General features: G+C 54.5%; 52 protein-coding genes and 2 riboswitches (1 of these 54 running past the window's edge). Of the genes, 11 read left to right on the forward strand and 41 right to left on the reverse strand.

Translation table 11 applies throughout. From position 1 onward, the window contains the following. Nucleotides 1–355 precede the first annotated feature (355 nt). The 4 genes from RB620_RS24100 to RB620_RS24115 are packed head-to-tail and all read left to right on the forward strand — an operon-like array spanning nt 356 to nt 1,195. The gene (locus RB620_RS24100) at nt 356–520 is read left to right on the forward strand and encodes a hypothetical protein (RefSeq protein ID WP_308098855.1); all 165 of its coding nucleotides are present in this window, start codon (nt 356–358) and stop codon (nt 518–520) included. Nucleotides 521–558: 38 nt separating this feature from the next. Next, on the forward strand, nt 559–828 hold the full coding sequence (locus RB620_RS24105; protein ID WP_308098857.1) for a hypothetical protein: 270 nt from the start codon (nt 559–561) through the stop codon (nt 826–828). Nucleotides 829–888: 60 nt separating this feature from the next. Beyond that, on the forward strand, nt 889–1,050 hold the full coding sequence (locus RB620_RS24110; RefSeq protein WP_308098963.1) for a hypothetical protein: 162 nt from the start codon (nt 889–891) through the stop codon (nt 1,048–1,050). 37 nt (nt 1,051–1,087) lie between these two features. Then, complete coding sequence (locus RB620_RS24115) at nt 1,088–1,195, forward strand: stalk domain-containing protein (RefSeq protein ID WP_308098859.1); 108 nt, start codon at nt 1,088–1,090, stop codon at nt 1,193–1,195. A gap of 39 nt (nt 1,196–1,234) precedes the next feature. Here RB620_RS24115 and RB620_RS24120 read toward each other — a convergent pair whose 3' ends face one another. The 6 genes from RB620_RS24120 to RB620_RS24145 form a co-directional block, all read right to left on the reverse strand. After that, nucleotides 1,235–3,502 carry a S8 family peptidase gene (locus RB620_RS24120; RefSeq protein ID WP_308098860.1) on the reverse strand — a complete coding sequence of 756 codons (2,268 nt, stop codon included), beginning with the start codon at nt 3,500–3,502 and terminating at the stop codon, nt 1,235–1,237. A gap of 3 nt (nt 3,503–3,505) precedes the next feature. After that, the gene (locus tag RB620_RS24125) at nt 3,506–4,612 is read right to left on the reverse strand and encodes an AAA family ATPase (protein WP_308098861.1); all 1,107 of its coding nucleotides are present in this window, start codon (nt 4,610–4,612) and stop codon (nt 3,506–3,508) included. A gap of 770 nt (nt 4,613–5,382) precedes the next feature. Continuing rightward, complete coding sequence (gene rlmD / locus RB620_RS24130) at nt 5,383–6,876, reverse strand: 23S rRNA (uracil(1939)-C(5))-methyltransferase RlmD (protein WP_308098964.1); 1,494 nt, start codon at nt 6,874–6,876, stop codon at nt 5,383–5,385. A 307-nt stretch (nt 6,877–7,183) separates the two neighbouring features. Beyond that, the gene (locus tag RB620_RS24135; protein WP_308098862.1) at nt 7,184–8,092 is read right to left on the reverse strand and encodes a diacylglycerol kinase; all 909 of its coding nucleotides are present in this window, start codon (nt 8,090–8,092) and stop codon (nt 7,184–7,186) included. 20 nt (nt 8,093–8,112) lie between these two features. Continuing rightward, entirely contained in the window at nt 8,113–8,898 is a 786-nt protein-coding gene (locus RB620_RS24140; RefSeq protein WP_308098864.1) for a sirohydrochlorin chelatase, read from the reverse strand. Between the two features lie 12 nt (nt 8,899–8,910). Continuing rightward, complete coding sequence (locus RB620_RS24145) at nt 8,911–9,201, reverse strand: YerC/YecD family TrpR-related protein (protein ID WP_308098865.1); 291 nt, start codon at nt 9,199–9,201, stop codon at nt 8,911–8,913. A gap of 200 nt (nt 9,202–9,401) precedes the next feature. Between RB620_RS24145 and RB620_RS24150 the strand changes: the two genes are divergently transcribed. After that, on the forward strand, nt 9,402–10,025 hold the full coding sequence (locus RB620_RS24150; RefSeq protein WP_308098866.1) for a hypothetical protein: 624 nt from the start codon (nt 9,402–9,404) through the stop codon (nt 10,023–10,025). An 80-nt stretch (nt 10,026–10,105) separates the two neighbouring features. Here RB620_RS24150 and RB620_RS24155 read toward each other — a convergent pair whose 3' ends face one another. The 20 genes from RB620_RS24155 to purE form a co-directional block, all read right to left on the reverse strand. After that, complete coding sequence (locus RB620_RS24155) at nt 10,106–11,104, reverse strand: inorganic phosphate transporter (protein WP_308098868.1); 999 nt, start codon at nt 11,102–11,104, stop codon at nt 10,106–10,108. A gap of 24 nt (nt 11,105–11,128) precedes the next feature. Next, nucleotides 11,129–11,740 (reverse strand): DUF47 domain-containing protein, encoded by a 612-nt coding sequence (locus RB620_RS24160; RefSeq protein ID WP_308098870.1) that lies wholly within the window; start codon nt 11,738–11,740, stop codon nt 11,129–11,131. Nucleotides 11,741–11,965: 225 nt separating this feature from the next. Next, nucleotides 11,966–13,060 (reverse strand): DUF3048 domain-containing protein, encoded by a 1,095-nt coding sequence (locus RB620_RS24165; RefSeq protein WP_308098872.1) that lies wholly within the window; start codon nt 13,058–13,060, stop codon nt 11,966–11,968. A gap of 396 nt (nt 13,061–13,456) precedes the next feature. Then, nucleotides 13,457–14,275, reverse strand: a complete 819-nt coding sequence (locus RB620_RS24170) for an alpha/beta hydrolase (RefSeq protein WP_308098874.1) — start codon at nt 14,273–14,275, stop codon at nt 13,457–13,459. A 313-nt stretch (nt 14,276–14,588) separates the two neighbouring features. Further along, nucleotides 14,589–16,001: a sensor histidine kinase gene (locus tag RB620_RS24175; RefSeq protein ID WP_308098876.1), complete on the reverse strand. Its 1,413-nt coding sequence runs from the start codon at nt 15,999–16,001 to the stop codon at nt 14,589–14,591. Further along, nucleotides 15,998–16,768, reverse strand: coding sequence for a response regulator transcription factor (locus RB620_RS24180; RefSeq protein ID WP_308098878.1), 771 nt, complete (start codon nt 16,766–16,768; stop codon nt 15,998–16,000). Before RB620_RS24180 ends, RB620_RS24175 begins: the two co-directional genes overlap by 4 nt. A 26-nt stretch (nt 16,769–16,794) precedes the next feature. Then, nucleotides 16,795–18,270 (reverse strand): hypothetical protein, encoded by a 1,476-nt coding sequence (locus RB620_RS24185; protein ID WP_308098880.1) that lies wholly within the window; start codon nt 18,268–18,270, stop codon nt 16,795–16,797. Nucleotides 18,271–18,318: 48 nt separating this feature from the next. Then, nucleotides 18,319–19,320 carry a polysaccharide deacetylase family protein gene (locus tag RB620_RS24190; protein WP_308098882.1) on the reverse strand — a complete coding sequence of 334 codons (1,002 nt, stop codon included), beginning with the start codon at nt 19,318–19,320 and terminating at the stop codon, nt 18,319–18,321. 187 nt (nt 19,321–19,507) lie between these two features. Then, entirely contained in the window at nt 19,508–20,773 is a 1,266-nt protein-coding gene (gene purD, locus RB620_RS24195; RefSeq protein ID WP_308098884.1) for a phosphoribosylamine--glycine ligase, read from the reverse strand. Nucleotides 20,774–20,881: 108 nt separating this feature from the next. After that, nucleotides 20,882–22,429, reverse strand: a complete 1,548-nt coding sequence (purH, locus tag RB620_RS24200) for a bifunctional phosphoribosylaminoimidazolecarboxamide formyltransferase/IMP cyclohydrolase (RefSeq protein ID WP_308098886.1) — start codon at nt 22,427–22,429, stop codon at nt 20,882–20,884. 358 nt (nt 22,430–22,787) lie between these two features. Beyond that, the gene (gene purN / locus RB620_RS24205) at nt 22,788–23,399 is read right to left on the reverse strand and encodes a phosphoribosylglycinamide formyltransferase (RefSeq protein ID WP_308098888.1); all 612 of its coding nucleotides are present in this window, start codon (nt 23,397–23,399) and stop codon (nt 22,788–22,790) included. Then, the gene (purM, locus tag RB620_RS24210; RefSeq protein ID WP_308098890.1) at nt 23,399–24,442 is read right to left on the reverse strand and encodes a phosphoribosylformylglycinamidine cyclo-ligase; all 1,044 of its coding nucleotides are present in this window, start codon (nt 24,440–24,442) and stop codon (nt 23,399–23,401) included. The genes purN and purM overlap by 1 nt, the downstream gene beginning before the upstream one ends. A gap of 46 nt (nt 24,443–24,488) precedes the next feature. After that, nucleotides 24,489–26,045 carry an amidophosphoribosyltransferase gene (gene purF / locus RB620_RS24215; protein WP_308098892.1) on the reverse strand — a complete coding sequence of 519 codons (1,557 nt, stop codon included), beginning with the start codon at nt 26,043–26,045 and terminating at the stop codon, nt 24,489–24,491. Next, nucleotides 26,030–28,273, reverse strand: coding sequence for a phosphoribosylformylglycinamidine synthase subunit PurL (purL, locus tag RB620_RS24220; protein ID WP_308098894.1), 2,244 nt, complete (start codon nt 28,271–28,273; stop codon nt 26,030–26,032). Before purL ends, purF begins: the two co-directional genes overlap by 16 nt. Next, on the reverse strand, nt 28,251–28,943 hold the full coding sequence (purQ, locus tag RB620_RS24225; protein ID WP_308098895.1) for a phosphoribosylformylglycinamidine synthase subunit PurQ: 693 nt from the start codon (nt 28,941–28,943) through the stop codon (nt 28,251–28,253). Before purQ ends, purL begins: the two co-directional genes overlap by 23 nt. Nucleotides 28,944–28,947: 4 nt before the next feature. Further along, a complete protein-coding gene (gene purS, locus RB620_RS24230; RefSeq protein ID WP_179215887.1) occupies nt 28,948–29,193 on the reverse strand; it encodes a phosphoribosylformylglycinamidine synthase subunit PurS in 246 nt (81 codons plus the stop codon). A gap of 244 nt (nt 29,194–29,437) precedes the next feature. After that, nucleotides 29,438–30,337 carry a phosphoribosylaminoimidazolesuccinocarboxamide synthase gene (locus RB620_RS24235; protein WP_308098897.1) on the reverse strand — a complete coding sequence of 300 codons (900 nt, stop codon included), beginning with the start codon at nt 30,335–30,337 and terminating at the stop codon, nt 29,438–29,440. Between the two features lie 20 nt (nt 30,338–30,357). Continuing rightward, entirely contained in the window at nt 30,358–31,653 is a 1,296-nt protein-coding gene (gene purB, locus RB620_RS24240) for an adenylosuccinate lyase (RefSeq protein ID WP_308098898.1), read from the reverse strand. 7 nt (nt 31,654–31,660) lie between these two features. Then, nucleotides 31,661–32,836 carry a 5-(carboxyamino)imidazole ribonucleotide synthase gene (gene purK, locus RB620_RS24245; RefSeq protein WP_308098965.1) on the reverse strand — a complete coding sequence of 392 codons (1,176 nt, stop codon included), beginning with the start codon at nt 32,834–32,836 and terminating at the stop codon, nt 31,661–31,663. Next, complete coding sequence (purE, locus tag RB620_RS24250) at nt 32,836–33,321, reverse strand: 5-(carboxyamino)imidazole ribonucleotide mutase (RefSeq protein ID WP_308098900.1); 486 nt, start codon at nt 33,319–33,321, stop codon at nt 32,836–32,838. The genes purK and purE overlap by 1 nt, the downstream gene beginning before the upstream one ends. Nucleotides 33,322–33,802: 481 nt before the next feature. After that, nucleotides 33,803–33,901, reverse strand: a riboswitch (purine riboswitch). A gap of 267 nt (nt 33,902–34,168) precedes the next feature. On the opposite strand from purE, the gene RB620_RS24255 reads away from it, so the two are divergent. Next, nucleotides 34,169–35,452: a LysM peptidoglycan-binding domain-containing protein gene (locus RB620_RS24255; protein ID WP_308098902.1), complete on the forward strand. Its 1,284-nt coding sequence runs from the start codon at nt 34,169–34,171 to the stop codon at nt 35,450–35,452. A gap of 29 nt (nt 35,453–35,481) precedes the next feature. Here the strand turns inward: RB620_RS24255 and RB620_RS24260 are convergent, their stop codons facing one another. From RB620_RS24260 to msrA, 5 genes are all read right to left on the reverse strand, one after another. Next, nucleotides 35,482–36,402, reverse strand: coding sequence for an ABC transporter permease (locus tag RB620_RS24260; RefSeq protein WP_308098904.1), 921 nt, complete (start codon nt 36,400–36,402; stop codon nt 35,482–35,484). Further along, nucleotides 36,399–37,283: an ABC transporter permease subunit gene (locus tag RB620_RS24265; RefSeq protein ID WP_308098906.1), complete on the reverse strand. Its 885-nt coding sequence runs from the start codon at nt 37,281–37,283 to the stop codon at nt 36,399–36,401. The genes RB620_RS24260 and RB620_RS24265 overlap by 4 nt, the downstream gene beginning before the upstream one ends. Nucleotides 37,284–37,422: 139 nt before the next feature. Then, nucleotides 37,423–38,637: a TraB/GumN family protein gene (locus tag RB620_RS24270; RefSeq protein WP_308098908.1), complete on the reverse strand. Its 1,215-nt coding sequence runs from the start codon at nt 38,635–38,637 to the stop codon at nt 37,423–37,425. Between the two features lie 212 nt (nt 38,638–38,849). Further along, on the reverse strand, nt 38,850–39,473 hold the full coding sequence (locus RB620_RS24275; protein ID WP_308098910.1) for a nitroreductase family protein: 624 nt from the start codon (nt 39,471–39,473) through the stop codon (nt 38,850–38,852). Nucleotides 39,474–39,508: 35 nt separating this feature from the next. After that, nucleotides 39,509–40,480, reverse strand: a complete 972-nt coding sequence (gene msrA, locus RB620_RS24280; protein WP_308098912.1) for a peptide-methionine (S)-S-oxide reductase MsrA — start codon at nt 40,478–40,480, stop codon at nt 39,509–39,511. Nucleotides 40,481–40,709: 229 nt separating this feature from the next. Here msrA and RB620_RS24285 point away from each other — a divergent pair, with 229 nt between their 5' ends. After that, a complete protein-coding gene (locus tag RB620_RS24285; protein ID WP_308098914.1) occupies nt 40,710–41,141 on the forward strand; it encodes a hypothetical protein in 432 nt (143 codons plus the stop codon). Beyond that, nucleotides 41,138–42,214 carry a phosphodiester glycosidase family protein gene (locus RB620_RS24290; RefSeq protein WP_308098916.1) on the forward strand — a complete coding sequence of 359 codons (1,077 nt, stop codon included), beginning with the start codon at nt 41,138–41,140 and terminating at the stop codon, nt 42,212–42,214. The genes RB620_RS24285 and RB620_RS24290 overlap by 4 nt, the downstream gene beginning before the upstream one ends. Before the next feature lie 27 nt (nt 42,215–42,241). Here RB620_RS24290 and RB620_RS24295 read toward each other — a convergent pair whose 3' ends face one another. The 3 genes from RB620_RS24295 to RB620_RS24305 form a co-directional block, all read right to left on the reverse strand. Next, entirely contained in the window at nt 42,242–43,234 is a 993-nt protein-coding gene (locus tag RB620_RS24295; RefSeq protein WP_308098918.1) for a 5-oxoprolinase subunit C family protein, read from the reverse strand. Next, nucleotides 43,231–44,031: a 5-oxoprolinase subunit PxpB gene (gene pxpB, locus RB620_RS24300; RefSeq protein ID WP_308098920.1), complete on the reverse strand. Its 801-nt coding sequence runs from the start codon at nt 44,029–44,031 to the stop codon at nt 43,231–43,233. The genes RB620_RS24295 and pxpB overlap by 4 nt, the downstream gene beginning before the upstream one ends. 89 nt (nt 44,032–44,120) lie before the next feature. Continuing rightward, nucleotides 44,121–44,903: a LamB/YcsF family protein gene (locus tag RB620_RS24305; protein WP_308098922.1), complete on the reverse strand. Its 783-nt coding sequence runs from the start codon at nt 44,901–44,903 to the stop codon at nt 44,121–44,123. A 111-nt stretch (nt 44,904–45,014) separates the two neighbouring features. On the opposite strand from RB620_RS24305, the gene RB620_RS24310 reads away from it, so the two are divergent. The 3 genes from RB620_RS24310 to RB620_RS24320 all read left to right on the forward strand — a co-directional run bounded on the left by RB620_RS24310 (nt 45,015) and on the right by RB620_RS24320 (nt 46,884). Next, nucleotides 45,015–45,185 carry a PspC domain-containing protein gene (locus RB620_RS24310; RefSeq protein ID WP_308098924.1) on the forward strand — a complete coding sequence of 57 codons (171 nt, stop codon included), beginning with the start codon at nt 45,015–45,017 and terminating at the stop codon, nt 45,183–45,185. A gap of 40 nt (nt 45,186–45,225) precedes the next feature. After that, nucleotides 45,226–46,176 carry a LacI family DNA-binding transcriptional regulator gene (locus tag RB620_RS24315; RefSeq protein WP_308098926.1) on the forward strand — a complete coding sequence of 317 codons (951 nt, stop codon included), beginning with the start codon at nt 45,226–45,228 and terminating at the stop codon, nt 46,174–46,176. Nucleotides 46,177–46,257: 81 nt separating this feature from the next. Continuing rightward, nucleotides 46,258–46,884 (forward strand): HAD family hydrolase, encoded by a 627-nt coding sequence (locus RB620_RS24320; RefSeq protein WP_308098928.1) that lies wholly within the window; start codon nt 46,258–46,260, stop codon nt 46,882–46,884. Nucleotides 46,885–46,992: 108 nt separating this feature from the next. Here RB620_RS24320 and RB620_RS24325 read toward each other — a convergent pair whose 3' ends face one another. The 7 genes from RB620_RS24325 to RB620_RS24355 all read right to left on the reverse strand — a co-directional run. Further along, nucleotides 46,993–48,378, reverse strand: coding sequence for an NCS2 family permease (locus RB620_RS24325; protein WP_308098930.1), 1,386 nt, complete (start codon nt 48,376–48,378; stop codon nt 46,993–46,995). A 125-nt stretch (nt 48,379–48,503) separates the two neighbouring features. Next, nucleotides 48,504–48,604, reverse strand: a riboswitch (purine riboswitch). A 141-nt stretch (nt 48,605–48,745) separates the two neighbouring features. After that, nucleotides 48,746–49,858: a DUF1648 domain-containing protein gene (locus RB620_RS24330; RefSeq protein WP_308098931.1), complete on the reverse strand. Its 1,113-nt coding sequence runs from the start codon at nt 49,856–49,858 to the stop codon at nt 48,746–48,748. Continuing rightward, on the reverse strand, nt 49,848–50,249 hold the full coding sequence (locus RB620_RS24335) for a GntR family transcriptional regulator (protein WP_308098933.1): 402 nt from the start codon (nt 50,247–50,249) through the stop codon (nt 49,848–49,850). The genes RB620_RS24330 and RB620_RS24335 overlap by 11 nt, the downstream gene beginning before the upstream one ends. 213 nt (nt 50,250–50,462) lie before the next feature. Next, nucleotides 50,463–51,776 (reverse strand): 6-phospho-beta-glucosidase, encoded by a 1,314-nt coding sequence (locus RB620_RS24340; RefSeq protein ID WP_308098936.1) that lies wholly within the window; start codon nt 51,774–51,776, stop codon nt 50,463–50,465. Between the two features lie 12 nt (nt 51,777–51,788). After that, nucleotides 51,789–52,760, reverse strand: coding sequence for an N-acetylglucosamine kinase (locus RB620_RS24345; RefSeq protein ID WP_308098938.1), 972 nt, complete (start codon nt 52,758–52,760; stop codon nt 51,789–51,791). A 109-nt stretch (nt 52,761–52,869) separates the two neighbouring features. After that, a complete protein-coding gene (locus tag RB620_RS24350) occupies nt 52,870–53,721 on the reverse strand; it encodes an AraC family transcriptional regulator (protein ID WP_308098940.1) in 852 nt (283 codons plus the stop codon). 121 nt (nt 53,722–53,842) lie between these two features. Further along, nucleotides 53,843–57,671 carry the 3' portion of an S-layer homology domain-containing protein gene (locus RB620_RS24355; protein WP_308098942.1) on the reverse strand. Its footprint extends 1,517 nt past the window's final position, so 3,829 of the gene's 5,346 nt are visible here — the last part of the coding sequence; the start codon falls outside the window, past its right edge — the gene reads right to left on this strand; the stop codon is at nt 53,843–53,845.

The raw sequence follows: 57,671 nt of genomic DNA on the forward strand, positions 1-57,671 counted from the left end.
AGACTTCACTTTAAGGGTGCTCCTTCCTTGGTTGGTGATGTTCTCGACAAACACCATTCTACCAAAGATTAGAGCACTTTTTTATATTTTTATAAGGTGATACTTTCGTAATTCAGGATGAATATCGCTAGGTAACCAACAAGAATGCATACGCCAATTATGTATCCCAGAAACCAAATAAATTTGGCAAAGTGTTTTATTCTCTCCCATTTCATTCTAATTCACCTCTTTTATTTAGATACGAGGCAATCATTCTGCTAGATTCATTATTTTGGAAGCCTTAATAAAGGTCGTGCAGCAAATATGGTAGTACGGCCGAAAGACCAAGACCATCACGATCCTTGACGAGGGATTGTTGAAGACGACGAAACGGCTGGAGGAGTATCTGACAGCGGAGTACATGAAATTCAAAGAGGAAGTCGAAGCGGGCGAGTACATCGCACCGCAGAAGATGACGGCGTATTATGATTACGCATGCCCTCACAACCGGTATGCGCCGCGGCGAGCTAAATTGGCCTAGAATGGCGCCACATCGATTGGAGAAGCGGGATCATCGACGTGTCGCAGAACCTCGTGATGACACTGAAGGGAGAGCTTATCGTCAAGGAACCTAAGACGAAGAATGCGAAGCGCAAAGTCTCATTGCCAGCCTCCTTGCTAGAGGAGCTGCGCGAATACTATGCGCACCGGGCGAAGGAGCGGGACAAGCTTGGCGATGCGTGGAAAATGGACAGGGATGGACGGGAATGGCACTTCGTATTCTGCCACGCGGACGGCACACCATTCCACCAGGAGCGGCCATACCTCTGGTTCCGATCGTACATCTAGCGGAACAGACTCAGGTATATCCGCTTCCACGATCTACGGCACACGTCGGCCACACTGCTCATTAACCAAGACGTTCATGCAAAGATCATCTCTGAGCGCCTCGGCCACGGCGACATATCCACGACAATGAACGTTTACGGCCATGCCCTCCGATCCGCTGACCAAGCGGCCGCAGACAAGCTTGATTCTTTGTTTACGAAAAAGACCAAAGTGCAGCAATAATAAGAAGAGAACCGTCAACGATAAACTGCTGACAGAGTTGAGAACGCTGCAGGATGGCGTGACGACGGTGCGGGCCGTGGCGGAGGCGCTGGGGGCGACGTTGAATTGGGACGGGGAGAATCGGACTGTGATCATCGAAAAATAACGAAAAGCCCACTAACTTTTTGGTTAGCGGGCTCGTTATTTAAACAGGTATCATAATTTCATTTACATTCCGGATCTGTATTGGCTCCAATGCTCTATATTCAGCTAAAATGTCTTCATATAAATTGCCTACATACCTCGCAGCGGATATGGTTATTATTACTGCGTAGTCCATACGGTCGATTCCATTGTTTCTATCCATCCCGTGCAACACTAGGAATGGATTATTTAGGGAGGAATACCTTACACGATCCCATTTTCTGACGACAGTATCCCACTTCAGCTCACCTCGTCTAGCTTGTTCAGTTTGGTAACTGTTTGGACTTTTGGTTACAGGGAGAGCACCCCTCCGCCAGTTATCTGCTAATAGTCTCTCGATATCGGTTTGATCATTGTCCAGATGTTTTATGACATTTTGGTTTTCTTTCGTAAATCGATATTTTCGTGAATGGGGATAAAAAGTGTCTTGAATTGCAGACTCAGTATAGTCCTCAACATGAAGAGGATTTGTCTTTGTTAAAACAGCAATAGTCCAGCTCAAGTCAATAGTCCCAGCATTTTGTGCGTTTAGAGGGAAAGGAATCGGCAATTTTGCCATTCTTGTCGGATGAATCGAACTTGAGTAGACAATAGTGACCTGTTTGTCCGAACAATACAACATCTCATCAACAGATTGATCAACATATCCATACCCCATATTGTTATCAACATATTCTGGGTGAGTTGCTGAATGAATTAGAAGCGCTCTTGCAACTAACGGGCTAAATAGTTCACATCTTCCCAAAATTTCACCGGCTTTACCAGCAATAATAGGAGCTGCAAAGCTTGTCCCTGCGCTCAGGTATCTTTTGCCCGGTTCGTTTGCATTTAGCAATTGTATTGGCGTATTCGCATCACCACCAAATGCAAGAATATCCGGTTTGACTTTACCACCTTCCCTGCCTTGACCGATGCAACTGTATGAGGCTTTAGTAATCTCTCCAGTAGCAAAATCATAAGCGTATGCACCCACGCCGAGTCCATTGACCATGTCTGCAGGCGCTTGAATCCTATTCAGCGGTTCGGAAAGCTCGCCGTCATTTCCTACTGCGATTACAAAAAGTTTTCTATAATTCCAGGCAAGATCATCTAATGAGTAAGTAAATCTAGAAATATCATCGTCCAAAATTGGGCCACGCGGGCCTAGAGATATGTTGAAGACATTAATATCATGTCTTGCAGGCACAACTTCCTCAATAATATCAATGGCTTCGTATAATTCAAAATCGTGAGGGTTTAGAGTTGGTAGCACTCGGAAACTCTCGACAGTGACGGCGGGTTTTATCACTGTCGAACCTGAAGAATAACTATTCAGTGCTCCATACAGTACAGCTCCTGCAACTGCTGTGCCGTGTTTAACACCCCTTGGGTCTGCTGCAGAGCCTATCGAACGGCCTTCGGTTGCGAAATTCATCAATAACGGGTTTGTAGGGTCAATGCCACCATCAAAAATCCCCACTTTTACTCTGGATTTTTGAGTTACTGCTATCGGTTGTGGTGCATCTGGAGTTAACCCAAATGTTCTCATTTCGGGAAAGGGATCCACCATCATTGGATGCGCTGTCCTAAGTGGATTGAAATCCGAAATTTCTTCAAGTACAGATCTTGTTAAATAAACACTTATGAAGGTTGGTCCATTATGATAACTCTTAATACGTATGGATTCTTCATTTACACCAGCACGAAGAAGTAATCGTTTCATCTTTTCGAGTGCTTCTTGGTCTTCATGCCCATACGGATGTAAAACTAATTCAGCCTTTCCTTCTCTCCATTCCTCGCCAAACCCAAGTGCAACTTCTGATGGATTCAAGAGCGATATTTCCTCTATTTTCTGCACATCTTTTTTAAAGGAATCAGTTAATTCAGCCCCTTGATCAGCAAGTATTCTTTTTAATCGGTTAAGGTTATTTTGTGAGGTTTTAACAAAATGAAGTTTACTGTATTTCTTTTCTTGATTGACCGTGTAAATCCAACGCCTTGAACCAATGTTTTCAAATGACACATCTCGAAACAATGTGTTAGGAGTATAGGATTTTGCAAGAAACTTCGAGTTTAAACGAACTGTTAGAACAATATCTTCCATTCTTTTTTCTGCCGAAATTGTAGCGATCGTTGTCTCTAACGATTCAATTTGTGAACTGACATACTGGCGAGCTTCATCATAGGTTCGAGGGAATGTGACTTCGTTCCCTCCCATTCCTCTCTGTATTGGTTCTATCAGCCTCTCTCCATATCCTAAGATCGGTGAAAACTTCTGTTCATCTGTCACGAACTATTCCTCCTTTTTACTTTTCAAATGATGGTTTACGGTGGATGTTGAAATACCAAGCAGTTTAGCTATTTCAGCTTGAGTAATTGACTTTCCAAGGATCTCTTTTGCTGAACGGGCGAATAATTGATTAAATCGTCCATCTGTATGGATACTTCTAAGTTCACTGATAATGTATTTAATTGGTTGATCACCATCTAGGATGAATTGCCTCAAGATCCGTTCGCATACCTGAACAAGATCAGAGGCTGAAAGCCCTTCAGTAACTTCAGAAAGGATTTTATACATGTTTTTGTCCAAAGCTATTATGTCTGTTGGCAAATTGGTGTTGAAAATATTTTCTCTTACGTTGCGGTCAGGAAGTCCCATTTCAATTGTTCTATCAAAACGTCGCCATATTGCTTTATCAAGAATTTCAGGGTGATTTGTAGCAGCGATAACAACTGAATGTGTTGGCCAATTTTCCAATTCTTTTAATAAGACGTTTACAATACGTTTAAGCTCTCCCAAATCTGTGGGATCATCTCGACGTTTTGCGACTGCATCAAATTCATCAAGAAGAAGGATCGATGGTTGTTTTTTAGCGTAATCGATCACTTTCTTTAAGTTTTGACCGGTCTTTCCAAGGTAACTTGATATTGTTGAAGCTAAGTCCAAAGTCACCAGGGGAAGTGAGAGTTCATACGAGAGATAATCAGCGAGCATTGTTTTTCCTACTCCAGGTGGTCCGTACAACAACACACTTGTCGGTGGTCTGACACCAGCTGCGAGTAACTTTTCACCCTGATTTCTCTCGTAAATAAATCGTTGGACTAGCTGAGTTACTTGAGAATTTAGGAAAATGTATGGTGGATTCAAAGGTGGCTCATTTAACTGAGCCAAACTCATGAAGTTATCACGGTCAGAAGGTGGGGGTTCAATACCGATGGCCCTTGTAACCGATGCCCCTACATCGTTATAAGATAATGCTTTTGCAATTTCATTTGAAATACCGGGATGATCCTTTTTGAGTAACCTAATGAGCGTAAGAGATAGAAGCTCAACGGATTTCATATCACTTGTCAACGATGAACGTATGAGCTTTGGTAAATGTTCCAGAACTTTTTGCATTATTTTCGATACCTCCGATTAATTCGATTTACATCGAATGATTAAATAATAAGAAAAATAAAGGGTTTAGTCAAGTTGAATTCGATCGATGATATGTTTTATGATACAATCGAATTTTCCTATATGGATATAATAAACTACAGATTTGAAAAGAACAAGTGTTCGTGAGGTGACGAAAGAAGAATTTTACGTTAGATGTTCTGCAACGCGGATGGGATAATTTTTTTGGTTGTAGCAAGAACACCTGTTTGCATATTATAAGAATATACATTTATGGAACCAATATAGGAATTACCCGTATCGTCTAGATCGAAATCGGCTCAGCCGGATGACCAGCCTTACCACCGCTCTGATCGACGCATCGCTTAGGGAATTGGCCGAGCATCGTTACATTGGGAAGAAAGACGGCATGGTGGTAACGGCAGAGGGTTGGGAGCGGAGACACATAGGCAGGTCGGCAATATGAGTGAACTGGTCCAACGGCATTGACGATCACTGCTAATATGAAAAGAGCCGCTCGGGAAGCACCCGTTAACGGCTCTTTATTATTTTAAGAAGACTAACTGAAACAGACGCGCCTGGTGGCACGTTATCCTCGGTGTCTGTTTTCTTCTCGTTTATGTCGAATTATCTTCGAATATCGTCCGTTATTTTTCATTTTCACATCAGATTCACATCAACGGGCAATTTCTCAGGCTGTCCCAGTAACAATGAACAACGTGTAGCACAACCCGAAATACCGCTACCATCAAGGAATCTCAGGCATTGTATCAATCCAGAACTAACACCGCCACGCTCTCCACATGCACCGTCCAAGGGAACATGTCGACCGGCGTCACTTCCACCGTGCGGTAGCCGCCGTCTTCCAGCACGCGCAGATCGCGCGCCAGCGTCGACGGATTGCAGCTGACGTAGACGACGCGTTCCGGCTCCATCTGCAGGATCGTCTCCAGCAGCGCCGGGTCGCAGCCCTTGCGCGGAGGATCGACGACGATGACGTCGGCCTTCGCGCCTTCCTTGCGCCAGCGCGGGATGACGACCTCGGCCGGCCCCGCTTCGAAGGTCGCGTTGTCGATGCCGTTCAGCGCCGCGTTGCGTTTCGCGTCCTCGATCGCCTCTGGCACGATCTCGACGCCGTATACATGGCCGGCCTTCCGTGCCAGGAACAAGCTGATCGTGCCGATGCCGCAATACGCGTCGATGACGTTCTCGTTGCCTGTCAGCGCGGCATATTCGACGGCTTTCCCGTATAAGGCAACCGTCTGCGCGGGATTCACTTGATAGAACGACCGGGCGGAAATCGCGAACCGGATGCCGTCCAGCTCGTCATAGATGACGTCGCTTCCCCACAGCGTTCGGGTTTCGTCGCCGAAGATGACGTTCGTGTCGCGAGTGTTAACGTTCTGCACGATGCTCTTCAGGCCGGGGAGTCCCGCCCGCAGCGCCTCGATCCACTCCGGTTGGCGTGGCAGCCGCTTGCCGTTGGTCACGAGCACGACCATGATCTCGCCGGTCACGACGCCGGTACGCGCCATGACATGGCGCAGCACGCCTTGGCCGGTCTGCTCGTCATACGGCTGGATGCGCAGCTCCTTCGCCACACGCTTCACCACACGAAGCACTTCGTCGTTATGCTCATGCTGGATGAGGCAATCGTCCATGTCGATGATCCGATGCGTTCCGCGCGCGTAGAATCCCGCAACCAGCTCGCCGCCTTCGCCCGCCGCGCCGATCGGCACGGCGGCTTTGTTCCGGTAGCGCCAAGGATCGTCCATGCCGATGGTCGGATGGACGACGATGCCTTGTCGCTCAGCCTGTACGCCGAAGTCCGCGCTGCCTAGCCGGTCGCCTTCGTTCTCGCGAACGGTAAGCTTCCCGATCCGGGTCAGATTATCTATGACATGCTGGCGCTTCCAAGCCAGCTGCGCCTCGTAATCGAAATGCTGAAGCTGGCAGCCGCCGCATTCCTTGTAGATGTCGCAAGGCGGATTCAGCCGATCGGGGCTCTCGGTTAGCAGCTTCTCCAACCGGGCGTAGCCGTACTGTTTCTTCATCTTCATGACGCGCGCGTTCACTTGTTCGCCGGGCAGCGCCCCTTGAACGAACAGAGTAAACCCGTCCGCGCGGCCGACGCCCTCGCCGTCATGCGTCAGGCCGATCACGTCGAGCGTCACTTGCTCGTTTTTCGCGAACGGACCGTCGTGTTCTTTGGCCGGAGCCGAAGAAACCCTCGCCGGACGGCCTCCCGATTTTGCCGGATTCATCGCCGGTTTGCCTGCTCCGCCTCTGGCTGCTTTCGCCAATTCGTCTTTGCGTCCTCCCGGCCTCGTACCTTCCGCGCCTCCGCGCTGCGGCCCTTTCGGGCCTTTGCTTTTATGTTTTTGTTTCGTCATCGTTCCGATCTTCCTTCTTATCCATTCGTGCCGCATATCGCCGCAATCAGCGAAAAACAGCTAGTCTGTCGCGACTAGCTGCATTCGAAAGCTGCAGAATGGTTTATATGATCCCGGCACTCGCACTCGTACCCACAGCCGATCCTTTGTCCGGGCCATCCGGCCATCCGCCGCCGAGTTACCGGTACGTCGACTCCCCGCTCTCGTCCGCGAAGATTTGAAGATGGGACGGAAGGACGGAGAAGTTGCACGGCAGCACCCCGCCGTACTCCCCGTCAAGGTTGATCTGCACATAGTCCGGCGTCGTCACCTTCAGCTCGTTCGTCCGGAAGTGGACGACATGCGAATCGTTCAGATGTTCGCCTCGAAGCGCGAGCGTTACGAGCCGAATGAATTCGGCCAAGTTCATCCGTTTGATGAGCAGCACGTCGAGCAGCCCGTCGTCCAGCTTCGATTCCGGCGCGAGCCGCTCGAAGCCGCCGACGGAATTGCTGTTGCAGATCAGGAACATCATGAATTCGTCATGGAATTCGCCGATGCCCGCGGCTTCGAACTTCAGCTCCGTCGGCCGAAGGCGGGTCATCTTCTCCAGACCTTTCATATAATAGGCCAGCTGGCCGATCATCGTCTTCAGCTTGCTAGGCACGTCATAGGTCAGTTCCGTGAGCGACCCGCCGCCTGCGATATTGATAAAATACCGTTCATTCGCCTTGCCCACATCGATCGGTCTCGTATATTGCCCGATAATGAGATCGCAAGCATATTCCCAATGTTTCGGGATGCCGGTCGCCCTGGCGAAATCGTTGGTCGTGCCTACGGGCAATATGCCAAGCGGCGGGCGGTTCGGCTTGTTCGCGAGCCCGTTGATCACTTCGTACAGCGTACCGTCCCCGCCCGCGGCGATAATCATATCGTACCCGCGGTCCGCGGCATCCGCCGCGGCAATCGTCGCATCCCCTTCGCCGATCGTCGCATGGCAAGTCGCTTCGATGCCGCCTTGGTCGAGTCGCTGCAGGATGTCGGGAAGCCTGCGCTTCATCTCTTCCCTGCCCGAAGTGGGGTTATAGATCAGTCTTGCCCGTTTCATCGAAACTTCGCTCCTCCTTACTAAACATTGCCGGCATGTCCGATAGAATGGAGCCACTCCGACATCTGCCGCTTCAGCCAACGTGCGATCGCAGCATGAGGCAGCATCGCTTGGCCGTTATATCGATATTCCAAACCGCTCAGCCTGGAAGGAATAACGTGATTCGTAAAATAACCCGGGCTCAAAAACAGCGGTACGACAATGACCGCTTGTTCAGGCCGGGCTTCTTTCATCGCACGAAGCTGATCGGCGGCCATATCCGGCAATAACATCGCGTAGTCCGCGCGCGAATAACCGCCAAGCAGCCGCAGGCGTTCGGCGAGCCCGGACAATCCAGCCTGCCATCGCTCGTGGAACACCGGCTCCTTGCTGCCGTGCCCGATGAGCAGCAGCGCTTCCCGCTCCGGGTTCTCCGACAGATCCGAGATATTCGCGAGCAGCAGCTCGGCGATCTCCGAATCATTGTCGATCGGCTTGCCGTACGTGATCTTCGCTTCGACCCGGAACGTTCCGAGATCGCCTTCCAAATCGGACAGCGGCGGCAAGCCGAACGCCTGCCCGATCTCGTCGACATGCGTGCTCCCCGAGGAGACAAACAACGGTACCACGAGAATATCGTTAACCCCTCTGCGTTCCAGCTCGTCGATTCCGTCTTGGATCAGCCTTCCGCTTACGATCTCGAGGAACGACGAAACGACGGGGACTAGGGCTCCTATTGTAGCCGCATTCACCGCTTCGTCAACGAGCTTGATCCAATTCTCTTCCCTGGATCCATGGCTTACGACTAGTATGCCGGGTCGATTCACCGCTTCGCCTCCTTATTTGCCGAGACGCTCCAGTGCCATCTTGTACCCGTCGTTGCCGTAGTTCAAACACCGCTTCACGCGGGAGATCGTCGCCGTGCTCGCGCCCGTCTCCGCTTCGATCTGGTTGTATGTACTTCCCTTGCCTAACATCCGAGCCACTTCAAGCCGCTGGGACAAGGATTGAATTTCGTTCACCGTGCAAAGATCGTCGAAGAAAATATAACATTCCTCCACCGATTTCAAGGTTAAGATCGCCTCGAATAGTTGGTCAATTGCTTTATCGTTCAGCTTCTTCAGCTGCATGCGCATTCACTCCCATGATTACTATAGTCCTATTGTATCCTTTTGTAGCCATTTGTTCAAACATTACCGTTTTCACGCATTGAAGAGCGGAAGAATAGACGGGCTAATAACTATAAATTTTATTGTGAAATCGGGACATTCGTCCAATCCGAGCGATTGCCTATGCCATAAGCTAAAGGAAAAGAAGGGTTGTGATCCGTTTGAATCCAAATCAAAATCCCGGCGCCGGCAACGGGCACGGCATCGGTCAAGGGAGCGGTCAAGGGAACGTAATCGGCAGCGAGCACGGCTTCGCCCATCGGCATGGCCAGAGCCTGCTGAACCGTCCATATAGCGGTCTGCACGGCAGCTTCCAATACGATGACGCGCCTCTGCAACAGCAGCAACAGCAGCTGACCTATCCGCCGCACATCGTACAACGTGAAGGAAATCCGAGTCTTCTCCCTGCCGTATTGCCTCAGGCGCAAAACCAACTGATTGGGGCGCCTCCCAAGCCTTCGGGCGGCGGCTTCTCCCTCGCGAATCTGACAAAGTACGCTAACTTGACCGAAATCAAAGGGCTGGTCGATCGCATGGGCGGGCTCGATGGCATCTTATCGACGGTGACCAAAGTGCAGAAGGTCGTCAGCGGCGTTTCTCAGATGGCTCCGCTCATGAAGGTGTTCATGGGGTCGTTCGGCAAAAAATCGTCTTCGAGCGAAGGTGGCAACGAGGGCTCCGGCATCTCCCGTCCGAAAGCTCGCAAGCGCCGTCCCAGCAGCGGCAGACGCCCTCGCAGCGGCGCTTCGGTGAAGAGGCGCAGCCGCCCTAGACGCAGAAGATAAGCGACAATAAAAGAAAAACAGCTCCCGTTCATCTCGGCATGATTTTGTATCATGACGATGAATGGGAGCTGTGTTTTTGACTAGAGGAACAACGCTTTGATGATCCAGAAGAAAATCATCGCCAAAATCGCGGTAATCGGAATCGTAATAAACCAAGCGACCACGATTCTTCCGGCTACGCCCCAACGGACAGCCGAGAATCGCTTCGCGCTGCCGACGCCGAGAATCGAAGACGTAATAACATGCGTCGTACTGACCGGAAGATGAATCATCGTCGCAGTCAGGATTACGGCCGCGGAGCCGATATCTGCAGCGAAACCGTTAATCGGTTCGATTTTGAAAATTTTGGTCCCCATCGTCTTGATGATCTTCCATCCGCCAACCGAGGTGCCGAGCGCCATAGCAATCGCAGCGGAAAGCTGAACCCAGAACGGAATATGATCCGTGCTATCCTGCACGTTCGCGGCTACGAGCGCGAATACGATAATGCCCATCGCTTTCTGTGCGTCGTTCGTGCCGTGCGAGAACGATTGGAACATCGCCGTAATGACTTGTCCGCCCCGGAACCCTTTGTTAATGGTGTGCGGGCTGCTCTTCGCGAAGATGCGCTTGAGAAGCCACATAATAATGAAACCAAGCGAGAACGCGACCAGCGGTGAAATAATAAGAGCTTTCAAAATATCGATGAATCCGCTGGCATTCAGCGATTCGAATCCCGCTCCCGCGATAACGGCGCCGGCAAGCGAGCCGACGAGCGCATGGGAGGACGAGGATGGAATGCCGAACCACCAGGTAATCAGGTTCCAGGCAATCGCCGCAAGCAATGCCGCGATGACGATCTCAATGCCGAATTCAAGCTCGGCCGGATTGGCGACGCCGCTGCCGATCATCTTGGCGACGCCTGTGAACGTGATGGCGCCGACGAAGTTCATGACCGCGGCCATGAGCACGGCTAGCTTAGGCTTGATCGCCCGTGTCGAGACCGAGGTCGCGATGGCATTGGCGGTGTCGTGGAAACCATTTATAAAGTCAAACGCAAGCGCTAGGAAAACGACGATCCATAATACGTATATCTCCATGTGTACGACTCCTGCTCCTCTGGATTAGCTGTTGCGCATGATGATCGATTCCAGCGTATTGGCTACATCCTCGCAGTAGTCGGTCGTCTGCTCAAGCCTCTCGTAAATTTCCTTGCGCTTGATCAGCTCGATCGGATCTTGCACGTTTTTGAACAACGTCGTGACGCTTACGCGCAGCAGATCGTCCGCTTGGTTCTCCAGTTCGTTGATGGCAATGCAATGTTCGCGCATCGCGAGCAGCTTCTTCTGCGACAGCAGCTGGATCGCTTTGCGGATTTGGTGCGCGGAGCGCACGATGACATCCGCGAACAACGTAATGTATTCGTCTTTCTCGCGAATGTTGTACATCTCGAACCGCGAGGCGCAAGCTTCGATACCGTCCAGGACATCGTCAAGCGAGGTGGTCAATTCCATGATATCCTCGCGCTCGATCGGCGTAATGAAGGTTTTGTTCAGTTCTTTCAAGATCGTGTGCGTGTACTGATCGCATTTGCTTTCCAGTTCCTTCATCTTCTTGGCGAAAGCCGTCAGGTTCGACAGATCCGATACGCCGGCCGCAAAATATTCTACGGCTTCAACCAGCGTGTCCGCCATTTCTTCGAGCGATGTGAAAAAAATGTCCTTTTTCTTAAACATGTCAATCCCCTTATCAACTAGAAAATGGTATGGTTCTGTTGGACAGAAACTTGCCCTAACGTAGTGTACACCACAATTGTTAAGGGAATGTAAACGTCCATGAAAAATTTAAACATATTTTCCGCGCCACTACAATAGCCAAATCTCAAATCCGCTTTCCGGGCGATAAAAAAAGGAGATTCCATGAACGGAATCTCCTCCTTGCCAATCCGCTACCTTCGTAGTTTATCCTGCCCTGCCGGATTGTACCCATTCGACATGCTCGGCGAGGGCAGGCTTGTTCGGAACGACGTGTATGAACGTATGCCCCGGCACGAGCGCAATCTCGGCGCCGTCCTTCGTCGCGAACCGGATCATCCCGTCAGGAGCCGATACCCAATCGATGTCCATCTTCTTGCCTTTCTGGAACAAATACGCCTCGCCGCCCGACTCCAAATCGACGGAGAGCCGCCCGACGTTGTCGAGCGTCTTATGGCCGGTCTCGAACACGATCAAATTCGCCGCCGACAGCGTTTCGTTATTGTTCAGATCAATATGGGGCTCTCCGTTGATGGAACGTTTGTAAAGCCCGCTGGTCTCATCGTACTGGTAACCTACTTTATAATTGTCCATAAGGAAATTGATCGTAATGTCGCGAGCTTCCGTAGTTCCGGCTTGCTCCATAATCGAGCCATTCGGAGAGAATTTGTAAACGGGTACGGGAACATTCTCGTCGTATTTCTTCTTCGCCGCCCCTTCACGGAGCTTCTCCTGCGTCGAATAAAGGTTATGCGGCGCCTTCCGGTCCTTGCTTCTCCAGAAGTAAGATCCGGCATTCGTAATTTCGTCCAGATAAGGTTTCCCTTGTTTCTGCAAAATGCCATACGCTTCCGGGCTGCCGCCTGCATGCGCCATAATCGCGCCATAACTGTCGGCGATACCGATCAAATATTTGCGGTTGCTTCGGATCGGACCGATCGTATCCGTCATCGTATCGGCGCTTTGGAAGATCGCGACCAATCTCGTAATGCCGCCTTCGGCAAGAACTTCCCACAAGACATCTGCTTGCGACAGACCCGACTGGGGGCGAGCCGCCGAGAAATTGTTGATCATGACGGCCAAAGGGCGCGATTTCGCTTCTTGCTCCAGTCCCAAGCCGGTTAACGGCGCTATGTAGGGAAGCGGCGTCGGGCTCGGAGAAGGCGTCGCCATGGCGGTCGGCGCAGTCGTCGTTTCTTGGTTCACGTTGGTTACGGCGTCTTTGGCTTCGCTGCATGCCGCTGCGACAAGAAGGGATGCGGCCAGCAACGTCGCCAGCGACGTCCGCAATCGGTTGTTCATGAGTACCCCGCCTTTGCTAGAAAGTTGGCAATCATAAAGGTAGTTCAAAAAATCCACTTTTGATCACGAAGTATACCAGGTTGCGTATTCGACATCGAATATTGAATTCAGCCGAAACTAAGCGAATGCTTACGAAGTATGTTTCCTCCGGAAACATTGCAGGTGCTCACGTAGCTTACACTGCGCTCCGCTTCTCATTTTCTAGCTTCATCCAATCTTCTCGGTGCTGAAAACCGGACTTTTTGAACATCCATTCTTAAAATCTTTTTCCGTCTACCTATTATTTAATCATAGGATAGGCTGCGTTGTCTCGACAAAATGTTGCCGATAATCGCAAAGAAGGTCCCTGCAACGAGAAACGGAGCAGCCTCTGTGCGAGCGGCTGCTCCGTTCATGTTAGATGGACCAATGATGCCATTCCTGCTGCTTGCGGTCCAAACCAGACAACCATTCCGACGTTACGCGAATCGCCTCTTCCTGATGCGGCCTCGAGGAATACGTATGTCCAGCTTGGAAAATAATTTCTTTATCGCAAAGCCCTTCGCTGCGCGTCCAGAACACTTTCTGGTACAAGAAGCTGTAATCGACGGGAATAAGCTCGTCGCTCGTACCGTGGACGAGCAGCACTTCTCCGCCGAATCTTGTGGCCGACTGGAAAGGCTGATGTTGCATAAGCGAGTCGAAAAACACCGGTTGAAGCGAATATCCTGCATGATCGGTGCTTCCCTTCGTTACCGCTTCATCGTAGCTGGAACGTCCGACGATCCGGACGATATCGTTGAACGGATAGCCAACCGCAGACCACAGAACGAGCCGTTTCACCCGTTTGTCCTTCACCGCCGTCATGAGAGCGACCGCGCCTCCCAAGCTGTGTCCAAGGAGTACGATGCGGCGCGGATCCACGCAATCCATGCCGTGCATGTAATCGATGGCCGTTCGCGTCTGGTCGATCATGGAATTGAAGCCGAGAGCGCCGTAATCCCCGTTGCTCTCGCCGCAGCCGCCATAGTCGAATCGGAGCACGTAAGAGCCTTGCGCCGCAAGCGCTCTTGCCGCCTTCACGAATAAGCGGTCCACGCCAATCCGGCTACCGATAAATCCGTGGCAAATGATAATCGCCTGTTTTTTGGCCTCCAGGTCATGTTGACCGACAGGGTAATGCAGCGTAGCCTTTAGTTCCAATCCGTCATGCGTCAACGTTATTTGTTTCTCCATAATCGTACCTCCCGATCACGCCTTGCTTTTTATATACAATAATTCCTACCCGATAACTTTGAATTAATTGTATTCATCCTATCACTTCCTCGGATGGCTGTCAACGGTTCGCTTGAATGGAGCTCCCATCATCGGAACAAACTAAAAAAAACCGAGCCTTATGGAAGGCCCGGATACTCGCGCAAGCGCAGGAGGTGGAAAGGGATGCCGTTGTGGATTGCTTGGCTTCGCGATAACTGGCTGTCGGTCATGCTCGGTGCCGGAGTCATCATCGCCGTGCTGTATGTCATCGCTAGGCGAAAGCTGCTGTTCTTCAAGGAGTAGCGTGATCCTTCACGCGAGGCAGGGAAATCGTCACGATCGTGCCCGCCCCCCGCTCGCTGTCGATCTGCAGCTCGCCCCCGTGAAGCTCGATAATTTCCTTGCAGATAGCAAGCCCAAGGCCGGAACCGCCTTGACCGGTGCTGGCCTTATAAAACTTTTCCGTGACATGCGGCAAATCTTCGGCAGCAATTCCGCTCCCGGTATCCGCGATCATGATTTGCGCCTGCTCTCGTTCTTCGGACACCGTCGTCGCCACGCGAATCGTTCCGCCGGGCGGCGTGAATTTGAATGCGTTGTCGATCAAGTTGATGATGACCTGCTTGAGCCGGTTCGCGTCGCCGCATACGACGATCGGACTTGCCGCATAAGCGGCAATCAGCTTCACGCGAGTATTCTCTTCCCGTACCGCGAGCTGTCTGACGGTCTCCTTCACGGGTCCGTTCAGATCGAGAAGCTCCGTATGAAGCTCCATTGCGCTGCTGGACAGCTTGGAGAAGTCGAGCAGATCTTCGACGAGGCCGGAGAGACGCTCGGTCTCCTTGCTAATAATGGACAGGCCGAGCTTCACCTCTTCGTCGTCTCCTGTCGGCTCGCTTTCCTTAAGCGTCTCGCTCCACCCTTTGATCGACGTAAGCGGCGTTCGGAGCTCATGCGAGATCGACGAAATAAAATCGTTTTTGAGCTTCTCCCGCTTGTTCAGCTCGCTCACCATCACATTGAAGGTCTCGGCAAGCTGGCCGATCTCGTCTCCGCTCCGCTTCGTCGCCCGTTTCGTCCAATCCCCGTCCGCCATATACCTTGCCACCCGCGTCAGTTCTTGAATCGGATTCACGATTCGCTGCGCCAGGAACAAGCTAAGACCCAGGAACAGCAGTACGACGGATATGCCAACGATGACGGCCATTTGGATCAACTGATTGACCATGTTGTCGATTTTCTCGAGCGAAGAGGTATATCGAAGCAAAGAAACGACCCGCGTATCGCCCAGCAGCGGGATCGTCACCGAAGTTACCCTTTCGCCGTAATACGGATCGACGCCGCTCCATGTCCCCGTGCTGCCCGCCATCGCGCTCCTGACATCGTCGGACGAATACCGGACTTTGGGGGCGAACCCGTCCGAATCGACCTGAACCTCGCCGGTACTGCTTAACAATTGGATCCGGGTCGGACCGCCATCGGCCATATTTTGAAGCAAATAATCGGCCTGGTCATGCAGGCTAAGCGACGCTAGCGAACGGCTATGCTGCGATATCGCGGATTCTGCGCGCTGTTTCACGGAGCTTTGGGCGCTTCCGTAATAATAGTTCCACATCAACACGGCGAACGCCGCGCCAAGCACCGTTACGACCATCGCGATCAGCAGCAGGTAGCTCCACACCATCTTGGCTTTAATGCTTCTCATTGCGGAATGCCCCGTCTCCACCGGTATCCGTAGCCCCATACCGTCTCGATGAAGGCCGGCTCCGAAGGGCTCGCCTCGAGCTTCTGGCGAATGCGCCGGATGTTGACGTCAACAACTTTCAGATCGCCTACGTAATACCGGCCCCACACCTCCGTCAAAATATGATCCCTGCTTATGCTCTCTCCTTCGCGTTCCATGAGCAGTCTGACAAGCGCCCATTCGGTTGGCGTAAGCACGACTTCCCTTCCGCTCTTCCACAGCCTTCTCTGCGCGACGGATAGGCGGAACGGTCCGCTCGTTAAGTCGCGATGATCATGATTGGACGTGTCGCCCATCCCATCGGCGACAGGTTCCGACAGGGCGGCCGCTTCCCGATCGCCCGGCGGAACAAGCTGCCGCTCCGCGTTCATTCTCCTGTACAACGATTTGATGCGGGCGATAAGCTCACCCGGGCTGAAAGGCTTCTGAACGTAATCGTCGGCTCCAAGCTCGAGGCCTTGGATTTTGTCTTCTTCCTGCGATTTCGCGGTTAACATAATAATTCCCATACGGGGATATCGCTGTCTCAGCTTCTCGCATACTTCGAAGCCGCTGATGGTCGGGAGCATAACGTCCAGCAACGCGATATCGAACGGACCTTCCGACTGCGCGAAAGCAAGCGCGTCCTCGCCGTTCTCCGCTTCCGTAACTGCTATGTCGTTCCGCTTCAGATTGATCCGGACGAATCCCCGGATCGATTCCTCGTCCTCTAACAACAATACTCGCATCGTCTGCACCGCCACTCTTATCTGTCCTATTCTGCAAAGTCGATGCTTAAGTAATCGGAGAACGAGTCCCGAACCTTCAGCATCTCTTGCGCGTCCGACCGCGAAGCAGCCGTCAAGGATTCCAGGCCGTCTTCGTGGAAGGATACCGCATACTGGTTGCCGCTATGCACGCCAAGCGAACGGAATAGCCTTTTTTCGTCCCTCCATACATGCTCGACGCCTTCCCACTGGCTGAGCGGGACCACATAGACGGTAGCCAGGTCGGCTATTTCATCCGTTTCCGCATTGTAATACTGGAAGGTGACAATGCCATAACTGGCCCTGGGAGGTTTCACCATCGTATAGCTGTCCTTCCACGATTCCGGAATGTCCAGCCTTATTCCATAGCTTGGATCTACGTACTGCTCCGCGACCTTATTAAAGCTTGTTCGTCCGTCCCATTGCAACCACTCGTTCATCCATAGGGAATCGGAATAAGGGACGCCCTCGTGTCCGGGGGCCTCCCAAGTCCGCTGGAGCTCGATAATGCCGTCTCCGTTCATATCTTCGCTGAATGTCGGCTTGCCGGAGAAGCCGTATCCTTGTTTCTCTAGCTCGGGCGTGGGATAAACCAGCGTCAATTGACGGCCGTTCCAGGCATACATAAACGTCAACAGGCTATGGGCGCCCGTTCCGCCTTCCAGAACGACACCTTGATGCCGCGTGGAGATGTTGCCCATAATCATACGATCGAACAAACTTACGCCTTCGGGCAGCGTCGTCCTTGCTTTTGACGTTAGTCGCCCGTCCTCCCACGTGTACATCGTCAGCTGGAATACCGGCACGACGAGCTCGGCCGCCGCGCCTGCCGAAGACGATTCGCTGATCACAGCCAGCTCCGTATTGCCGTCACGATCCAGATCCGCCGTTTCCGCCAAGCTGAACGGAAGAGAAGCGGACGGGGGTAACTTAAGTTTGCCTTTGTCGTTGCGCACGGCCTTGCTTTGGAACGAGTAGAGCTCCAGTACGGCTGGACTGTCGAACGCGCCGGTCCAGCCTACCGCCAGCTCTTTGGTTCCGTCGCCGTCCATATCTTCGATGCTTAGCCAGGTCATCTCCCGGGCCAGCGGCTGTTCGACGAGCAGCCATTGCCTCCAGCCATTCTCGGTTAGCCGCAGCGCCATGATCTCGGGCGAGCTGTATTCGTTGTAATAGGTGACGACCGCTTCGTCCGCTCCGTCACCATCCAGGTCGATCAGCCGAATGGCCTCCTGCCCGTTGTCCGAATGAGGCAGCATCATGATGCTGAACTCCGGCAGAGCCTTCGTCACCGCGGCCAGCAGCTGCTCCTTGTCGGCCGATATCTGCGGCTTCCGGAGCAGATCAGCGGGAGCCGCCGTATATTGGCAGCCGGCTAGCAGAAGGGATAACAGGAGCATCGCCGGCAGCACGATCCTTTTTTTGACGGAACCGTCGCCGCCGTCTCGGGATGTTATGGAGTGAAGACTGGATGTGCGCGGCATGGCTGAGGCGATCTCCTTTCTTGCTTTTCGTCTATTCTTGCCTATCGTTTATTCCGGGATTTCGTCCATGGTTACGAACGTATATCCCAGCTCTCTTAAGTCATCGATCACGTCCGGCAACATCTGAACGGTGTTCTTAATATGTTTGCCTCCGAATGAATGCATCAATATTATACCATTAGGCTTCGTGTCATGGATAATCAGCTCGCGCATTTCCGATACGGAAGTGCCCGCCCAGTCCCTAGTGTCGACCGTCCAGCCCGCAAGCCTGCGACCCTTGTTCTTCAGCACCTGCTTCAGCGTATCCGACACGGAGCCGTACGGAGCGCGAAACAACGTCGGAACCTCGCCGAGCACTTCAAGGATGGCCTGGTCCGTTTGGTCGATCTGCGAGAGGATGCCCGCTTTATCCTGCTTCTTCAAATCCTTATGATTTTGCGAATGATTGCCGATCGTATGCCCTTCGTTCGCGATGCGCCGCAGCACCTCGGGGTACTTGGCCACTTGCTGGCCAACGACAAAAAATGTTGCTTTGACGCCTTTCTCCTTCAAAGTATCCAAAATCGCCGTCGTATACTTGGAATCCGGTCCGTCGTCGAAGGTGAGCGCCACTAGCTTCTTTTCTTCCGTGCTTGTGCCGGGCCTGTCAGCAGGCGGTGTCGGCTTCGCCGGTTGTTCTTCCCCGGCATGCCCGGTGCCTATGTTTCCGCCGTTATCGTTGCCGTTTCCGTTGCCGGCTTGTCCAGACTCGTCTCCCGGCTGTACGGGAAGAACGGCATGCTCGCCTGTTTCGTTGCCCAAGTCCGTTGATCCTCCACTCGCTTCTCCCGTAATCGTTCCCCCTTGATTCCCGTCTGCGCCTCCGCCGTTCGCCGTCCCCGGCCCCGTACCTCCTTGGATGACCTCTCCGCCTTTCTCGACCGTAGGCACGATCGCCCCGAGCCCCATTGACATCGATTGCCCCGTAGCGCATCCCGCCACCCAAATCAAGACTGCGACAAGTACGATCAAAAGTGCCAATCTCCGACGCCGTTTTTTCGTTTTCTCCATCTCTCTCACCTTCTACTCTGCTGATAGATTCATCTTATCGGAAGAATAGATTCAGAGAGTTACAAAAGAGTAACACCGTTCGAGAAATAGCGACACTTGCCGCAAATAAAAAAGAACCCGCGGGCAGTGCCCGCGGATTCCGGCGAAATGGATATCGATCGTGATGATGACCGTCTCTTCCGGTCGATTAACGAAGCGCCTTCGCCGCGATATCCGACCGATTTTGTTTCCCTTCGAACTGGATGACGCTGACGGCCTCGTACGCGCGGGCACGGGCTTCCGCGATATCGCGGCCTCGCCCTACGATGCCAAGCACGCGTCCGCCGTTCGTCACGAACGCTCCGTCCTTCATCGCCGTACCCGCATGGAAGACAAGCGCGCCCTGCGCTTCCGCATCCGCGATGCCGGTAATGACGCGGCCTTTCGGATACGAGCCCGGATAACCTTCGGACGCCGCCACGACGCAAACCGCCGCATCGTCGCTCCATTCGATATCGAGCTCGCCCAGACGTCCGTTCATCGCCGCTAGAACGATGTCGACAAGATCGGTTTTCAGCCTTGGCAGCACGACCTGCGTCTCGGGATCGCCCATGCGCGCGTTAAACTCGATCGTTTTCGGACCGTCCTTCGTAATCATGAGGCCCGCGAACAGCACGCCGCGGAACGGACGCCCTTCGCTGACCATCGCTTTGGCGGTCGGGATAATGATGTTCGCGATCGACTCGTCGATGATCGCTTGATCGATATGCGGGAGCGGCGTATAAGTGCCCATGCCGCCCGTATTCGGTCCTTTGTCGCCGTCGAAGATCGGCTTGTGGTCCTGCGCAGGAACCATCGGCTTCACCGTTTCGCCGTCCACGAAGGCGAGAATCGACATTTCTTGTCCTTCGAGGAATTCCTCGATCACGATTTGATTGCCCGCCTCGCCGAACACTTTGTCGATCATCGCTTCGCGCAGCGCCGTCTCCGCTTCTTCCATCGAATAAGCGACCGTCACGCCTTTGCCCGCGGCAAGGCCGTCCGCTTTGATGACGATCGGCGTCGATTGTTCGCTCAAGTAGGCGGAAGCCGACTCGTAATCGGTAAACGTCTCGTATTTGGCAGTCGGGATATCATATTTCTTTAGCAGATTTTTCATAAAAATTTTGCTGCCTTCGATTTCCGCGGCCAGCTTGTTCGGGCCGAATGCCGGTACGCCGGCCGCCTCGAACGCGTCCACGATGCCGTCCGCCAGCGGATCGTCGGGGCCGACAAACACCAGATCGATCGACGCTTCCTTCGCAAAACGAGTCAGCTCGTCGAATTGGGATACCGCGATCGGCACGCATTCGGCGATCTGAGCGATCCCCGCGTTCCCCGGTGCGCAGAACAGCTCTTTTACTTTATCGCTTTTCTTCAGCGACCAGCAGATCGTATGCTCGCGGCCGCCGCTTCCAATTACCAAGATACGCATGATAGATGACCCCTTCCCTAGTGGAGAAAGCCTGCCCCTTGCGGTCAGGCCGTTCATTGCCGTTCTGGAAGCCCATCCTCGAATGGCCGAAGGTAGGGCTGAATGAGATTAATGTTTGAAATGGCGTACACCCGTGAATACCATCGCGATTCCGTTCGCGTTAGCGGCCGCAATGGACTCTTCGTCCTTGATCGAGCCGCCAGGTTGAATAATGGCGCGAATGCCGGCTTTCGCCGCCAGCTCTACTGTATCGCCCATCGGGAAAAAGGCATCGGAAGCGAGAATCGCCCCTTTCGCTTTTTCTCCAGCTTGCTCGATGGCGATGCGCGCCGCTCCGACGCGGTTCATCTGACCGGCGCCTACGCCTACCGTCATATCGTCCTTCACCAGCAGGATCGCGTTCGACTTCACGTGTTTCACGACTTTCCAGCCAAACAGCAGCTGCTTCAGTTCTTCCGCAGTTGGCTGGCGCTCGGTGACTACCTGCAGGTCCGCTTCGGAGATGCTGTGCACGTCGCTTTCTTGCACCAGCATGCCGCCGTCCACGGACGTCACGACCCACTCGGACTTGCGTTCGGCGGCTGCCGTGAGCTCGCCCAGCTTCATCAGTCGGATGTTCTTTTTCTTCGTGAGAATGTCGAGCGCTTCCGGCGTGTAATCCGGCGCGATGATAATCTCGAGGAAGATGCTGCCGAGCAGCTCCGCCGTATCGGCTCCGATCGTGCGGTTCGCTGCCACGATGCCGCCGAAGATCGACGTCGGATCGGCTTCGTAGGCTTTCTGATAGGCTTCGTGAATCGTCGTTCCGATGCCTACGCCGCAAGGATTCATATGTTTTACGGCTACGACGGCCGGCTCGTCGAATTCTTTCAGAATCGAAAGCGCCGCGTTAGCGTCGTTGATGTTGTTGTAGGAAAGCTCCTTGCCGTGCAGCTGCTCGGCCGTCGTCACGTTGCCTGCCGCGGCAAGCGGCTTGCTATAGAAGGCAGCCTTCTGATGCGGGTTCTCGCCGTAACGAAGATCCTGAACCTTCTCGTACGTAACGGTGTACGTCTCCGGCAACGGCTCGCCCGTTTGCTTGGAGAGATAGTCGGAGATGAGCGCGTCGTACGCAGCCGTGTGGCGGAATACTTTGGCCGCGAGGCGCTTGCGCGTTGCAAGCGTCGTATCGCCTTCGGCTTTCAGCTCTTCCACAACGGTTGCATAGTCGCCGGAATCGACGACGACCGTGACGAACGCATGATTTTTGGCCGCGGAACGAAGCATGGTCGGTCCGCCGATGTCGATATTTTCGATGGCGTCTTCATAGGACACGTCCGGCTTCGCGATCGTTTCTTTGAACGGGTACAGGTTGACGACGACCAGGTCGATGTAATCGAGGCCCAGGTCCTTCATCGCCTTCTGATGCTCTTCGTTGTCGCGGACCGCTAGCAAGCCGCTGTGAACCGCGGGATGCAGCGTCTTCACGCGGCCGTCCATGATTTCGGGGAAACCCGTCACGTCGGAAATGCCGATGACCGGCACGCCTTCCTTCTCCAGCAGGTTAAACGTACCCCCGGTCGAAATAATTTGCACGCCTTGCTCGGCGAGTGCTCTCGAAAATTCAACGATGCCCGTTTTGTCGGACACGCTGATCAACGCTCTGCGGATTGCCACGTTATCGTCCTCCTCGATTGGTATATTTATAGACTGTATCTCTAACGGATCTGAGAGACCTTATTTCGACAAAACGACCTTCATTTTAAATCTAACGGACCAGAGCGCCGCTATTTGTGCAATTAACCGGTATTTCCGCATCCAGATCGCGTAATAAGATCGTTCTGGTCCGTTAGATTTTCAAACGCCTTGTTTTTGGACAAATAACGTCTCTAGCGTCCGTTAGACTTCGGTTGTTTTTTCGATTTGCATAGCGCGACTAACGGGCTTCTCGTTACTCGATCCGTCGGTCGCGAATGCATGGGCCCTCAAATGTGGAAATGTGGAAACACCTTAGTCGCTCGAAGCCGTTTGCTGCCTAGTCCGCCACTTTCACATGCCGGCCATCCAGCGTGACTTGGCCTAACGCGATATGCTGAATCACTTCCGGCAGCAACTCGCGTTCCACGACTTGGATGCGCTCCGATAACGATTCAATCGGCTCGTTGCTTAAGATCGGAACGACCGCTTGGGCGATAATGGGCCCGCTGTCCAGTCCGCCGTCGACGTAATGCACCGTAACGCCTGTCAGCTTTACGCCGTAATCCAGCGCTTGTCCGATCGCGTTCACGCCGGGGAAGGAGGGAAGCAGGGAAGGATGTACGTTGATCATGCGTCCGTAATACGGTTCAACGAGCGTCTGCGTCAGAATGCGCATATAACCGGCCAATACGATAAGCTCCACGCCGCGTTCGGCAAGCTCGGCGATGATTTCCGTTTCGTATGCCTCGCGGTTCGGGTAATCCTTGGGTTTGAATACAAAGGCGTCTACGCCTGCCCGGCTCGCGCGCTCCACAACCGGCGCAGACGGCTTGTCACAAACAAGAAGCTCGATGGATCCATCGAGCTTCCCCTCTCGCACCGCATCCGCAATCGCTTGGAAGTTCGTCCCTTGTCCCGAAGCGAATACCGCGATGCGCAGCGGCGCCATTATACTTCCGCTCCCGTGAAGGTGACGATACGGCTGCCTTCCGTGACGGTACCGATCCGGTATGCTTGCTCGCCCAGCTTTTCGGAGATGCGAAGCGCCGTTTCCGCTTGGTCGGCAGGCACGACGATCACAAGTCCGATACCCATATTGAACGTCGTGAACATGTCGCGGTTCGAGATCGCGCCTTTGTCCTGCATCAACTGGAAGATCGGAAGAATCGGCCAAGAACCGTAAGCGATATTGACGTTAACGCCTTCCGGCAGAACGCGCGGAATGTTCTCGATGAAGCCGCCGCCCGTAATATGCGCCATACCTTTCACTTGCACTTCCTCAATCAGCTTAAGCGCCTGCTTCACGTAGATGCGCGTCGGCTCGAGAAGCACATCGCCGAGCTTGGCGCCGCCCAGCTCGTCCAGCTGCTGATCCAGCGAGAAGCCGGCTTCTTCGAGCAGCAATCTGCGCACGAGCGAGAAGCCGTTGCTGTGAATGCCGCTGGACGCGAAGCCTAGAACAACGTCGCCAGGAGCGATCGTCGAGCCGTCGATCATTTTTTTCTTGTCCACGATGCCGACCGTGAAGCCGGCGATGTCGTATTCTTCTTCGGAGTACATGCCAGGCATCTCTGCCGTCTCGCCGCCGATGAGCGCGCAGCCGGATTGTACGCAGCCCTCGGAGATCCCTTTGACGATTGCCTCGATCTTCTCCGGCACGACTTTGCCGCATGCCAGATAGTCGAGGAAGAAGAGCGGCTCCGCGCCTTGCACGATAATATCGTTGACGCACATCGCGACCGCGTCGATCCCGATCGTGTCGTGTTTGTCCATGGCGAACGCCAGCTTCAGCTTCGTGCCGACGCCGTCCGTTCCGGATACGAGAACGGGCTCTTCGTACTTGTCCTTGTCGAGTCCGAACAGGCCTCCGAAGCCGCCAAGCTCCGCAAGCACTTCGGGACGGTACGTCCGTTTCACGTGTTTTTTCATCCGTTCAACCGCTTCGTTGCCCGCGGCGATGTCGACTCCAGCCTTCTTATATGCTTCTGACAAAAGGGTCCACTCCTTATTGTTGACCATACTTATTTTCTTAACAAAACTAGCAGCTGCAGCTTTTGTCCGACTCTTCGTTAACCGGCGTCGGGTAATCGTTGTCGAAGCAGGCGAGGCACATGCCGCGGTTGTACGCGCCGTCGTTGCCGCCCACGGAATCGACGAATCCGTCGTCGCTTAAGAAGGATAACGAGTCCGCGTTGATTTCCTGACGGATTTCCTCGACCGTGCGGTACGATGCGATGAGCTCCTTGCGGTCCGGCGTGTCGATGCCGTAGTAGCAAGGATTTTTGAACGGCGGCGATGTGATGCGCACATGCACCTCCGTCGCTCCCGCCTCACGAAGCAGGTTGACGATTCGGCGCGACGTCGTGCCGCGCACGATGGAATCGTCGATCATGACGACGCGTTTGCCTTCGACGACCTTGCGGACGGCGGACAGCTTCATCTTGACGCCCTTCTCCCGCAGCTCCTGCGAAGGCTGGATGAACGTCCGGCCCGTGTATTTGTTTTTGATCAAACCAAGCTCGTACGGAATGCCCGTCTGCTCGGCGAAGCCGATCGCGGCGGAGATGCTGGAGTCCGGCACGCCGGTCACGACATCCGCGTCGACGAACGATTCGATGGCAAGCTGGCGGCCCATCCGCTTGCGTGCGGAGTGGATGTTGATGCCGTTAATGTCGCTGTCCGGGCGGGCGAAATAAATATATTCCATCGCGCAAGTCGCACGGCGTTCGATCTTCGCGTACCGGTCCGTGCGCATGCCGTTCACGTCGAGCACGAGCAGCTCGCCCGGCTGCACGTCGCGCACGTACTCCGCGCCGATCGTCTCGAACGCGCAGGTCTCGGAGGAAAACACATAGGCATCTCCCAGTCGTGCCATCGCGAGCGGACGCAAGCCGTTCGGATCCGATGCGACGATCAGCTTGTCGTTCGTCATGATCAGGAACGCGAAGCCGCCAACGATACGCTGGAGCGCTTCCTTGGCAGCCGTCTCGAAGTCCTTCGGCGAACGCGCGATCAAGTGAGCGATGACTTCCGTATCGCTCGACGTCTGGAAGATGGAGCCGCTCAGCTCGAGTTCGCGCCGGATTTCCGGCGCGTTCACGATATTGCCATTCGTCGCCACGGCAAGATCGCCATCGCGGTAACGGAAGATAAGCGGCTGCGCGTTCCCCAGCTGGCTCGCGCCTGACGTGGAGTAACGAACGTGGCCGATCGAGCGATCGCCGGCCAGCATGTCCAGCTTGTCTTTGTCGAACACTTCCTTCACAAGTCCCATTCCGCGATGATAGTTGAACCGGTTGCCGTTGGCCGTATCGACCGTGCAGATGCCGGAACTTTCCTCGCCGCGATGCTGGAGCGCATGAAGGCCGTAATAGGAAAGGCCTGAGGCGTCGGGATGACCGAACACCCCGAATACGCCGCATTCCTCCCGCAATTTATCAAAAATGTCGTCCCGGCCGATACCTTCGTTGTAATGGTCGCCGGTCCAGAGCGCCTGGCCATCTAATGTTGCACCGTCGCGTATCTGGCCGCCGAGTACCGTGCGATTAGGCACGGCGCGTTCATGCGCAGGGCGGTCGATTACTTCATGAGACATGGAATCGCATCCTTCCAAACCTTCTCCAGTTGTTGTACCGGCGCCGAAATGCCGGATTTGCCGTTAATGTTGATGGTCAGGCTGCTTCCCGTTACTTTGCCGATGACGGCGTACTGAACGCCTTGCTCGCTCAGAAGAGCCGTCAGCGCGTCCGCGTTGTCCGGCTTGGCCGACAACAGGATACGCGATTGCGATTCGCTGAACAGCAGGTGATCCGGACGCAGGTCGCTGACGAGTGACACTTCCGCGCCTACTTTGCCGCTGATGCAAGATTCCGCCAGCGCTGCCGCGATGCCGCCTTCCGACAGGTCATGCGCCGAAGCGACAAGGCCTTTCTGAATGGCGCCGAGCACCGCGCCCTGCACGTTTTTCTCCACATCGAGATCGATGACCGGAGGACGTCCCGAAGGCGCGCCGTTCAGCACGTACTGCAGCTCGCTGCCGCCGAACTCCGCCTTCGTCTCGCCGATCAGCACGATCACGTCGCCTTCGGACTTGAAGCCTTGCGTCGTGATATGGTCGACGTCATGCACGAGGCCTACCATGCCGATGACCGGCGTCGGATAGATCGCTCCTTTGGCGTTCTCGTTATACAAGCTGACGTTGCCGCCGATGACCGGCGTATCCAGCTTCACGCAAGCCTCGGACATGCCGTCCGCCGATTTCTCGAGCTGCCAGAACACTTCAGGTTTCTCCGGGCTGCCGAAATTCAAGTTGTCCGTAATGGCCAGCGGCTCAGCGCCGGAGCACACGATATTGCGCGCCGCCTCGGCAACCGCGATCCGTCCGCCCATCTCCGGATCCAGGAACACGTAACGTCCGTTGCAGTCCGTCGTCATGGCCAGCGCCTTGCGCGTACCGTCCACCAGCACGACAGCTGCGTCGGAACCTGGACGAACGGCCGTCGCCGTGCGAACCATGTAGTCATATTGATTGTAGACCCACTCTTTGCTCGCGACCGTAGGGGAAGCCAGCACTTTCTCGAGCGCGCCGTTCAGATCGGTAATTTCGTCGAACGCGGCCGTGTCGATCAATGCGCTCTCGCGGAACGATGCAGGCTCGCTGGACGGTTTGTTGTACACCGGGCACTCGTCGACAAGCGCCTTGACCGGCATGTCGGCCACTTCTTCGCCTTGGTGGAACAAGCGGAGACGTCCGTCATCCGTCACTTTGCCCACTTTCGCGCAAATAATGCCCCAACGGTCGAAAATTTCCTTCGCTTGCGCTTCGTGCTGCGGTTCGATAACGAACAGCATGCGCTCCTGCGACTCGGACAACATCATCTCGTAAGGCGTCATGCCCGTCTCGCGCTGAGGCACCTCGTCCAGGTAGAGCTCCAGGCCGTTGCCCGCTTTGGATGCCATCTCCGCGCTGGAGCACGTGAGGCCCGCTGCGCCCATATCCTGGATTCCGAGCACGATGCCGGAGTTGATCAGCTCGAGCGTCGCTTCCATAACCAGCTTCTCCATGAACGGATCGCCGACTTGGACCGCGGTACGTTTCTCTTCGGACTCCTCGGACAGTTCGACGGACGCGAACGTCGCGCCGTGAATGCCATCGCGTCCCGTTGCCGGGCCGACGTAGAACACCGGGTTGCCGACGCCTTTGGCGACGCCGCGCTGGATTTTGTCATGGTCGATCAGACCGACGCACATCGCGTTGACGAGCGGATTGCCTTCGTAGCTTTCGTCGAACATGACTTCGCCCGCCACCGTCGGAATGCCGATGCAGTTGCCGTAGCCGGCGATGCCGCTGACGACGTTCTCGAACAGGTACTTCACGCGATCGTTGTTCAGGTTGCCGAAGCGCAAGCTGTTCAGCAGCGCAACGGGACGAGCCCCCATGGAGAAAATGTCGCGGATGATGCCGCCGACTCCGGTTGCCGCGCCTTGATACGGCTCGACCGCGGACGGATGGTTATGCGATTCGATCTTGAACACGACGGCTTGGTTGTCGCCGATGTCGACGATGCCCGCGCCTTCGCCGGGTCCCATCAGGACGCGAGGTCCGGTGATCGGGAATTTTCTCAGGATCGGCTTGGAGTTCTTGTAAGAGCAGTGCTCCGACCACATGACGCTGAATACGCCGATCTCCGTGTAGTTGGGCTTGCGGCCGAGGAAGCCGCAAATCAATTCGTATTCATGATCCGTAACGCCGAATTGCGTGTAGATGCGCTGATCCGCGATTTGTTCCGCAGTCGGCTCCTTAGCTGTTAATTGCTGCGCCATGTTGTTCCCTCCATGCATTCAAAATCGATGTAAACATCCGCAACCCGTCTTCCGATCCTAGCAGCTGGTTTACCGCGCGCTCCGGATGCGGCATCATGCCGACGACGTTGCCCGCTTTGTTGCTGATGCCCGCGATATTCTCGATGGAGCCGTTCGGGTTCGTGTCGCCCGCGTAGCGGAACACGATTTGGTTGTTCGCCTTCAGCTCGGCCAGCGTCTCGTCGTCACAGTAGTAGTTTCCTTCGCCGTGGGCGATCGGGATATCGATAATCTCGCCTTGCGAGAATTGGTTCGTGAAAGCCGTATTGCTGTTGACCACTTCAAGAGGCGTGCCGTGGCAGCGGAATTTCAGGCCCGTGTTGCGGATAAGAGCGCCTGGAAGCAAGCCCGCTTCGGTCAGGATTTGGAACCCGTTGCAGATGCCGAGAATGAATTTGCCTTGTTCGGCCGCCTTGTTCACTTCGTTCATGACGTTCGCGAACCGCGCGATCGCTCCGCAGCGCAGGTAGTCGCCGTAGGAGAAGCCGCCGGGCACGAGAATCGCGTCGTAAGCGGACAAATCCGTGGCCGTATGCCAGACGTAATCGACCTGTTCACCGATCGCTTCTACCGCCTTGTAGCAGTCGATGTCGCAGTTGGAACCGGGAAATACGAGAACCGCAAATTTCATCCGATTATCCCTCCAGCTCGAAACGGTAATCTTCGACGACCGTGTTCGCGAGCAGCTTCTCGCACATGACCTTCAGGCGGGCTTCCGCTTCCGCGCGGTCGTTCGTGTCAAGCTCCACCTCGAGATACTTGCCGATGCGCACCTTGCCAACTTCCGCGAATCCCATGGAATGGAGCGCGCCTTGCACGGCCGTTCCCTGCGGGTCCAAAACGTTTTCCTTAATCGTAACGTAGACGGTTGCCTTCATAATAGCCTCCTGAATGTGTGGTTGTTATAGGTTGGTTGACTCGTTTATCTGCAACGGTTGCGACGGAGCTTATTTCTTATAAAAAGATGTTTTTTCTGCTCTAACGGTTGCAGGAGAGCCTATTGGACCAAAATTCGGCGTTTTCGGCGGTAATTCGACCAAATAAGCTTCATGACAACCGTTAGAATTTCAAAGTAACACTTTTGGCATCAATAAGCGCTGTGGTAACCGTTAGCGTTCAAAGCAACTAGCTCAATTCCCCGCCGGTCAAGCGGTGGTAAATTTCGCGGTATCGCGCCGTCGTGGCGGCGACGACCGCTTCCGGCAGCGGGTCCGGCTTGCTGTCGCGGTCCCAATCGGAGCCGAGCAGGTACGTGCGGACCGGCTCCTTGTCCATACTGTCGATCTCCACGTCGTACGCGTAGCTGCCTTCCGACCAGAAGCGCGACGAGTCCGGCGTGAAGATTTCGTCGATGAGGATCACCTTGCCATCGATCAAGCCGAATTCGAATTTGCAGTCGGCTAGAATGATGCCGCGTTCCTGGCAATACTCATGCGCGAAGCGGTACAGCTCCAGGCTGCGGTCGCGCAGCTCTTCTGCCAGCTCCTCGCCGACCAGCTCGGCCATGCGGCCGAACGGGATGTCCTCGTCGTGGCCGACATCGTTTTTCGCCGCCGGCGTGAAGATCGGCTCTGCGAAGTGTTCGTTCTTGCGCAAGCCTTCCGGCAGCTTGATGCCGTTAATCTCGCCCGAGCTTTGGTACTGCCTCCAGCCGCCGCCCGTAATGTAGCCGCGCACGACGCACTCGATGTCGATGCGTTCGGCTTTGCGCGTTACCATGATGCGGTTCTTCAGAAGCTCCGGCGCCGTAACTGCGTCTCCCAACAAATCCACGTCGGTATGCACCACGTGGTTCTCTTGCAACTCTTTCGTCACTTCGAACCAAAAAGCCGACAGCCTGTTCAGCACGTTGCCCTTGTCCGGAACGGCCGGATCAAGCACGTAGTCGAACGCCGAGATCCGGTCCGTGACGACGATGAGGAAGTGTTCGCCCAGATCGTACAGCTCGCGCACCTTTCCTTTGTACACCAACGGCGCTTTCACGTAATCAACGGCCGTGGATAAAGCCTGCGAACTTGCGCTCATTCCAGTCATCCCCTCGTCCCTTAGTTCAAGCCCAGTCGAGCGAAAATCGTATCGACATGCTTCAGATGCCATGCCGGGTTAAAACAATCGTCAATTTCTTCGGAACTTAGCGCGGAAGTAATCTCCGCCGTCTCTTCCACGATGGAGCGGAACTGGCGCTGCTCCTCCCAAGCCTGCATCGCGCGCGGCTGCACCGTGTCGTACGCTTGCTCGCGGCTGAAGCCTTTGTCGATCAGCTTCGTCAAGACGCGGCCGGAGAACGGCACGCCGTAAGTCGCGCTCATGTTGCGTTTCATATTTTCCGGGAATACCGTCAAGTTCTGAATAATGTTGCCCAGACGGTTCAGCATATAGTTAAGCAGCATCGTCGAGTCCGGCAGGATGACGCGCTCGGCCGATGAATGGCTGATGTCGCGCTCATGCCAGAGTGGCACGTTCTCGTAGGCTGTCAGCATGTGTCCGCGGATGACGCGGGACAAGCCGGACATGTTCTCGCAGCCGATCGGGTTGCGCTTGTGCGGCATTGCCGACGAGCCCTTCTGGCCTTTGGCGAACGGCTCCTCCACCTCGCGGAATTCGCTCTTCTGCAAAGCGCGGATTTCCGTGGCGAACTTATCGAGCGACGTCGCGATCAGGGCGATGGTGCCCATGTATTCCGCGTGGCGGTCGCGCTGCAGCGTCTGCGTGGAGATCGGAGCCGCCGTAATGCCGAGCTTGTTGCAGACGAATTCCTCGACGAACGGGTCGATGTTCGCGTACGTGCCGACCGCGCCGGACATTTTGCCGAACTGAACGCCGTTAGAAGCATGTTTGAACCGCTCCAGGTTGCGCTTCATCTCTTCGTACCAAAGCGCCATCTTCAGGCCGAACGTCGTCGGCTCCGCATGTACGCCATGCGTGCGTCCCATCATCGGTGTGTCTTTGTATTGAACGGCTTTCTCGCGCAGAATGCCGATGAATCTCTCGATATCCTTGAGCAAAATTTCGTTCGCCTGGCGGAGCAGATAGCCCAGTGCTGTGTCGACGACGTCCGTGGACGTCAGGCCGTAATGGACCCACTTGCGTTCCGGGCCGACCGTCTCGGATACCGCGCGCGTAAACGCGATGACGTCATGGCGTGTGTCCTGCTCGATTTCGTAAATCCGATCGATGTCGAAGCTCGCGGAAGCGCGAAGCGCCTCGACGTCTTCCTTCGGGATAATGCCAAGCTCGGACCAAGCCTCGCATGCGCAAAGCTCAACCTCCAGCCATGCCTTGAATTTGTTTTCTTCCGTCCAGATGGCTCTCATCTCGGGTCTGCTATAACGCTCTAACATAATGCCTTCACACCTTCCAAATCGTAGTTTCTTTGATCCACTTCAATGCCGCTTCTACATTCGGCGCCAGCACGTTCACATGCCCCATTTTGCGCCCGGTTACAGCATCCTTCTTCCCGTACAAATGCACCTTCGGCGAGGCGCCAGCGGCGATCGCCGCTTCATCCCGCTCCGCAAGCCTATGGAGCAATGGCTCCACATGCTGCCCCAGCACGTTGACCATGACCACGGGGCTCATCAGCGCCGTATCGCCGAGCGGCAGCCCGCAGATCGCCCTGACATGCTGCTCGAACTGCGACGTGCGGCAAGCCTCCATCGTATAGTGGCCGCTGTTGTGCGGACGCGGCGCGAGCTCGTTCACGTACAGCCCGCCTTCCTCCGTCACGAACATCTCGACCGCGATCAGGCCAACGACATTCATCCCTTCCGCGATCCGAAGCGCCAACCTCTCCGCTTCCTCAATGACTTCTTTCCCGATGCGGGCCGGCACGATGGACAGATGCAATATGTTATCGACATGAATATTTTCCGCAGGAGGGAACGCTTTTATTTCCCCTTTGGAGCTTCTTGCCGCGATGACCGATATTTCTTTGGCGAACTTGATGAACTGCTCCAGCACAAGCTGCGTGCCGGCACGGGACAATGTCTCGTAAGCTTCAGGAATTTCGTCCGCGTGGCGGATCACCCATTGGCCTTTCCCGTCGTAGCCGCCCGTTGCGGTCTTCAGCACACAAGGCGTTCCGAACACGGCGACCGCGTTCCGTAACTCGTCCTCGCTGCGAATCTCGCGGTACGGCGCCACCCGGACGCCAGCCGCTTCGATTGCTTCCTTCTCGCGCAGGCGATGCTGCGTCGTGTACAGCAGCTCGCTGCCTTGCGGCACATAAGACTTCTCCATGAGCTTCGCGGCCACGTTCGCGTCGACGTTCTCGAATTCGTACGTGATAACATCCGACGCACCAGCAAGCTCAAGGGCCGCAGCCAAGTCGTCGTAGCCGGCGACGATCTGCCGCGACACTTGTCCCATCGGCGAATCCGGCGTCGGATCGAGCGCAACGAACCGATAGCCCATCGCGCTGCCCGCGTTCGCTAGCATGCGCCCAAGCTGCCCGCCGCCAAGAATGCCGATCGTGCCGCCGGGCAATATCGTCTTGGCCGAGCCAGTACCAGCGGAACCGTTCATCATAACGTATCGCTGCTTTCCAGCACTTCGCGCTTCACGCGTTCGCGCCTAGCCTGAACCCGCTCTTGGATCTCGGGATCGAACGCGCCCAGCATTTGGGCAGCCAGCAATCCCGCGTTTGTCCCTCCCGCGTTGCCGATGGCCACCGTCGCGACCGGAATGCCGCCCGGCATTTGAACGATGGAGAGCAGCGAGTCGAGTCCGCTCAGATTGGACGACTTAACGGGAACGCCAATAACCGGCAGGAGCGTCTTCGACGCGACCATGCCGGGCAGATGCGCGGCGCCTCCGGCCCCCGCGATAATGACCTTCAATCCGCGCTCGGCCGCCGTCTCCGCGTATTCGAACATCAAATCTGGCGTCCGATGCGCCGATACGACTTTTTTCTCGTACGGAATGCCGAGCTCCTCCAGAACGTCGCAAGCCAATTTCATCGTATCCCAGTCCGACTTGCTGCCCATGATGACGCCTACCTTTGCAGACATGCATTCAAACCCACTTTCTCTCAGAGGTTGTTCAAATCATCCAATTTTGATCACGATGTATTTCTAGAAGCCTATTCGACATCGAATCTTGAATTCAGCCGGAACTAAGCGAATGCTTTCGAAGTATGTTTCCTTCGGAAACATTGCAGGTGCTCACGTAGCCTCCAGCTACGCTCCGCTCCTCATTTCCTAGCTTCTTTCAAGCTTCTCGGTGCTGAAAACTGGACGATTTGAACTTTCATTTTTATTAAATTAAAAAAAGCCCTTCAGCGATCATTACCCGATCTGCCGCAGGACCAAAGCCGGAAACGATTCGCCGATCGTTCGGCAAACGCGTTCCCTTTCGAAGAATCGAGGCAGACGTTGCAAGTTGTCCGTCTTAAGACAACACAAGGCTGCCCCTTGCGGGAGCAACCTGACATGCGGCCGAATGACGAGACTATGCGAATTGTCCATGTTTCGTTCGTAAATGGTTTACCAACTGTCGATTCATCTAGCTCGTAGTCCAGAAATTAAGGTTTCCGGGTAGAAACATTCGGGCCTTTCCCGAATATATACGAGTATCCGATTTTATGCTTTCCATACAAGGGACAACCCTATGCCCCGAACCTACTCTAGTTTATCCAATCGATCCTCTACTGTCAACAAAATACGAACATTAACAGACTTCCAATTGCTAAAGTTCGCTTTTTATCTATATTTAGCGTTTAAGTTAACCTCTCTGTCCGATTTCCGCCTTCGAATGTCCGATTTCTTCCATCAATAGATAGACTAGGTACAAGCTGCTCCGAATACATATAGGGATAAGGCATAATCGGTCGTACATGCAGGAGGAGGAGGTTATCGCTTGCAAATCCATACCGTCCAAAAAAACGACACGCTCTGGAAGCTATCTCAAAGCTACGGCGTCCCGCTCGAGCATCTGTTCGTCGCGAACGGCTTGACGAGCCAAAGCGTTCTCGTCATCGGCCAGGCGATCATTATCCCGACGGAACCGGAGCCGACCACACACAAGGTGCTCGTCGGCGAGTCGCTATGGAAGATTAGCCAACGTTACGGCGTCACGATTCAGGAGCTCGCCGCGGCGAACGGCATCCGCAATCCTGCGCTCATCTATCCCGGCCAGCTGCTCAAGATCCCAGCACCGGCGAAGCCGGTTATCGAAGTCAACGCCTACGTCGAACGAATGGGACAGACCGGCGCGACGCTAACGGCGAATGTCGGCGATTACTTGACCTACTTAAGCCCGTTCAGCTACCGCATTCTGGCGAACGGCTCGCTGATACCGCTCGACGACGAAGCCGTCATCGCCGCCGCCTACGAGAAACGGGCGGTTCCGATGATGGTCATCACGAACTTCGAAGGCGATAACTTCAGTCCGGAGATCGCGCATGCCGTCGTGGCGGATGCCGCCATCCAGAACCAGGTCATCGCGAACATCGTCGCGGTCATGCGGCAGAAGCGTTACTTGGCGCTGAACGTGGACCTCGAATACGTTCCGCCCGCGGACCGCGAGCTGTTCAACGTTTTTCTGCAGCGGCTCGTCGACACGCTTCATCCTTACGGCTATCTCGTATCGTCCGCCCTGGCGCCGAAGCTGTCCGCCACGCAGGACGGAGCCTTATACGAAGCGCATGACTACGAGGCGCATGGCCGCATTCTGGATTTCGTCATCCTGATGACCTACGAATGGGGCTGGGCCGGCGGACCGCCACGAGCCGTAGCTCCGCTGAACGAGGTCGTCAAGGTTTTGAACTATGCTCTTACTGTCATTCCCTCGAACAAAATCATCATGGGAATTCCGCTCTATGGGTACGACTGGACGCTGCCTTATATTACGGGAGGACGCTGGGCGCCTTCCGTCAGCTCCCATGCCGCCGTCGAACGCGCGGCCAAGTACGGCGGCGTTATTCAATACGACGAACCTTCCCAAGCTCCTAACTTCCATTATTTCGACGAACAGGGCAAGGAGCATGTCGTTTGGTTCGAGGACGCGCGCAGCATCCAGGCGAAGCTGGACGTCGTGAAGTCGCTTAAGCTTCGCGGCGTCAGCTATTGGGTGCTTGGCGTCGCCTTCCCGCAGAACTGGTTCGTGCTGGGGGAAAATTTCACGATCAAGAAGCTGATCTAGCCCGCCTCAAATTAAAAGTTCAACAACAACTAAAGATGCGAGAACTTGGAGAACATTCGGTTGTAGCGTTCCTCCAGCCCTTTGGACAACAAATGGAAACCGACGATTAAAATCACGTACGCGGCGAGCGGCGAATAGAAGATCCACTCGTTAGCATAAAAGTTCCCCCTCGCCTGTCCGATCAATCCGCCCCATTCGTTCGTGCGGCTGTGGAACTCGACCGGGTCGAAATATTTGGTCGTCCCGCCGACGAATATCCGGAAGAGCGCAAGCTGGCCGAATAACGTCAGCACGAGAATGATCTCCTGCACGGTCAGGATCAAGAAGCTTTCCTTCAGATGGGGGAACAGATGAGAGCGGATAATTTTGCCGCCGCCGGCGCCGAGCGTCTGGGACGCCGTCACGTATTGGCGCTCCCGAAGCACCAGCGTTTTCGCCTTGACCGTCGAGACGATGGACGGAATGCCCACGATCGTCAATACGATCGCCAGCAATAACGACATCATGAACGGCGAAGCGACCGGGTTCATCGTAATTCCGATCATGGACAGCCAGATGACGACGAAGATCGGGATTCCGTTCAGCATGCTCCATACGGAGCTGCCTTCCTCCCGCTTCGCCGCGGGTTTCCCGTAATAGCCGAGCAACATGCCTAGACCGCCGCCGATCGCGACGCGCGCGAGGGCGATCCCCACGGAGAGGAATACCGTATATTTGGCTCCGTACAGCAGCTTCGTCAATATATCGTAGCCGTTTTTGTCCGTGCCTAACGGATAATCGGCGCCAGGCGCGACCGGAGGAGCGATGACGCTGCCGTCGCCTTTCTCGTCGATGACGTATTCGATTTTCACTTGATCCTTCGGATCATGCGGGGCGAGGAGCGGACCGAATAAGGCCGTCAGCAGCATCGCCGCCGTTAGGATAAGTCCCGCTATCAATGTTTTGTTCATCGGAGGAACACCTTCCCTAAGCCGAATAAGAATGCCCGCAGCAAGCCGTAGCCGATGGCGTACAGAACGAGGAACGCGAGCAGCCCGTTCACGACGATATTGTATTGGTAGCCATGATCGAATGCGTTGGAGAAAATAAGCATCGTGATGCCGTTGTTATTGAACAGGTATTCCACGATGAATAAATTGCCCATAATGATGCCCATCAGCTTATGGACATCCCCTTTGACGAATGGAAGCACATTAGGAAGCGCATGAAAAAAAATGATATAAGCTTTGCCGAGACCTCTGGCTTTGGCATTGCCGATGTAGTCCTCCGTAAGCGTCAGCTTCATCTGCATCGCTACGCTTCTGATCATGTAGTTCGCGGGAATGATGATCATCGAGATCAGTGGCAGCACGATTGCCGGATCGTCGTACGTTAACGTGGCAACCTGAAACAGGACAACCCCGGATTCCTTGGCGATCAGCACGATGACGAACTGCAGGATCAGCACCACTACGAAGTCTGGAAGCGAGCCTACAAGATCGACAATCGATTTCAGCCATCCGGCCTTGGACACCGTGAAGTAAATGCCGACGAAAATGCCGATCGTCGTGCCGATCAAAGCTCCAGCCGTTACGTACAGAAACGAAGTCCTGAAGTAATCCCCGATTCTTTCCCAGAACGTATACTCGTTCTTGCCCACGTAGAAGCGGAACGTCTCGCCGTCGCCAATTCCCGCAAAATAGTGTTGGATCGCCTGAACCCCCTGGCTCCAAGCGATTCGGATCGGACCGCCCTCGAAATCGGTTTGGATGACGAGGGGGAGCGCCGCCAGGAGTAAAACGAATAGGATCATGCCCGGTACCATGATCGTTGTTTGCGCCGCTTTCGACATGCCTGGAATTCCCGCCTTTCTGTTTCATTCCATAATTGAATCCATTATAGCTCTCTCGCATATCCGATCATAAGTGCAAAGATTGGAAAATAGCGAAGAGCCGCCTAGTAGAGGCAGCTCTTCGTTCTTCCGGCGTTACTTATACTCTCGTAACGGTATAGCCCATCTCTTCCAGCAAGGCGACCAGTCCGTCTTCCCCTGCTAGATGCAGCGCGCCCACGACGACGAAGAACGTTGCCGCTTGTTTGCCGCTTAAATAGCCGTCGATCTGCTCCGCCATCAAAAGATTGCGGTTTTTCAGAAGCGCGTTGTAATATTCTTCGTCGGACTGCATGTCCTCGGCCATCTGGTTTAATTCCTCGACGTCGCCTTCCACCCACATGGCGGACAGATCTTCGACGCCTTCACTCTCATAGTAGAAGCCGTAGATGGCGCCCATCAGCATGGACTCTTGCAGCTCTTTGGAGAAGCCGTCGTACATCTTATATTGGGACTCAAACGACTCGAGCTCCAGAATCGGTTTTTCTTCCTCGATGGCCTGCTCCAGGAAATATTGGTCGATGCCAAGCTCCGGCTCGTATTCCGAATCCTCGCTCAGCCAGCTGTTCAGAATCATCGAAGCGAACCAAGGCTCGAACCGGTCAAGCGCATTCGTCTCGATCTCCAGATCGGTCAAGAGCTGGACGACGGCCTGGTATCCCTCGGAGGAAAGATGATTGCGCAGCGTCGTGCCGTCTTTGTAGGTCCCGAGATCCTCTAGAAGCTTGGTGACATCGACCGTATCCGATTCGACGTTCACTTCCACCGTCAGGAAGTCGGATTGCTCGTACGCTTCGGTAATCTCTTCACGGAGCGGATACATCGCTTCATTCGCCACGTGGATGGAGCCGAGCATGTAAACGACATTGCCGTCTTTCTCCACCTTGTACATGAAGCCGCGGCTTTCCTGTACCGTATCGATGATGACCGCGCGAAGCTCTTCGTCCCATTCGATTTCGTAGCCGGCTGCTTCCACGATGAAACGCAGAGGCACGTATGTAGATTTATTAACGATTTTTGGCGCGGCGGTAAGCTCGTGTGGAGTCGTGTTCACATAGGCCGTAAAACGATCGATCTCCAAGCTGATAATAACCTTGTCGCTTGTTGCCGTAACGATTCTCAGCTTCTCGTTCCAGTCGAGCTCGAAGTCCAGCTTCTCGAGCAGCATGCGAACGGGAACGTATGTGGTGCCTTTCTCGACGAACGGCTTCTGTTCGCCGAACTTCACCGGCTCCCCGTCGATCCAGATGGAGAGAGGCGCGGGCGCGGCGGTAGCGGCCGATGTTGCGGCGGCAAAACTGAAGAATAAGACCAAAGCTACAAATAATGCGGTAAATATCGTTTCATCAATGACTTCTCTCCTCTATTCATATAGGTCCTCAGATAGTAATCCTATCCAAGACATGTCCTATTCTATCAAATCTTTTCCAATTTTAATAGAGTGTGGGTAGAGGAATATGCAGAAAAAAAAGGAAGCCCTATGTCCCTGGTCATGGAACATAAGGCTTCCGTTTCGTTAGGCAGAGGTTACCCTTCCAGCCATACCGATTTCTCTTCGATCGACGCGCGTTTCTGTGTTGGCGGAGCCATATCCGGATATCCGAGATAGATCAGCGCCACGATTTCTTCCTGACCTTCCGTTAAGCCAAGCGCGCTGCGCATCAGCGGATTGAACATCAGCTCGCCCGAACGCCAGATCGCGCCCAGACCGTGAGCATGCGCGGCAAGCAGCAGGTTCTGAACGGCGGCCTGCGAGGCGGCCAGCTCTTCCGCATATACGGCGCGCGCGTCATCCGACTTCGAGTAGATCGCCGCGATGACAACGGGCGAACGGTACGCCTTCGCCCGCTCCTTCTGCAGCTTCTCCTCCAGCTCCTCGGATCCCATCTCCGGCCAGCCCGCCTTCGCTACGTTTGCGTAACCTTCGCCAAGTACCGACCTTCCTTCTCCTGTCATGACGATAAACCGCCAAGGCTGCGAATTGAAGTGATTGGGCGCCCAGCTTGCCGCTTCCAGCAGTTCTTCGATAATCGCGCGATCCACCGGATCGCTTTTTACTCTGCCGATGGAACGGCGCGTGCGGATGGCATCCAACACGTCCATCGTCGCCCGTTGCCCGGGATTGTTAGTTACCTGTGATTCCATGCTCATTTCATCATTCTCCTCTTATCCCATATGATTTAATGTTAGTTCTCGAACAGATGCGCGTACTCCCCGTATCCTTCTTCCGTAAGCTTATCCTTCGGCACGAACCGAAGTGAAGCCGAGTTGATGCAATACCGCAGACCTGTCGGCTGAGGTCCGTCATCGAATACATGCCCGAGATGGGAATCCCCTTCCTTGCTCCTCACTTCAACCCTGACCATAAAATGGCTCGTATCCGTATGCTCCGTAACAGACGCCTTCTGCAGCGGCTTCGTGAAGCTCGGCCAGCCGCAGCCCGCGTCGTATTTGTCCTTGGAGCTGAACAGCGGCTCTCCCGATACGATGTCGACATAGATACCGTCTTCGGCATGATCCCAATATTCGCCCGTGAACGGCCGCTCTGTCCCGTTTTGCTGGGTCACGTTGAATTGAATCGGCGTCAGCCTCTTCTTCAAATCCTCTTGATCTTTTTTCATCGACCAGTTGCGGGCGATAAAGGCGTCTCGGCCGGAACCCTTGCGGTACATTTTGTACCGGTACGGATTTTTGTTATGGTAGTCTTGATGGTAATCCTCCGCGGGATAGAAAACGCCCGCTTCTGTAATTTCCGTTACGATCGGCTTGTCGAAGCGGCCGCTCGCCTCAAGCTCGGCCTTCGATTGCTCCGCTTCCTTGCGCTGCTCTTCTGTGTAATAGAAGATACCGGTGCGATACGACTCCCCGCGGTCATGGAACTGGCCTCCCGCATCGGTCGGATCGATCTGCCGCCAGAAAATGTCCAGCAGCTTGCGGTAAGGGAATACTGCCGGATCGTAGGTGATGAGTACCGCCTCCGCATGGCCCGTCGTCTCGGAACAGACCTCCTCGTACGTCGGATTCGTTGTATGCCCGCCGGTATAGCCGGACACGACCGAAACGATGCCCGGCATTTCTTCGAACGGCGTGACCATGCACCAGAAGCAGCCTCCCGCGAAAGCCGCATTCTCGTACCGGTTTGATTGCTGTTGCTCCATCGCTGCCACCTCGCCTTTCTGTACGTGCTTCCCTCTATTATAAACCATTATTTATCCATGCGAAAATAAGGACAACCGCGCCGCCCTTTGTTACAATTAAATGACATCCGCGACCCTATCCGGCTTGCCTGCGTCAATTTATGGGGGCAACGGGCAAGGGAGCAAAAGCGATTTTTCAATGACGTTCATCCGCTGACGGCATAATCGATAGACTTGAGAGGTGAATGCAATGAATGATTTAAGTTTGGAAACAAACCTGGCAGGCCGGCAGGCACAGGCGACGCGCAAGCGCAGAAGCGCCGTGTCCCTCGTCGTATTCATCGGCGTATGGGCGGTGTTGATCGGCGGCGGCTTTTACATGGCGAAGTGGTATACCGATCGCATGCAGCAGGAGATTACGGCGGATATCGAGAGTCAGACCGCTGCCCAGCTGCAGGAGATGCAGAAGTCTTACGACGCCAAGCTCGGGCAATTGGAGGCAAGCTATTCGGCGGAGATGACGGAGCTGAAGGGCAAGATCGACGCGCTTAACGAGCTGCTGACCTTCACGAAGGACAACGCGGACACGAAGACCGACAATAGCAACAAGCTTTACACGCAGCTGAACGAAGTGAAGAAACAATTGGACGAATTGAAAAAAAGCTTGGATGTACTCAAATGACCATCACCGTCAAAACCTTAAACCGAACCGCACTTCTGGCCTTATCTCCGTTCGTAGGCATTCTGATCTGGCTGTTTGCCAGCCAAATGACCATTCAGCTCTCCAGTCCGGACGGCATCGGCTTGCAAGGCGGGCAAACCGCCAGGCCGGAGGGGATGATCGCGGAGTTGGCGGGCGGGCTGGACGCCGCTCGCGAGACGGCCGTACATACGGGACAATCGATCAAGAAGCAGCTGGACTTATACAACAAGACGAACGCGGAGATGGCCGCAATCTCGAAGCTTGCCGCCGCGCAGGCCGCGCGTCCTCTCGCCATCTACGACGGCAAGATTACGGCTCGGCTCGGCAAGCCATCCGCGACCATCAATACGGACAAGCTTCGGGCGCAGCTATTTTATTTGAGCCACGATGGCTTCAAAAGCTACGCGGTCAAAATTCTGCTGAAGTCCGCCGACTCTATGCGGATGGTTCTCGGCGGCTCCGAAGTCGGACAAGCGCAGACGACGCTGCAGGCCGTTAAGGAGCATAAGGCGGCCGTCGGCGTCAATGCAGGCGGCTTCGCGGACGGCGGGAGCAAACGTTATCCGCTTAGCACCACCATTCTTGACGGAAAGTACGTGACCGGCTTCGAGCCTTCCTATTCGGATCTGTTCTTCGTCGGCATGAACGGGAACAATGAATTGATCGGTGGCAAATTCGCGAGCAAGGACCAGCTGGATTCGAAGAAGCCGAAGTTCGGCGCTTCCTTCGTCCCCGTGCTTCTGCGCGGAGGAACCGCCCAGGCGATCCCGCTCAAGTGGCAGATCAGCCCTCGGCGGGCACCGCGTACCGTTATCGCCAACTACAAGGATGACCAGCTGCTGATCCTCGTCACGGACGGCTACAACGAGTCGGGCAGCTCCGGCGCCACGCTGGCGGAGCTGCAAAACTTGCTCAAGGGTTACGGCGCGGTGGACGCCTACAACCTCGACGGCGGCGGCTCGTCTTCGCTTGTTTTTGGCGGCAAGCTCATTAACAAACCGTCGGACGGATCCTTGCGCAAGCTGCCTACCCATTTTTTATTTTTCAAATAAGACGCCTAAAGTGAAACGGCGGTCGCGCTATCGGAATTTAAGCGCGACCGCCGTTCTTAGCATGTGGAAATCCTTCTCCGAAGCGAGCAGCAAGCTTTCGGCCTCTCGATGCGTAATAAGTTCGAACCTGACCTCCGCACCGGGCTTCAGCTGGGCGAACATCGGGATGTCGACCGAAGCGACATGCGCGATTCTCGGGTAACCGCCGGTCGTCTGGCGGTCGGCGAGCAGCACGATCGGGCTGCCGTTTGGCGGAAGCTGGATGGTACCCGCGGAGACCGCCTCCGACAGCAGCTCGCCTTCCTGCCGGATCGCCACCCGTTCGCCTTCCAGCCTGCAGCCCATCCGATCCGATTGATGGCCGATGCGGAAGCTGCCGCCGAATAGCATCCGCTTGCCTTCTTCGGTCAACCTTCCGTAATGCGCCCCGGGAAACGCCCGCACGACGGCGGTCTCCCTCTCCGCGATCGCGAAGTGCTCCGCGTGCCAGCCTCCGGGTGCGCGCCTTTCGAGCAAGGCTGCCGTCAATCGGCCGTTCAGCGAGCCGCTGGCGAATGGCTTAGCCTCCAGCTTATCGCCCGCCTGCAGCATTCGTCCCCTGTATCCGCCTAACCCGGCTCTTAGATAGGTGCTTCGGCTGCCCATGACGGGAGGAAGATCAATCCCGCCCGCTAAGGCGATGTAGCTTCGGAAGCCTGACCGGCAGCCGCGGAAAGCGAGGACCGCGCCTGCCCGCACGAGTACAGGCCGCCACATCGGCACAGGCTCGCCATCGACCTCCGGCATCAGATCGGCACCGCATACGGCGATAATCGCCTCCTTCTCCATACGAAGCTGCGCGCCCGTCCAGGTCAGCTCAAGCACGGCTTCCGCTTCCCCGTTGCCGACCAGCACGTTGGCCGCCCTCGCGGCGGATACGTCCATTGCGCCCCCTACGACAACCCCCTGCTTCTGGTAGCCGAATCTGCCCATATCCTGCACCGTTGCCTGCAGCCCCGGCTTTAGCACCGTGATCGTCATCTCGCACCTCCGCCGTCATGGTCTTCGTTCTCTTCCGCTCCGGTCGGCCAATCCTCGAACTGCTCGCGCGTGATCGGCACGAATTCGACGCGGTCGCCGCCTTCGAGCAAGCTCGGCCGGCTATGGCGCGGACGGAAGAGCGGCATCGGCGTTCGGCCGATGATTTGCCAGCCGCCCGGCGTGCCGATCGGATAAACGCCCGTTTGCCCTCCGGCGATCCCTACGCTTCCAGCGGGAATGATCGTTCGGGGCGCGGTCCTTCTCGGCGCGGCGATCGTTTCGGGCATGCCGCCAAGGTACGGAAATCCCGGCGCGAATCCGATCATATAGACGGTATACTTGCCGCCGCTGTGCAATGCGACGACCTCCTCCGTCGTAAGACCGGCATGCGCCGCGACCTCGCCGAGGTCCGGACCGTAGTCGCCGCCGTAACAGACGGGAATCCGCACGGTTCGAAGCGCACGGCCATCGGCGCTTCCGAACGGCATACCTATCAAAACTGCGCGGACGCGATTGCTCACCGTTTGGTACACCGTCTCATCCCTCGCCTCGTCCGGCCTTCGGTTCAAGCTGACCAAATACGGATTGTAATAAAGCGCGACCGAAGCGTAAGCCGGCACGCATTCGACGAAACCGGCCCATGTCGATTGCGCCTCCAGCCGCTCGGTCACGGCAGAGACCTTCGCCAAGGTCATCTCGTTCATGACGTCTCCGAGCGTAATGAGCAGCCCGCAATCGCCTAGCGGTTGAAGCTTGAATTCGTCCCTCGCGGACATAGACATTCCCCCGATGTCCATTCCGATCCCCTCCGTTTCCGATGTCTGATTGCCTAGTAGTATGAGTGTTGCTTCGCGAATGGCTGCGGATCTATCCATTGCGGAAGGCGTTAGCCGTTCCGGTCCGCCCTGCCGAGTTCGATGCCCTCTTCGCGAAGCGCCTCGCCCAGCGCCCTGACATGACTGAGCGCATCCGGCGAATCGCCGTGCACGCATACCGTATCCGCTTGCAATCGCAGCCATGTGCCTTGCCGCGTCTTCACTTCGCCTGCTCTGACGAGCCGCACAATCTGCGCCGACGCTTCGGCCGAGTCGGCCAGAACGGCTCCCGCCGCGTGCCGCGGCGTAAGCGACCCGTCCTCTTCGTACGAACGGTCGGCGAAGACTTCGTTCGCCGCCCGGAGTCCGAGCCGTTCGGCGGACCGGATTAACTCGCTGCCAGACAGCCCATATAACATCATATTCCCGTCTACTTTATATATGGCTTCCGCGATCGCATCCGCAAGCGCGGCGTCCCGCGCGGCCATATTGTACAGCGCGCCGTGCGGCTTCACATGCGATACCCGAACGCCTTCGGCCGCCGCGAACGCTTGCACGGCGCCGATCTGGTATACCGTCAGCTCGTACGCTTCGCGCGGGCTGATCGTCATCGCGCGCCGTCCAAAGCCCTGCAGATCCGGCAATCCCGGATGGGCGCCGATCGCGACGTCGTGCTCAAGCGCAAGCTTGACCGTGGCCGCAATCGTGCCGGGATCGCCCGCATGGAAGCCGCAGGCGATGTTAGCGGACGTAATATGCCGCATCAGTTCGGCGTCGTCCCCCATTCGGTATGCGCCGTAGCCTTCTCCCATATCGCAATTCAAATCGATTCGAAGTTTCCCAGTCGGAACCACCTGCACGCCCCCAGTCTTCTCTGATATCTTCTATTATAGCGCATGACCGGGGGCCTTCGCCGCAGAAAACATGGCACGATTATGGAATTGTCCAGGTAAAAAAGTTCCAATATGTGGTATGCTGGACGTGATAAGTCGATACAAGGAGTTTGCGGAGGTATTGCGGAATTTCTCGGCATTTCTTCATTCGGTATTAGATTAATTTTCATTTTAACCATACCCGTATCCTTTATTATTTATATTATATTGGCTAATAGCCTTGACGAAATTACCAGCATATAAATTCGGAGTACTGAAGTATGCAATTTTGGGGAAGGTGACGATGGCAAATATTAATGAGATAGCATTGCGTGCAGGAGTTTCCGTATCGACAGTATCAAGGGTACTAAATCACCACCCCTATGTATCTGAAACGAAGCGCGCAGCTGTACAGCGTGTGATTAATGAATTGGACTATACGCCAAATCGCTCAGCTGTTGATTTGATTCGTAAGGAAACAAGAAATATCGGTGTGATCATGCCGTACAACAACAATCAAGCCTTTGATCAACTCCTTCATGGTGTACTTAATCGATCGGTTGAGCTGGATTACACCACGGTGGTTCTGCCTACAAAGTACGATCCGGATAAAGAGCTCAGCTACTTCAACATGCTGAAAAATAAACAACTGGATGGAATCATCATTACCTCTCGTTCGAACACCTGGAGTACTATTATTCCGTATACGAAGTATGGGACGATCGTCGCATGCGAGTTTACGGATCATCCTGAGATTGGCTGTGCTTACATGGATCGATTTGCATCATTCGTAGACACTTTTCAACTGTTAAAGGATAAAGGGCATTCACGAGTTGCTTTTACGACGGCAAGAGGAGAAGAGAGCAATAGTACACAATTGACGATAAAAGCATATCAGCACATATTCGGTGAACTGCCGCCAGCATACTATATCAGGGATTGCTACAGCATTAATGACGGGGTAAGAGCGGCACAACAACTGCTTAATATAGATCATAGACCAACCGCAATTTATGCGAACGGCGATGAGGTTGCAGCAGGTATTTATCAGTACGCAGGAAGCATACAACTGGAGGTGCCAAAAGATCTGGCGATTATTGGCCAGGAGAATCAGCCTGTAGGAATTGGATTACACCTATCAACGGTTGATCATCAATTGGTTAAAGTTGGTGAAACAGCCTTTGATCTTGCAATTGGGAAGTCAAGGGATAAGGTAGAGGTTCCTTATCACATTATTGTGCGCCAATCGATCTAACTATTGACCTGAAATGGATTTCATACTTTAGCATACATTCAGGGAGCACATCTCTAATCATGCTGAAGGAGGATGTTAATCATGTATCATACCTATATCTTTGACATCGACGGCACATTAATTAATACAGAGCAAGCGGTGCTGGGTTCTTTGCAGAAGTTGCTGAAGAATAACTATAATCGGGAACTGACCCAGCAAGATCTATCGTTTGTGCTTGGGATTCCAGGAGCGGTCTCCTTGCGCCAACTCGGAATTGAAGACGTAAATCATGCAAATAAATGCTGGAATGATCTTATGAGGGATTACCAACATACAATTCATGTATACGAGGGTATTCATCAACTGCTTACTGATTTAAGGAAGCACTCGATTCGTACAGGAGTAGTGACGTCCAAGACGAAACAAGAGTTTCTAGATGATTTCGTCCCGTTTGGTCTCGATAATGATCTGCCTTATGCTGTATGCGCAGATGATACGAAGCTGCATAAGCCTCATCCAGAGCCTTTGCTTAAGTTTCTTGAAATATCAGGCGCACAGGCTGAAACATCCATATACATCGGCGACACCATCTATGACTATGAATGTGCCAGAGACGCTGGCGTTGACTTTGGATTAGCGCTATGGGGTTGCAAGCAACCTGATGCTATACCAGCCAAGTATAAGTTTAAGCACTCGAAAGATATTCTTTCCATATTAAATCTTCATTGAACGGCTTAATCACGTAGAACAGCTCCAGCTCCTCTACCGCCTCCTTCGTAGGCGCCAGCTCCAACAAAAAAAAGCAGCGCCGGCCCAGCGCTGCTTTTCCATATTCTTTTATTCCCCGCCCATGAACACGTACCGGCAGACGATCAGAACCGCCAGCAGCCACATGAGCCAATGTACGTTGTATTTGCCTTTGCCGGCGACGTTGGCTACGGAAGCCAGAACGACGTAGGATACGATGCCGAAGGAAATGCCGTTTGCGATGCTGTACGTGAAAGGCATCAAGGCAAGCGTCAGGAACGCCGGAATCGCGTACACCATGTCGGAGAAATCGATCTCCTTCACGGATTGCATCATCAGCACGCCGACGATGATCAGAGCCGCGGCCGTCGCGGAGCCCGGTACGAGCGCCACCAGCGGCGATAGGAAGATCGCAAGCAAGAAGCACACGCCTGTCGTAATCGCGGTCAGGCCGGAACGTCCGCCTTGCGCGATGCCCGCGGAGCTCTCTACGTAAGCCGTTACGGTGCTCGTGCCGAGCACGGCGCCGCCGCCTACGCCAATGGCGTCGACCAGCATCGCTTTGCCGACGCGTTTCTTGCCTTCTTCGGGGTTCTTCATGATGCCGGCACGGTTCGCCGTGCCGATGAGCGTGCCGAACGTATCGAACAGTTCGACGAACGTGAATGTCAGGATGATCGTAACGAGGCCGACTTCGAATACGCCCGCGAAGTCGAAGTGCCCTACGTTCATCGTGCCGAAATCAGGCACCCATGTTTTGCCGCTAAGAGCTGAGCTAGCGTCCACATGGCCCGTCAGCAGCGCGATGATCGTCGTGCCGAGAATACCGAACAGAATAGCGCCCGGTACGCGCATCACCATCAGAATCGCGATAAGCGCGATGGCGATGACAGTAAACACGACCGATTCGTTATGGAAGCTGCCAAGCTGAATGACGGTTTCCGGACCAAGGACCGGCGTGAACTTGCCTGCCTCGATATTGGAGAAGCTGGATACCGCGATCGTCATCAGACCGCTGTTCTTCAGGCCGATAATGGCGATGAACAAGCCGATGCCGACCGTGATCGCGTGCTTCAGGCTGTCGGGAACGGCCGTGATCAGCATTTGGCGGATTTGCGTTACCGTAAGAATGATGAAGATGATGCCGGAGATGAATACCGCGGTAAGTCCCATTGCCGGAGAGATCGGAGTATCCGACGCTTGGGATGCGATAATGACCGATGCGAAGTATGCGTTAAGACCCATGCCAGGCGCAAGCGCTACCGGGAAGTTGACGAACAAGCCCATCGCGATGGAGAAAATGCCGGCCGCCATAGCCGTAGCCAAAAATACGCCCGTCCAGTTCAAACCGGACGGCTCCAAAATCATCGGGTTGACGGCCAATATGTAAGCCATCGTCATGAAAGTCGTCAGACCGGCCATGATTTCAGTTCTGACATTTGTTCCCAGTTCCTTCAAACGAAAGAAACGTTCCATTTTGATAATACCCTCCCAAAAATGTGTTGGAACAAACAAAGAAGCCTAGAAAAAAATGCAATACGGCGCATTTCTCCTAGGCTCTGCAAAAAGGGAAAGAACCATGCGCCGAGGCCGCGGCACATGCATTCTTTCACTCTCTTCGTAGCCTGATCATTTACGGTGACCGAGTAGAGACTCTCAAGCCGATTCTTGAGATTATACGAAAAGTTCCTATGCGGTTGTTGTTTTCCGTTTTCAATTCTAATGAGAATTCATTCATTTTGTCAACCATTTTCACGAATGTTCGTGTCCGAAACCTATTCCAATATTCGTAAATGGAACGTTTTCATTATAATTCCAGCTAGCGGAAAACCCGCTGCGGCGATTACTCCAGGATGAAAGGCAGCAGGACGATGAGCAGGATGAGGATGGCGAAAATAACCCACACCCCCGGTCGCGCATGATTGATCGTCCACCCGATGCCGAACCGCTTCTCTACGAAATAGGATGGATCGTCCGGATTGTAATAAAACTGCCCGAGCTTCCAGTAACGGTCTTGATCTGCCGCCGATGCGTATTGTTTCGCCGTATTTTCCTTATCCAGCTTGATCCGGCTTCCGCCCTGTCCCGTCTTTACGGATAAGACGATGGAAGCTAGCGTCATGATCCCGACAACCGCGATCGTAGCGACAGCGGCCACGTTGCCGCTCCAGCCGTACAGCATGCCGACGGGTATTAAACCAAGCGTGGCCATGATCATGAAACCGAACGCAATGAGATAAGAGGACCAGATCTGGCGGAACTTCATGTTCCGGAGCAGCGAACCTTCCGGATCGCCCGGTTCCGCTACTTGTTTGCTTCTGCCGATGACGGCATTCGTGAAGACGAACACGACAAGCAGGAACGACTGGACGAAAGCGGGCCACAACACCGATCGGTAACTCTTCGCCACGGCGCGGGTCACTTCGCCGTCCAAGCCGTATTTCATCGGAATTTGGTCGGGAAGCCGGTCATAACCAATGACGCCGACGAGTACCGTCGCCAGAATGAGCAGGATATGGGGGATGAACCAATAATTCGGCTGCGTCAGCTTGCCCGAACGAAACCGGGTGCTGACGATAATACGCTGCGGAGCGTCCTTGAGCCAGCGTTCGCGTTCTTTGAGCGATTTGACGGCTTGATGCTGTTTATAATAGATCACGAAGGAGAGGATCATATAACCGACGACATGGGAGACGAGCAGTGCGCCCCATGTTTTCTCTCCGGAAATGTACAACGAACATATCAGCAGAGACAGAGTCAAAATCGTTCCCGCTCCTCCGTTCCACCATACGTATTTCCCTCTGAGCGACTCGATAACCGGGTGGTTTTGCGCTTCCTCCGGAATCGTGACGCCGAAGCTTTCGATTTTTCTCGTCAGCAGCGGAATGACCGTCGTCGTCAGGACGACTGGGACCATAATGACAAGCGATAGCAGCAACATCCAATTAATCGACATTCGAATTCTCCTCTCTTCTCATATCCTCGAATACGGAACGGCTTAACTCGTCAAATTGCTCCTTCGTAAGCCCCCGGCAGATCGCGTCCGCGATAAACGGCCTCAGTTGTTCAGCGAGCCGCTGCCTATACGGTTGATCCGCGGGTGGCATGGAATCGGGATTCACGACGACGCCTTGCTTCCGGTTAATTTGGACGTATCCTTCCTGCTTCAGGATTTGGTAAGCCTTGTTCACGGTATGGAGATTAATGCCCAGATCCGAAGCAAGCCCGCGTACCGAAGGGAGCGCATCGCCAGGCAGCAGCCGCTTGCGGGCGATGCCTTCCACGATGGCGTTAACGAGCTGCGTATAGATGGGAACCTCCGATTGCAAATCAATCTCCAACAGCATAATCCTTCACCACCTACATTGACTATTTGTTATATATCAACTATAACAGATAGATTTTATATGCGCAAGGGGCATGTGGATACGGCGTGCGCGATAGGTCGAAAAAGTCGTTTTGCGAGGCGGTTGAAACGCAAAAAACGTTCGGCCCGACCAAGGAATATTGTCCTCAGGCGAGCCGAACGTTTGGTTAAGCATTGGCGGTACGCGTGCGTGTTAAACGTTTTTGAAGAAGTTAGGCAAGTAAGTCCTGTTTGCTTCGAGCATTTCTTCAAGCAGCGCCTTCGCCACCGTTACGCTAGGTACGAGCGGATGATGCACGAGCGCTTGCAGCGCGATGCCGCGATCGCCGGTGATTGCCGCTTCGATCGTCAACGATTCGTAAGTTTTCACCGCGTGAAGCAGGCCGGTCACATGCTCAGGAATGGTCTGAAGCGGAATCGGTGTCGGTCCTTGCGCCGTCACCACGCAATTGACCTCGATGCTCGCATCTTCCGGCAGGAACGGAATGATGTTGCCGTTGCGGACGTTCAGCGTCTGAATGTCGCGTTTGTCCGTGTACAGAGAATGCATCAGATTAACGGCCGCTTCGGAATAATAGGCCCCTCCGCGCTGCTCCAGCTGCTTCGGCTTTTCCTTCAGGTTCACGTCCTTGTACAGCTCGAACAGCTCGGTTTCGACGCGGCTGACCACATCGGCGCGGGTGCCGTTTTTCTCCATCGACGCTTTCATGTCCGCAAGCATCTTGTCCGTCATGTAGAAGTAACGCAGGTAATACGTCGGAATCGCGCCAAGGGAGCTTAAGAAATCCGCGTCCCAATCGAGCGCCGTCACGTTGGAGGCTGTATATTCGCGGCCTTTGCCGATCAGCTCCGGCAGTTTGTCTTCGCCGTTCACGTATGCCGCCGTTACCCAGTGCAGATGGTTGATGCCCACGAATTCGGGCAGCACTTCGCGTTCCGTCACGCCGTATTCCTTGGCGAGGAACTTGTAGAAGTTGATCGGCGAATTGCAGAGGCCAACCGTCTTTACCTTCGTATGTTTCTGCACCGCCTCCGTCACGATGCCGGCTGGGTTAGTGAAGTTCAGCAGCCAAGCGTTCGGAGCGAGTTCTTCGATATCTTTGCAAATGTCCAAAATAACCGGAACGGTACGAAGCGCCTTGAACATGCCGCCCGGTCCCGTTGTCTCCTGCCCGATCACGCCGTGGCTGATCGGAATATGTTCGTCGCGGCGGCGCGCTTCGAGCAGTCCGACGCGCATCTGCGTCGTCACGAAGTCCGCTCCGGCGATTGCTTCGCGGCGATCCAGCGTCAGATGGACCTCGATCGGCAAACCGGATTGTTCGACCATCCGTTTCGCGAGCGCTCCGACGATGTCCAGCTTATGTTTGCCTTGTTCGATATCGACTAACCATAACTCGCGGATCGGCATTTCATCGTACCGTTTGATGAATCCTTCGACGATCTCCGGCGTATACGAGGAACCTCCGCCGATAACGGCGATTTTGAGCGGTTTCTTATTTTTCATAATGATAACCTCCTACAAAATAATTCGGCGCAATCTAGCGTCCGTCTCTTCGTCTATCGCCACGCCCGCGCTGTCCATCGCGCTCATGACCGCCCCGATCACGGGATCGATCGTCAGCTTCACGATGCTTGCGTTCGGCGCTGCCGCGCGCACGGCTTCCCGGATGGCGTCGACCATGTGAGGCGAGCTTCCTCGCATCATGACGCTTCCCGTCAGCACGACGTCGAACGTCTCATTCTGCATGCCTAATCTGCGGATAAGCGCGATTACCGCATTCGCGTGCTCGCGCCCCGTCTCCTCAAGGATGCGAATGGCTACCGCATCTCCTTCCGCCGCGGCTTCGAACATCAGCTTCGCCAGCTCGGCCGGCGGACGTTTGCCATTGTCGAGCGCGTCGTCGTACATCGCTTGCACTGAAGGGTATCCGAGCTTGCGCGGAACGGCCTCCATTAGCGACGACGGCTGCTCGCGACCCTCCCAAGAACGAATCGCCGTACGGAACGCATGAACGGCAAGATCCGTGCCGGAGCCTTGGCCATCTCCGAACAGATAGCCGAAGCCGCCGTACTGCAGTTCTTCGCCGTTCGCGTTGCGCGCGGCCGCGTTAAACCCCGTGCCGCTGATAATAACCGCGCCATGGGATTGATGCGTGCCTGCCCGCATGCCGATCATCGTGTCACAGGCGATCGCGTAACGCTCATACCCGAGCGAAGCGATCATCGGCCGCAATATTTCGTAATCCGGCTCCCTGTCCGCTCCCGCCAGACCGAAGTAAGCGAAGTCGACTTGCTCCTTCGTCGCTCCTGCATCCGCAAGCGCGGCGTTGCAAGCTTCCTCGATATGGTCGCGGGCAGCCTGGAACGCGGTCTGATGATTGCCGTTGCCGCTATGGCCGCGGCCGAGTACTTCACCTTTTTCGTTTACCAGTAAGGCATGCGTTTTCGTGCCCCCGGCATCTATGCCTAGAAATAGGATGTCTCCCACGCTCCTTGTCGATCTTGTTGAATGTTATACTCCCACTATAATGCAAGAAAACACCGTTCCTCTACGCAAAAGAAACGATGTTTTGATACTATCTTATTGTTTTTTCGGTCTATGCCCTCAGCTCGGACGGCAGCTTGCCGATATGGCCTTTGAATAGCCGGTTGAAGTTCGACAAGTTTCGGAAGCCGCATTCCGAGGCGATGTCGATCATTTTCATATCCGTCGTTTCGATCAGATCGACCGCGCGCGTCAGCCGCAGTTGAATCAGATAATCCATCGGCGAAGTGCCGACGATTTGCGCGAACAGCGCGCTGAACCGCGAAGGACTTAGATGGGCCAGCTCCGACAGCTCCTTCAGCGTCCACGGATGCGCGATCCGCTCCTCCATCCCGTGCAGCACGCGGCGGATCGTCTCCATGCCTCTGGCATGCCCCGCCCTCTCTCCCGTTTTTTTGGCAAAAAAACGATTGACGTACGCCAAAAATCGAACGAGCTGCGACCGGACCACCGCTTCGTAATGCGGCTCTTTGCGCTTGAATTCGCTTTTCATGTCTTCAAGCAGAACCGTCAATCGCGGCAGCTCCGGATTCGATCGATCGAGCACGTTGTCGAAGCGGGCGCCCGTCTCCCTGAAGGGAATGAGCAGCTCCGTGTCGTACCGCTGCTCGAGCGCGAGATATGCCGGATCGAACATGATGATGCCCATTACGAGCCCGTCGGTTTCGAACGCGCGATGCAGATCATTGGAGTTGATAAGGACGATATCTCCTTCGACTAGCTCGCGCTTGCTCCCGTTGATAAGAATATAACCGCTGCCGCTGATGATATAATTAATCTCCAGCGCGTCGTGCCAATGCAGCCGCTGGAAAGGCGGACTGACCCCCTCCGTCTGCGAGACGAGCAAGGGGAACTCTTGCGGCAGTTCGATTTGATCCCTGATGATCGGCGGGTTCGGCTTCATGGTACGTATCTCCTCGCAATGGTCGCTTTCGTTCTCTAAAGTATAGCAGAGCTTGACGTCGCGGAGAAGACGCGTTCGATAATAAGACCGGACGGGGAAACCCTGTCCGGTCTTCGTCGCTTTATTCCGCTGCTGCCTGCTCCAGGGATCTAGTCATGAGAGCTGCCGCGTGCGCACGGGTCGCAAGCTGTTTGGGTTTAACCGTGCCGTCTTCGTATCCGGTCAGGATGCCTAGTTGCGTTGCGGCGGTCACGTAAGGAACGGCCCAAGCGGAAATTTCGGACTCGTCCTCAAACGAAGCGCCGTCCATTTTTAACTCCAGCTTGAACGCCTTAACGATCATAACCGCCATCTGCTCTCGTGTAATGGAAACATCCGGTCTGAAGGTATGGTCCTCAAACCCTTCTACGATTCCGTTCGCAACTGCAATAGAAATCGCGTCTTCAGCCCAATGACCCTCGATATCTTTGAAGCCCGTCTGCGCAGCTGTCTCCTTTAACCCCATCGCTTTAACAAGAATGTTTATAAACTCCGCTCTTGTGATGTTTTGTGAAGGTCTGTAGGTTCCATCCTTATATCCGTTCACCGCTCCTAGCTGAACCAGATTCCGAATATCCTGCTCGGCCCAATGTCCCGCGATGTCCTTCAACAGGGTCTGCTGCTCTCCTCCATCTATGGTTTCGGCAATGATCGCGAATTTCGTAAAGTGATCCACCGTACCAGTAACCGTAAATTTGGACGGATCGACTTTAATGTTGTCCAGTTTGATCCATTCGTTGGTTGCTTCGTTCAACCAGGCGATAAACAGGTTAAACTTCTTCATATCTACTTGATCCGGGTTGAACTTGATGGTGATCGTAACTGGATCTTTGAAATGGCCAAGTTTATCTTTTATCATTTCGAATACTTCGCTGACCAGCTCCGCGCCTTGCGGTCTCCACTTGTCGTCGAGATCATCGCGGTCAATCGTTTCTACCGTAACGACAATATCGCTGTCGATCGCGTCTGCGGAGATTTCAAGAGTAACTCCATTTGCCTCAATTTTTCCGCCGGTTTTGTCGCTGACAGTCACCGAAGTCGGCTTTGGCGTTGTTGTCGGTGTAGGAGTAGGCGTCTCAGGATTGCCCGGATCTGGCGTCGGTGTGGTCGCCTGCGTCCACTTCGCGTATAACGTGAAATCGGAAGCCGGAACCGTGTCTGCAGCATAATTCCATGGCTCAGCGAACAATTCGTCTTTAAACCAGCCTGCGAACGTATAACCGTCTTTCGACGGCGCCGGCGGCTCGGCCAGCTTCGATCCGGCAGCCGCTCCGTAGACGGTGCGCACGTCGCTGCCTCCGTTGCTGTTGAATGTTACGGTTGTGCCTGTCTTGAAGACGGACATATCCCATTCATCATGCCAACTCACCGCTACTTTTCGGTTTGCGGTATCCAAATCGATCGGAAGCCATACATATCTGGAGTCCTTCAAATCGTTCGGGAACCAGCGATCCGCCATAAAAATAAACTTATTCGGCACGAGATCGCCATTGCCATCGCGATAGGGCAGCACAAACGTGCTTTGGCTGCGGAAGGTTGTTCCTTCCCAATCGCCCACCATCGGATCGCCATTGTCCCACCATGGGCCAAACATCCCGTTCGTCGAAACATGATATCTAGCCGGGTTCGGATTCCAGCCGGTCAAGCCGGATGTAATCATATAATAGACACCGTCTTGCTTGAAAATCGTTGGCGCTTCCCTCCAGCCTTTGAAAGCTCTCACATAGTGTTCGCCCTCCAAGGTTTGACCGTTTTCGTTCGTCGCTGGACCCGTATATTCATCATTCAGCATCATGATGACGGTCGTCGCGTTTTCTTCCGAAGCATAAACCAAATACGCTTTGTCATGCGTTGCCGGATTCTCGTCATCGTCGACATACAGCGTCATATCGCGCAGCATGCCCTCGTTGCCGTTCTCCGCGCCTTTATTCGGCAAGCGGAACGTACCCAAAAATCGGAATGGCCCGGTCGGCGAATCGCTGATCGCGACGCCGCCTTCCGCCGTCCAATAAGAACCCGCGATCGGCCCGTCCTGATGCCACCACATGACATATTTGCCCGTAGTCTCGTTGTAGACGACTTTCGGACGCTCCACCACTTTATCCCAGTTGAAATCTTTGTACATCGCCTGCTTCCGTTCGTTCGTATAGCCGTCGTACAACGCGTTCAGCTCCGCGATGCGCTCCGGCGAATTGTGTTTGCTAAGCGAGTTGACCGGCGATTTCATCGTCTTCGTATAGTCTGCGTCTTTGTTTGTAATCGTAATCGAACGATTGGGATCAAACGCCACCCCGCTGTTTTTGTACGTATCGGAATTTTCGTCCAGGTACAGCGGCAATTCTCCGTTTGGCAGAACATCCTCGCCAAGCTGAGGATTGTTGAATACCGGCAGCACAACCCCTTCGTTTTTCCAATTGTACAAGTCTTTCGACGAGTAGGCGTGAATCCCGGTTACCGGCACGTAACCCGAACCTACGTTATTTTCCGTCTTGTCTTCGCCGTACCAATAATAGGTTTTGTTCGCCTTATTGTAGAGAATGCCGCCGCCATGAGCCTGAATCGGCATACCTTCCGTATCCAGCCATACTTCCCCGCTCTTAATGGATTCGTTTTGGCCCAGATTGGCATATAGCTCATACTTATCGTCGAGAACGACCGTGTAATACGCAACGCTTTCTTCGGTCAGCATGGCGACATCGCCGATATCCGCGATTAGCTTGTCGACCGACGCGGTGACCAGCGGATTCAATCCAGTCTTGATCTCGTTGATCCGTTCGATCGCGGCGGTCACGCTGCTTGGATCGATGTTTGTTACTTCCTTCTGCTTCACGGACAGCTCTGCCGCCGCGAGCGTATTGGCGTCCCCTCCGGTGGTCATGGCCTGAATGGCGATATACCGGGCCGTTTTGGATTTGAACGTCGCCGTTTGTTGACCCGACTTGGATGTATCCCAGGCGCCCGTTCCCGCCAAAACAAAGTGCGCGTCCAAATAGTTTTGCGTGCCGTCGACGGTCGTACCCGCCAAATCTTCATTGCTCGTATAAATATTGTATCTCGCGATTCTTCCGTTCGCTTTGTCTTGTCTTGGCGTATACGTTAATAAGCCAACATCCGCTTTCGTTTCATTCAGATCCAAGATGATATAGTCGCCGGGAACATATTTTCTTCCATTTTCATCCCAGTTCGTCTCGTAAAAGGTCCCCGCATCGCCATCAAGAATATGGCTTGCCGGATTTCCCCAATACGCTTCCGGCGCGTAGAATAGGTCGACACCGGCGATGGGATTTCCGCCCGATACGATCGCATCCATCTCGGCGGCTAATTTGCCTGCCATTCTCGCGATCTCTTCCTCCGTGGCGCTCGAGCTGTCTCGCAGCGCTTCGGCTTCGTTTCGCAGCGATTGCAGCACGGTCAAATAAGAAGGATCTTTTTCAAATTCATTGATAAATGCAGTCGCATCCGCGATCGCGCCGTTAAGCAGGGTCTTGTCGACCGTGTAGCCGTCCCTAGTATAAATATTTATTTCGGCGGCCGAGCCGTATTGCTTGCCGGCGTCGCTTCTTGAAGCAAGCGCGGTAAACTTCACATATGAGGCACCTACAGCGTTAAAGGTCGCCGTTTTTTCCTTTTTATCCGCATCCCAGGTTCCTTCGGCGGCTTTCGTGAAAGTCGTTCCATCGGAGCTTACGGAAATTTCGTATTTCGTAACGATGCCATTAAAATCTACGTCTTGTCTTGGCGTATATTTCAGCTTATAGACCCCGTTGTATGATTGGCCGAGATGATATGTGATGGAATGCGGCAGCGCCGTATAACTTCCGTCATAAGCCGTATGCCATTTGGTGCTTGCGTTCCCATCCAGCGTTTTGTCCGGTCCTTCGCCGGGAGCTTCGCTGGTTGCCGTCGCGCTC

Source organism: Paenibacillus sp. LHD-117 (genome assembly GCF_030929555.1).
Lineage (GTDB): Bacteria > Bacillota > Bacilli > Paenibacillales > Paenibacillaceae > Pristimantibacillus.

Coding starts and splice junctions, on each gene's coding strand:
- RB620_RS24265 (WP_308098906.1), bottom strand. CDS start 37,283: ATGTCGAAAGCGGCGCAAACAACGATCATGGTACCGGGCATGATCCTA.
- msrA (WP_308098912.1), bottom strand. CDS start 40,480: ATGGAGCAACAGCAATCAAACCGGTACGAGAATGCGGCTTTCGCGGGA.
- RB620_RS24185 (WP_308098880.1), bottom strand. CDS start 18,270: ATGCCGCGCACATCCAGTCTTCACTCCATAACATCCCGAGACGGCGGC.
- RB620_RS24190 (WP_308098882.1), bottom strand. CDS start 19,320: ATGGAGAAAACGAAAAAACGGCGTCGGAGATTGGCACTTTTGATCGTA.
- purK (WP_308098965.1), bottom strand. CDS start 32,836: ATGAACGGTTCCGCTGGTACTGGCTCGGCCAAGACGATATTGCCCGGC.
- purB (WP_308098898.1), bottom strand. CDS start 31,653: ATGTTAGAGCGTTATAGCAGACCCGAGATGAGAGCCATCTGGACGGAA.
- RB620_RS24180 (WP_308098878.1), bottom strand. CDS start 16,768: ATGCGAGTATTGTTGTTAGAGGACGAGGAATCGATCCGGGGATTCGTC.
- pxpB (WP_308098920.1), bottom strand. CDS start 44,031: ATGGACATCGGGGGAATGTCTATGTCCGCGAGGGACGAATTCAAGCTT.
- RB620_RS24165 (WP_308098872.1), bottom strand. CDS start 13,060: ATGAACAACCGATTGCGGACGTCGCTGGCGACGTTGCTGGCCGCATCC.
- RB620_RS24175 (WP_308098876.1), bottom strand. CDS start 16,001: ATGAGAAGCATTAAAGCCAAGATGGTGTGGAGCTACCTGCTGCTGATC.
- RB620_RS24295 (WP_308098918.1), bottom strand. CDS start 43,234: ATGACGATCACGGTGCTAAAGCCGGGGCTGCAGGCAACGGTGCAGGAT.
- RB620_RS24125 (WP_308098861.1), bottom strand. CDS start 4,612: ATGCAAAAAGTTCTGGAACATTTACCAAAGCTCATACGTTCATCGTTG.
- RB620_RS24335 (WP_308098933.1), bottom strand. CDS start 50,249: ATGCTGTTGGAGATTGATTTGCAATCGGAGGTTCCCATCTATACGCAG.
- purQ (WP_308098895.1), bottom strand. CDS start 28,943: ATGAAATTTGCGGTTCTCGTATTTCCCGGTTCCAACTGCGACATCGAC.
- RB620_RS24275 (WP_308098910.1), bottom strand. CDS start 39,473: ATGAGCATGGAATCACAGGTAACTAACAATCCCGGGCAACGGGCGACG.
- RB620_RS24160 (WP_308098870.1), bottom strand. CDS start 11,740: ATGTTTAAGAAAAAGGACATTTTTTTCACATCGCTCGAAGAAATGGCG.
- RB620_RS24155 (WP_308098868.1), bottom strand. CDS start 11,104: ATGGAGATATACGTATTATGGATCGTCGTTTTCCTAGCGCTTGCGTTT.
- RB620_RS24315 (WP_308098926.1), top strand. CDS start 45,226: ATGGCAAATATTAATGAGATAGCATTGCGTGCAGGAGTTTCCGTATCG.
- purE (WP_308098900.1), bottom strand. CDS start 33,321: ATGTCTGCAAAGGTAGGCGTCATCATGGGCAGCAAGTCGGACTGGGAT.
- RB620_RS24310 (WP_308098924.1), top strand. CDS start 45,015: ATGTGGTATGCTGGACGTGATAAGTCGATACAAGGAGTTTGCGGAGGT.
- RB620_RS24325 (WP_308098930.1), bottom strand. CDS start 48,378: ATGGAACGTTTCTTTCGTTTGAAGGAACTGGGAACAAATGTCAGAACT.
- RB620_RS24290 (WP_308098916.1), top strand. CDS start 41,138: ATGACCATCACCGTCAAAACCTTAAACCGAACCGCACTTCTGGCCTTA.
- RB620_RS24340 (WP_308098936.1), bottom strand. CDS start 51,776: ATGAAAAATAAGAAACCGCTCAAAATCGCCGTTATCGGCGGAGGTTCC.
- purF (WP_308098892.1), bottom strand. CDS start 26,045: ATGTCTCATGAAGTAATCGACCGCCCTGCGCATGAACGCGCCGTGCCT.
- RB620_RS24330 (WP_308098931.1), bottom strand. CDS start 49,858: ATGTCGATTAATTGGATGTTGCTGCTATCGCTTGTCATTATGGTCCCA.
- purL (WP_308098894.1), bottom strand. CDS start 28,273: ATGGCGCAGCAATTAACAGCTAAGGAGCCGACTGCGGAACAAATCGCG.
- rlmD (WP_308098964.1), bottom strand. CDS start 6,876: ATGAATCCGGCAAAATCGGGAGGCCGTCCGGCGAGGGTTTCTTCGGCT.
- RB620_RS24260 (WP_308098904.1), bottom strand. CDS start 36,402: ATGAACAAAACATTGATAGCGGGACTTATCCTAACGGCGGCGATGCTG.
- purN (WP_308098888.1), bottom strand. CDS start 23,399: ATGGCGCCGCTGCGCATCGCGGTATTCGCTTCGGGACAAGGGACGAAC.
- purD (WP_308098884.1), bottom strand. CDS start 20,773: ATGCGTATCTTGGTAATTGGAAGCGGCGGCCGCGAGCATACGATCTGC.
- RB620_RS24320 (WP_308098928.1), top strand. CDS start 46,258: ATGTATCATACCTATATCTTTGACATCGACGGCACATTAATTAATACA.
- RB620_RS24170 (WP_308098874.1), bottom strand. CDS start 14,275: ATGGAGAAACAAATAACGTTGACGCATGACGGATTGGAACTAAAGGCT.
- RB620_RS24350 (WP_308098940.1), bottom strand. CDS start 53,721: ATGAAGCCGAACCCGCCGATCATCAGGGATCAAATCGAACTGCCGCAA.
- RB620_RS24145 (WP_308098865.1), bottom strand. CDS start 9,201: ATGCAGCTGAAGAAGCTGAACGATAAAGCAATTGACCAACTATTCGAG.
- RB620_RS24285 (WP_308098914.1), top strand. CDS start 40,710: ATGAATGATTTAAGTTTGGAAACAAACCTGGCAGGCCGGCAGGCACAG.
- RB620_RS24235 (WP_308098897.1), bottom strand. CDS start 30,337: ATGAGCGCAAGTTCGCAGGCTTTATCCACGGCCGTTGATTACGTGAAA.
- RB620_RS24135 (WP_308098862.1), bottom strand. CDS start 8,092: ATGAAACGGGCAAGACTGATCTATAACCCCACTTCGGGCAGGGAAGAG.